We start from the raw sequence: 57671 nt of genomic DNA, 5'->3' as shown, positions 1-57671 counted from the left end.
CGCAGTACGATCAACATCATGTTCGTGATTGGGATCGTTTCGGCAGCATTGATGTATCTCTTTGCACCATTGCTTGCTGGAATCAGCCCGATTGCCAATGTGAATAATGGGATTCTAGCGATTCGCAGCCTGTGCCCTTCATTAGTGGCAATCCCGATTCTTAGTGCAATGCGAGGTTATTTTCAAGGAAAGAACAACTTACGTCCTTATGGTAGCTCTTTGATCATCGAGCAAGCTGTACGTGTACTAGTGATTTTAGCAGGTACGTATTATTTGCGCGTATTAACAGACGGTTCGATCGTTGAGGCCGTATTGATCAGTACTGTGGCATCATTTTTTGGTGGATTCGCAGCGATCATCCATATGTATTTTGTAGGGCGTAAAAATGACTACTTTAGATTAAAAGATTTCTTGATTTCAAGTCGGTATTTCCAGAAAGAAAATCGTTCTGCTTCTGTATCGATCATTCGAGAAACGTTGCCTTTTATTTTCGTTGGTTCAGTTATCACGATCGTTCAAATGATCGATCAAGTAACGATGAAGCCATTGCTCCATTTCTTTCGACCAGCGATTGCAGATCAACAGTTAGAGTTTTTATTTAGCCGAGCATCTGTGAATCCGAATAAATTGACGCTGATATTGATCTCTATGGTGGGTACCGTGGCAATCAGTAGTCTGCCGATCCTTAGTACTTTGAAGAAAAAAGACCGACTACAAATCGAAAAAACAGTCGGTGACAGCTTTTCGATTGCCGTTTTGATCTTATTGCCGTCGTTAGCAGGCATGTCCTTATTGGCAGGTCCTTTATATACGTTGTTTTTCGGGTATGATCCAGACAGCGTAGGCTATTTCCAATTTGCTCTGTTGGCGTCGTTATTCTTTTCTTTATTTACGATTTTATCGACAATGTTGCAGTCCTTGAACCACCATTTAGTAGCGATTCGCTTAACAGTGGAAGCCATCATTTTGAAATTGGTGTTCCAAGTGATCGGGTTAGCTTTATTAGGCGGATACGGTATGAGCTTTTCAAATACAATTGCTTTTGGGATTGTTTTTATTCGCGGGTACCAGTACATGTGTAAAGAATATCGAATTGCGCCATTTGTGCGAATCAGTCAATATTTCTTAAAAACATTCCGCTCAACTTTCTTCATGCTGGTGGTATGTTCATTGGTCTTCCTAATGCTGAATACACAACTTTCAATGACCTCAAAAGCACATGCAGTCGTTTATTGTGGGGTCATCGGGATCGTTGGTGGCATCACGTTCTTATTCGCGCAATTCGGGAGAAACGGGTTGCAACACGTACGCAACTTCAAAAATCGCCACCAAGAAAACTGATTATGTGGTATTTTTAACAAATGATTCGACAACTTTTCTGAAAGAATATGAAGGGAGAGGGTGAGAGGAAAGTAAAAGCTGCTTTTTTCTCACCCTCAAAACTTGAATAAATGATATGAGTAGAAGTTATCATTTTTAGAAATCAGCTGAAACATTCAAAAACATGAAAAATGGTTTTGATAAATTTCGTTTTTTCACTTGGATCTGCTTTGGTATCTCGATCCAAAGTAGATTCTTCACTTTTTCTTACAAAGGTTCAAATATAAGTCTTCTTATGATATAGTTAGGAAGACTGGTAAAATTCTTTGAAACGAGGAACTTAATTAAATGAAACTTGCAGTAGTTACTGATAGTACGGCATATTTGCCGGAACGAATCAAGAATCATCCAGATTTATTCGTGATCCCAATCCCAGTGATTTTAGATGGTAAGATCTACAACGAAGGAATCGATATTGAAGCGGATGAATATTATGGACTCTTAAAAAATAGCAAAGATTTTCCAACGACTTCACAGCCAGCTGTTGGGGAAGTTTTGGTACTTTACGAAGAGTTGAAAAACAAGGGATACGATACGATTTTAAGCATCCATCTATCATCAGGCATTTCTGGCTTTGTGAATACATTACACGGGCTGAAAGAAGATGTGGAAGGTGTCACGATCGTTCCGTATGATTCAAAGATCACAAGTATGCCAATGGGCCATATGGTTGAAGCAGCACTAGATATGAGTAGTAAAGGACATTCTTTAGAAGAAATCATTACACATGTAGATCGTATTAGAGATAATACCTATGCGTATCTGATCGTGGACGATTTAAACAACCTTGTCCGAGGTGGTCGTTTGACTAACGGAGCGGCTTTGATTGCTGGGCTTTTAAAAATCAAACCAATTTTGACTTTCTCTGAAGGAAAGATCGTTTTATTTGAAAAAATCCGTTCAAGTAAAAAAGCTTTTGCTCGCGCAGAAAAAATCATCGGTCAAAGAAATGAAGAAATTGCACCACCTGTGAAACTATACGTCATTCACGCGAATAACTTAGAAGTAGCAAAAGAAGAAAAAGCCAAACTACAAAAACAATATCCGAATGCAGAGATTGAAATCGGTCATTTTGGCCCAGTGATCGGCAGTCATTTAGGCGAAAAAGCAATCGGACTTGCTATCTCAGCGCAATAATTCCTTTTTATTTCTATTCATTTGAAAAAGAGAAGCAAGAAAGACTAGTACTTGAAAGTATCATTCAATAGAGAGAACTGTTCTCTTGAAATCTCGTAAGAGTTTTGTAAAGAGGCATGGCCTACTCAAATACTTAGCTATTGATTAACTAAGAAAAAGAAAACCAATGATTCGTTCATTGGTTTTCTTTTTTGGCTCTAAGTCAAATCGTGTTGTTTTAAATTAAATCATAAAAAAGAAGACGTTTCAGCGTTTGATTCTATCAGAATTTTTCTTTGGAAGAGGGGAAAGTGGTTGAGTGAAGCATTATTGATCTTTTAGTTTTTTAGAATGGTACGCCAATATCTTTTTTATTTCCGATACTTTTTCTTCGCTTCTGGATTACTTTTAGTCAGTTCATCGTCTGAATCCGCTGCATATTCAACGCCCGCTTCAGTTGTTGGATCACATGAAATCGGATAATGAGAATGAAATGCATTGCTTTTTCGCAGGCTTTAATTTATTTGGACGGGTAGTTGGTTGAATAAATTTTACCAACTGTGAGTCTTTTTCGATTGAAACGAAGAAAGAGTCTTATTAGAAAATGAAAATGCCTAATTGTAGAATTATAAAAAAATAATATATCAAGAGTGGTTTTATTTTTTTATAACAATATAAATTAAATTAAAATCGTTTACATACTTGTTTTATGAAGATATAATTGCCTTATTCAGAATTAAAAACAACAACTACAGATACTTATCCAATAGTATCAACCAATGTAATCAATATTCATCAATTACGATTGCTCTGTAAAATAATTGGGTTATGGTTATAGGCGTTTATTCATATGAAGGAGTGATATATAGTAAATTAAGAAAAGTCAAGTTCATCAAATGGAAGTATGATAGTGAATTAGCAGATATATTGTAGTAAGATCCGTTTGAATGAAAGTAAAAATAGATTAACTGTTTGCCAAAGTGTTATCAAAAGTAAAAGAAAAGCCAGTTTTTAAGTAAGCACTATATTTTTTATAAAAAAACTTAACAAAGTATTCTTCAGCAAAATCGCCATTCACAAAGTACATAATATCGAGCAATACATAGTCAATATAATTCCGTAAATGATCAGGAACTATTATCATTCCTTCATATTAGGAGTTGTCTTTTTAGAGTATTTGCAGTTGCTATTGTCATTATCTATCATTTCTTTTCAAGAAATTTGCTTGAGAAGGTAGAAAATTTGGCTGCTTCATCTTCTTATCTAATCAAAAACCAAGTGAACTTTCTTCAACTGTCTTATCCCAGTGTAATAATTATAAATAGAATGAGCACGGGACAAAAGTAAGAAACACTTTGTTCTCATTCTTTAAAAACGAATAAACACTTCTGTCCCAGCCTTACGTACCATTCCATATACAGACTCCAATCAATTAATCAGAATTTCTTATTTTTCAACTGGAATTACATTTATTGTTGGTGGATTATTCCTTATTCCTGTTGAAGTAAGCATGTTTGATAATGGACAAAACAGTATTTCTACTACACAAAAAATTTTATTTAAGTAAGCAATGATTGATAAGAAAATGTAACATTGAAACTTATTATAACTAATATTTGTAAAATTTCGTTGAGGTGATTTCATATGAATGACGAGGCCATGAGTCTATTTAAATTTCTTAACACAACAAATTCAAAAAGATACCGGATGATTCTACATTTTTTTTATATGGAGCATCAACAAACCAGTTACCTATTAAAAAAAAGAGACATATGGGAATATATGCTAAAAAATTATCCTGAACCTTATACAGAAGATGAGCTTCTGACTGATTTGAAACGATTATGGGATTATGGAAATTTAAATGTGATTGAAGAACAAGCAAAAAAACGTACACTCGAGGAGTTCAACACTAACGACTATACTTATTCTATTGAATCTCGTACAGTGGACATCGTTGAATTATCTGAAGAAATTGAACAACGGATGGACGAGCTAGTGGGGGAATTGAATGGAAATAAACTTCGAGATATCTATACTATTTTAGAACGTATGCCTAGATTGACTGACCAAGAAAAAATCTATAAGAATTATGAGGATTTAAAGCGCGTTTTTCAAGAAAATAATGACAATACAGTGAGCTATTTTGGTTATTTGAACAAAGAAATCACAAAAGGTGTCTTACAATCTAAGGAATTTATTGATGTAAAGATAAATTTTTTACTCTATCTAAAAGATTATGTTTTAGAATTGGAAAAACAACGTCCAAAAATATGGAGTACACTTAAAAATATTAGTGAAGAAACTAAGATGAATATAGCAAATACCCATATAAAACATCGTAAAGAAATTGCTTCATTCTCCCCAGAAAAAATAAATGAAACCGACTTGAAAAATCAAGTATTTGACCAGTTTAACAATATTAAAGTTTGGTTTAGCAATAATGAACATAGCATGTATAGCAAAATATACAACCAAGCAGAACAGATGATTCAAATATTTTCAAATGCGGATGTGCAATACTTCAACAGACATAAGATGCAACGAAATAGACAAGCAGATTTTCGAAAAGTTGCAGAATGGATGTATCAAGAAGGTAATGTAGATGAAGTGGCCAAAATGTTTGTTTCTATTTTTGGAATGATGAACATGAAACATGTAAAAACTAGTGAACAGTATATTTACGATGGAGATAAATTTAGTAGTATCTGGGAGATTTCCCCAGAACTTATTGAATTAAAACCGCGAAACAAAGTAGGAACTGTTCCTCAGAACGTCCAAGCAACAAAAGCATATTCTTCTGATCGGAGAAAACTCAGAAAATTATTACTAGACAATGAAATAAAACAAAAAGAGCGTGTATTAGACTACTTTGACAACGGAGTTTTAAACCTCAGTGAAGATATATTTATGGATGAGGAAACTAGAAAAATTATTCGTCAGTGGATCAGTAATGGAATTACTCGTAAAGATCATATCACGAATACAGTATTTGGATTAAAAATACTTGTAGAACTGGACGAAGAAGCTGAAGCTAGAATTTATTCAGAAAATGGTGCTTTAACAATGTCTGGTGTAACATTATCTATTCTAGATTTTGGGAAGGATGAGTGAAAATGAACGAATCTATTTTCAATTTAATTCAACCCTTGTTTGAAAATTATATCATATATAGAAAAAGCAACCCAAAACTATATTTCCATATACGTCAAAACCAAATAGAAATCTCTCGTAATTTAAAATATTATTTTGGATTGAAACTTACCATCCAGAAAGAGTTTATTATGGTAAGACATATACCGTTAGAAGCTAAGCCATATATGGCGATTAATGATTTTAAAGAAATAAATGACTATGTATTTCTAATGCTATTAATGGCGATTATTGATGCTAAGCGCATTGATGAATCTTTTTATTTAGGAGATATCGTAAAAGATATAGTATCCATTCATCCAGATAAAGAAATGTTAGATTGGACGATTTCATTACAAAGAAAATCGTTAGTCAAAGCACTAAAACTAATGACTGAATTAGGAATAATTAAATTGATGGATGGCTTAACAGAAGATTTTGATACTAAATTTTCAAAAGATGATGAACGACCGTACGCTCTCTATGAGTTAGGTGACTTTAGTAAATTCTTCTTTAATAATCAATCAAGAATTTTTGATAATTTTATTGAGTATCAATCATTCGAAGAATATAAAAATTCTTTGAAAACGGAGCAGCAAGAAACTTTAGCCCTCCGCCAACGTGTCTATCGACAACTGATCGAAAATATAGCAATTAATTTTAATAGAAATACAGCAGATAGCGAGTTTGTCTATATGCGCCGTTCAGAGAATGAACGTAGTCTAAAAACTTTTTGGGATCAAACTACATACAACTTCGAACTTTATAAAGATACAGCATTTTTATCAACTGAAAAATTTTCTACTAATCTTGCAATGTTTCCAACAAGAATGCAAATTGATGAAATTATCTTGCAGTTGTCAGAAATCTTGAGAAATGAAGATACTCATGAAATAAATGAAAAAGGGGAAAAGAACTTGACCTATCCGGCATGGGAAAAAGTTATTTCACAAAAATTGATTAAGTTTTATGACCAATACTGGACAACAGAATTTCGTGGAAAGGGTTTTGATTTTCTTAATACCAATTTAAAAAAACGGTTACAAGAAATCTGTTTCATTTATGATGATAGAAATGAAGAATTGATAACAATTTATCCGGTTTTTGTAAGAATTATTGGCGCAATTTAAAGGAGAGCATGTATGAATAATAAATGGGTGATTAATCGAGCAGGATTTCATAATTTTTGGAAATATGCTGGTTCATTTTTTTTTGATTTTGCAGATGGCAAACTGTTTTTAAGAGGTAGCAACGGGCGTGGAAAATCTGTTGCTATGGTCAGTCTTTTACCACCTTTGTTGGATGGCAGGGTAGATGCTCGGCGAATGGATCCTTTTTTTCAATCAACTGATCGGAAAATGGGCGACATCCTTTTAGAGGAGCAAGATATTTTAGGTATTGATAGTAGAATTGGCTATATTACATTAGAGTACAAACGAATGAATGAAAATGGAATTGAGGAATACTTTACATCTGGTATCGGTATGAAAGCGGACAGAAGTAACAGTAATGGTAGTAGTTCTAACCTAACGCGTTGGTATTTTGCTATCAACGGATCACCTCGAGTAACTGAACCCAATACTGATGGGTTTCATGTCGTTGAAGACAACGGAGATGATACATTTTCTTCATTGACCAAGCAAGTATTAAAAAATAAAATAAATGGTATCGGGGCACGATTCTTTGATACGCCATCTTCCTATGGAGAATATATTAACAAAAAAATTTTTCAATTTACTAAAATAGAAGAATTTAATACAATGATTAAACTTTTGATTACATTACGCGCTTCTAAATTAGGAGATAAATCTGGTCCAAGTTCAGTGACAGAAATTTTAGAACACTCTATGGCTGAATTACCTGAAGGAGAACTAGATGTATTAAAAAATGTAATTGAAGATATGGAGCGTATTCAAGAGGATCAAGTGAATTTGACAAACGAATTGAAATCGTTATCCAAAGTAAACAGAAAATATAGGGACTATCTTGATGAAAAGTTAGGACAATTAGCAACAGCATGGCTTAGAAATAAACAAGAATATGAAATTTTTATTCATTCTATCGATTCTACTAAAGAAGGCATTGCAAAATTAGATGCAAAGTTTCACAACCTGGAAGAAAAACAAAATCTATCAGAGAGAAGTTTGTCTTTGTTGCGTGAAGAATATGAAAGAAATACAATAGCCAGTGATAATGAATTAACCAGAAGAGTTTCTGAATTAGAAAAAGAACTTGAGCAGTTAAATTCTGATATAGAAAAAAAGAACTCTCAATTGAAAAAGCACGAAAACTATCTAAAAAAACTTCAAAGTAGACTTGAAGACGCTAAAAAAGATTTGGAAGGTCAAACAGAACAACAGAAACAGAATTTTATTGATCTTTTAGATAATGCCAGTGGTTTTAATTATACTAAGCAGCATCAAAAATTTCTTGAAAGTCTTTCAAGTGAAGACGAAAAAGTTATTGCCGATATCAGACGTCAAAAGAAATTGATTACAGATTTACAAAATAATCTGAGTCTAATTGAAAGTTGCTTTAAATCGATAAATCATTCAAAAAGCATAGTAAAAAAGGCTGAAATCAATCATTCAAAAGCAATTGAAGAACTACAAATAGCTAAAATCCAATTTACTGAAGCAACGGAATCTTTAGAAGAAGAAAAAGATAGACTTTATACTGAAGTTGTTGAATGGTCTAATTTAACTACTTTTAAGATACCTTCTGACTATTTGAATAAATCATTATCCGCAATTCGTAAACTTTATGATAACGATACAGAATTTAGTGATGTAATGGTACCTCTAGAACAAGCAAAAAGAGAATCTATAAATTTACTTGAGCAACAGCTCATTCCTTTACAGAGCCAGGTAGAAATACTGCAAGAATCACTAAACCAAAAAAAGCTGGAACAAGACCTGCTTTTAAAGGGAAAAATAGTAGAACCTAGCAGAACTGAAGAGCATAGACATGCAAGGGAGACATTAAAAAAATCTGATATAGTATTTAGATCGTTTTATGAAACAGTTGATTTTAGAGAAAATATTGAAGAAGATTTAAAAAATACCATTGAATCGGCTGTAGCTGAAAGTGGCTTTTTAGATGCAATTATTTCAACTGATGCAAATGCATTAATCGAAAATGATAAATTAATCATTCCCCAACCTTTCACTTTAGGAGAAAGAAGCAATACGCTATCCCACTATCTAAAAATTGAAAAAAATCTACCCGATGAACTAAGCGAAATCGTTGGGGACATCTTAAATAGTATTCAAATAAATGAGGGTGATGATCCTTCATTACCTATTATCTATCCTGACGGTACATATCAATTATCCATTTTGAAAGGAAAATCAAATTCTCAATATAAAGCAGCATTTATTGGAGAGTCCAGTCGTGAAGCGGAACGCAAACGTAAACTTGAGAGTTTGAAAAATGAACTCTCACAATTAAAAGAACATCAGAAAATATGCAAAGAGGAAATAACTCAGCTAGAACAAAAGAGAAGTCTTTATGAAGAAGATTTCGAAGCGTGTCCAAATGACTTAAAGGTGCGTGAATCATTAAGGCTTCATAAAAGGGCAATGGATCAAGTTGCTGTTAAAAGTGAACTAGAACGTATGCAATTAGATCAAAAAGAAATCGCTGCTGCAGAGTTACAAAAGCATCGTAAAAAACTCTTTGATCTAAGATCGTTAATAAATATAGATGTTTCAGAGGAAACACTAACAGAAATAAAACAGTACTCGAATAATTACTACAACATACTTGAAGATATAGTAGAGACAATTCATCAATTAAGAAAATTGAAAAATCGATCAGCTGAGCAAGAAACAGATTATCATTACCAAAAGGAGTTATGTAAGGATGCTATAGAGGATCTAGGAATAGTCACACATCAATTAGAAGATAAAACAACAACATTAAAAAAGATAAAAGAACAAAGAGAGTTTAAAGAAGTTGAAGAAATGAGTTTGCGACAGGAAAAACTAAAAAAAGAAATCAGAAATAAAGAAGAAGAAAAAGGTGCTACTGATCGATTATTAGGTGAACTAGAGTCAAAGATCAACAACTCCAGAGAAAAATTGGATTTGTTAATAAAACAGAAAGAAGGAAAGTTACAGCTTAAAGAAGATTGGCTAAAGTTATATAGCTCAGCTATTCAAAAGTATTCTCTAGATGCTAAGATTGATCTTCATAGTTTTTCAAAACAATTCGGACGAAAAATTGATCGAAATAAACTGATGCAAATTTCTGCTGCTTTGACGAAAGTAATTCGTGAAAATCGAGACCAATTGCTTGTTTATAATCTTGAATCAGAATTGAGAAAAGTCACTATTCGCTCTAAAAACGAAGATGATTTATTAGAAGTTTTATATGAAAATTGGGATGATTATAATAATTTTGAGTCAGTCGAGGTAGATACCCAAAATATGCGAAATTCGCCTTTTTTACTAGAAGCTATGCTACGTAAAGAAAAGGAAGAAAATGACCAGGCTTATCAAAAAGATCAAGAAGAAATGTACCGTCAAGCTCTATTTGGAAAGTTGGGAAAAACAACACGTGAATTGGTAGTAGAAGGTCGTAATTGGGCAGTTAAAATGGATAAGATGTTACAACGTGTTTATGGTGAAAAAGACGACTTGCAACTCGAATTAAAATTGGTTCCAAAGCCTTCTCAAGCAGAAGGGGTCACGTCTACAAGCCAACTAATTGATATTTGGAGTAATGCAGAAGAAGGAATTTTAAGAGAACAAGATCAGAAAAAAGTAATCAGTTTTTTTAAAAAAGGCTTGGATGATGCCATAGTTATAGTAAAAGAAAATCCTGGGACCACTGATTTAAAAGAAGAATTAAAAAGAGTTTTTGATTATCGCCAATGGTTTTTCTTTCGTTTAAATTATAAAAAGAATGCGAAGCAAAAGGAGTTTAAACGACTAACTCAAGAAGCCTTCATGAAGATGTCAGGTGGTGAGCGAGCCAAATCTCTTTACCTACCTTTATTTATTGCTATGCGCTTAAGATTTGAATCCGCTAGTGAGAATGCACCATACATCATTACTTTGGATGAGGCTTTCTCTGGAGTAGATGAAGAAGGTCGTGAATCTATGATGGGAGTCGCTGAAGAATTAGAATTCAACTATATTATGAATTCTCAAGAGATGTGGCCTGAATATCCGACAGTATCAAGTATTAATACGTATGAATTCAAGCAGGGAAAAAGTGATCCTTTTGTGGAAACGGTTAAGTACGGTTGGAATGGACGTGTCCGTTCTAAAATAGTAGGTGATGAATTTGAATAAAGGTACAATTGAATTTTTTTCAAAAAATAAAAAAACTTGGGAGAGTTGGTTTTCCTTATTAGCCAAACGATATTTTTCGTATGGAACATTTGGAGGGTATGTCAACTATGAAGAGTTGGGAGCTGTTGATTTAACACCAATAAAAGAGTTTTTAGGGCTTTCTCAAGTCGAATTTGAGGCTAAAAATAAATTTTCTATAAAAAAATTTATAATGCGGTATAATCGGAGCGCTCTTGCTGAAAAGGATAGTTTAGAAAATGTAATTGAGTACTTTATTGAACAAAGTTTGATAACAAAGGAAAAATTATGTGAACAAGAGACTATCAAACGAAAAGAATTTGATACACTCGTTGATATATTATTGAGCGACAAATCACCCTTACTAGTAGAAAGTACACGTAAAAACTTATTTGAAAAATGGAAGGATGATCAGACAGTCATTGAATCTTTAGAAAAGGCTCAATTTGCGTTGAATCATCTACCAAATTCATTTTTACAATTACCTTATTTTTCGAATCAACTATTCCACAATGCCCACGAGTTAGACACAAATAGTTTAACTGGAGAAATATTCAACAGTATGTTAAGAAAATCATTTGAACTTTCAAAAACTACACGAAGAAAATACTATTCAAAAGTTGAATTGAGTGAAGATGTGTATACTCACGTCAAATTATTACGAGGGGATCATACAATATATGCTTTTGTTCAAGGCATATATTCAAACGACCTTACTATTTGGAATGCACATGCCAAGGAAAGAGACAGTTGGATTGTCCGTAAAGGGCATGTTTTAAACGCCAAAGATTTATATACTAAAAATAACAAAGTCTTTGTAGTAGAAAATGATGGTGTATTCCAAATGCTTACAGAAATGTTTCCAAATTTACCTTTTTTATCCACAAGTGGTCAACCTAATTACACTGTTTTAAAAATAGTAGAAAAGTTAGTGATTAGCGACACTATGATTTATTATTCTGGTGATTTAGACCCAAATGGGCTCTCAATGGCTCAAAATATTTTGAAATTATATCCTCTGAATGTGAAGTTGGTAGGAATGGATGCAGAAATATACAGTAGTAAATTAAAAACGAAAGAATTAACTAAAAACCAAATAAAATTGCTGGATAGTATTCTGGTACCAGACTTGCAAGACTTGAAGCATAGAATATATCTTGAACAAAAAGCTGTTGAACAGGAAGCATTAACTGAAAGCTATATACCTTTGTTAGAAGAGTGGGATTCAAAAATAAGCACAACCGAAAATGAATAATTTAACTCCATACTAACAAGGTCGAGACAAAAATCATTTAGGTTTGAGAAATTGGAGAGAAAAACGAACAATACGTTTTTTTGTATTGCTCGTTTTTTTTAATTTCCGAAAAAAATGACTTTTGGACGCCATTTATTCGAGAGTCTGTAGCAAAACTGATTTTTAGATTTGTCTCATATTCGGTGAATAAACTAGCGAGACACTCGTTTTTGCTTTTTTATTGCTCCTGTCGTATAATCAAAGACAAATTTTAGTAAACTAGTAAATTACTAATTTAGTAAATTACTAAATAAAGGAGTGCTTAACCAATGGAAATACCAACAAACTTAAAACATAAACCTGTAATCGTTGTAGAAGATTATGATAAAGTAGACGGAAAAAATGCGCTTCATACAGATGCAAAAGGGCTCTCACTGGGATTGGCCCAATGGAATGATCGAGGAAAAGTCGATATATCTGGAAAAGTATGGCGCCATACTGGTGAAAAATGGTCACGCCAATCAGAAGAACTTCCAATCACACGTATTTTAGATCTAGCGATACTGGCAGCACAAGGAAGCTTGTATTTTCAAGATGCATATCGCTATGAAAAATTCTATGATCCGGAAAATCCGATGATCGATATCATTGGCCTTCAAGGAAACCGGATGACTGTAGAAGTCGATACCAAAAATCCTAAGATCGATGAAGATATCATCTTATATTACGATACTTTACAAAAAGATGGCGAACTGATTGGTGAACGTTTCCGTATCTTAAAACGTCTATTAGATGATTTAGGGTATTAGGAGGAAAGTCATATGGATAACTTTTCATTAACAGATCATCGCTCATTTTCAACAATTGAACGACAAATGATCTGGCAAAAGCCTGCAAGTCATCGAACAAGTTCTGTGGAACTAAGGATTGCGGCTGAAATCAAAGAAAACTGGGAAGACCCGGAAATGAAAATCAGTAATATTTTATTAGAAGGTGATGCAGGGTCTGGTAAGACACAATTAGCAAAAGCTCTGTCTGCTGATTTGCAACTTCCTTATACAAAAGTGACTTGTTTTGCAGATATGGACAAATCGGATGTTTTTGGCGCTCTTTTGCCAGTTGTTGATTCCGACGAAGAAGAGGACCAAGCTTTGATCGATGCCATCAACCAAACGGATACGCTAAATGCTGTTTTACAAGTTATCAAGGATCACTATCAAGTGAACGACGATCTAGCAAAACAAAAGTTAGCTGACTTTGTGCAACGTATCGATGAGCAAAAGTCAGAAACAGTCCGCTACAAATATTACCCTTCTGAAATCGTACGTGCGATCGAGAAAGGGTATTTATTAGAGATCCAAGAACCAACAGTGATCAGAGATGCCTCTGTCCTAGTGGCCTTGAATTCTGCTCTAGAGCCTAACGGGCTATTGAATCTACCAACAGGAGTCGTACCTCGCCATACTGATTGCGTGATCATCATTACCACAAATCGCAACTATCAAGGAAATCGTCCGCTGAATGAATCTTTGCGTGACCGGATGCAGCATGCTGAAAAAATGGATCTACCCACTCTTGAAGTAATGGTTGAACGTGCAATAGGAAAAACGAATATCCAAGAACCAGAACTGTTAGCTAAAATGGCTGAGATCATCCGACTTCTAGATGAAACTGCTAAAGCAAATGCCATCAAGGGTGTTGCCGGCATGCGTTCCTATTTCTATTGGGCAAATACCTGGAAACAAGGGCAAGATGTATTGGAATCCTTGTATCCCAAAGTACTGTATAAATTAACTACTGATCCAGAAGAATTAAAGATTTTGACCCAACGTTTAGAAGAGAGTGGTCTTTTAGAAGAGCTGCGCACACTTATTCAGTTACAAAAATGGGGAAAGCCTTCTGACATTCAAACATCTGCACGTGGAAGAGTGCTAACAGATGAAGAAGCGGACCAAAGGAATATCGACCAATTAGCAGAAGAAACTTTTTCCCTTTCTGAAAGTGAAAAGAAAATTGAGACAGAAAATGAAGCTACTGAAAAAGCGCTAGAAAAAGAGCCCACAGAACTGCAAAAGGAAACTTTGCCCGTTTCGCAGGAAGAACGCAGCGAGGACGTAGAAGGGAAAAGTCAAGACGACCAAGATCAGGCAGAAGATATTTCCAACAAGATGTCTGTATCCGATATGGAAGCTCATGACAAAGAAATCAAGCGTGAACTAAACAAAGAAGCTCGTCAAGCAATGAAAGGAACCATTCACGAAAAAGAAGGGCTGATCATTCATCGACCAACATTTACGCCAAATGATCCAGAGGCACGTAAATTAAGGAAACAAGTGTTGCCAGTGGTCGACTCTTTAAGCAGACAGATTCTCGATCTACTTGAAAACGACGAATCAGCGACCTATCAAAAGAGTAAATATGAAGGGCAGCATTTCGATGCCAGTCGTGTGGCATATGGTGATCTTCGGAATTTCGATAAGAAAAATCCTCCATACGAACAGCCTTCATTGGCAGTTGCTATCAGGGTCGATGAATCTGGCTCGATGATCCGTGATGATCGGATCGAAGCCGCCAAAAAAGCAACGATCGCAGTCGCAGAATTTGCACAGCGCGTAAATATCCCGTTGATGATCTATGGGGATACCGCTGACGTATCTGCAAGAGAGAAAACATCCTTATTTTCTTACAAAGAATTCTCAGATGACTTTAGTTGGTTAACAGATAAGTTAGTAACGATGAAAGCACGACAAAATAACCGTGATGGCGCCACTTTGAGGATTGCTGCAACTAAGCTTAGTCAGCAAGCTGCAACGACAAAATTGATGCTAGTGATCAGTGATGGACAACCTAAAGCTTTACCTGATTATACAGGGAAGAAAGCAAAACAGGATATCCAAGAAGTCTTATCAGAGTTTGAGCGCCAAGGCGTGGTCTTTGTTTCTGCAGCAATCGGACAAGACAAAGAAGAAATAAAAGAAATCTATGGTGAAAATCGTTTCCTTGATATCACCGACTTGAATGAGTTTCCGAAACAATTGATCCAATTGATCTCACGTTATTTATGAAATACCGTAAGAATGATCGGTTAGGTTTGAGAAATTAGAGAAAAAAAGAGGTTGGGACAGAAGTGTTTAACTCCGAGAATTTCGGCTTATTTCCGAAGGAGTTGCTTCTGCGCCCACCGTTTATCCGTTTTTAAAGAATGAGACAAAAGTGTTTCTTACTTTTGTCCCACTCTTTTTTTTGAAATTTCCGAAGAACTTGACTTTTGAACGCCGCTTATTCGAGAGTCTCTAGCAAAACTGTAGATTTGTCACACATTCGTTTCCGGAACTTTTTTGCCGACATTTTTTAATTTGATCCTTTATCTGCAACTATTTGAATGGCATCAAAAAAAGACCTGCTACAATAAATGCTTTTTCCGAAATGTACTTGGGGACATCTTGAAAATCTTCTTAAAGTATTTGGACAGATAGTATCCATGTTTAAAACCCGTTAGTTCTGCAATCTCTTCCATAGGTAAATTGGTTGAGATGAGGAGATTTTGTACATTTTTTAAGCGTACCTTCAGCAAATATTCTTTTGGTGAATAGCCTGTTTCTTTTTTGAACAAACGAGAAAGATAAGACGCATTGAAAGAATATTTTTCACTGAGTTGTTGGATCGAAAAATCCTCTTGATAATGATTATCGAGATAATGCAACAAGTCGATAATACGTGAATTATGGGTCCGCAGTGGGGGAATCGACTGATTCGGTTTTTGATAAGAAATACTGCTGAATAGAAGTATGTCCATGATGCAATGGGTTCGTATAAAAAAACTGAATCCAGACAGATCATAGACATATTGTTTTAGAACCATTTGATCCATGGCTAAACGTTCTTTCGTCAATCGGTGCATCCCAGCGGATAAATTCAAATAGGATTGGTTAGGGACAACATCCAGACGGAAAAAATGAAAGGAAAGAGGGGCAAGAACTTTTCTTTCAAAAACAGTATGGGGTGGACAGATCAATACGCAAGGACTCTTAGCAATCCCAGAAACCTCGCCGATCTTATAGTAGCACTCTCCTTCAACCAATAAATACAATACCCAAAAACTATCTTGGTCTTCTGCTAATAAAAATTCTTCTTTTTCCTCCCACCAGATATGATCGATTATTTTTATCACTTCCATGTTTTACCTCCAAAAGTCAAAAAAAGCCAAAAACAAGACTAATTTGTATATTGTTAAATATATCACAAAAACTATAATAAAAATATCATGAATTAGGGAGCGGTTACATGAAACAGATACAAAGTGAAATCATCGTTATTGGTGGTGGCTTAGCAGGCATCTGTGCGGCAATTGCAGCAGCAAGAGAAGGAAAACAGGTAGTATTGATTCAAAATCGCGGTGTTCTAGGGGGGAATTCCAGTAGTGAGATCCGTGTCTGGGTATGTGGCGCAACAAAACACGGTGTAAATCGGTACGCACGCGAGACAGGGATCATGGGTGAATTATTTTTAGAAAATCAGTTTAGAAATCCACAGGGGAATGTTTTTCAGTGGAATCTGTTATTGCTTGAAAAAGTCAAAGAAGAGCAAAATATCCAACTTTATTTAAATACGGAAGTCATTGATGTTACAGTAGAAGGACACACGATCACATCTGTGATTGCTCGAACACAAGGAGCAGAAAATACCTATCAGTTTTTAGGAGAGTACTTCATTGATTGTACAGGTGATGGCATAGTTGGAGAGGGTGCAAAAGCAGAATTCCATATGGGAAGAGAAAGTCGAGAAATGTATGATGAATCTCTTGCACCTGAAGTTGCAGATGATCGAATGTTAGGAAGCACATTGCTTTTTTATACAAAAGATACCGGAGAAAAGACCAAATTTATTGCACCATCATTTGCGAAAAAAATCACAGATACTACCATCATAAAAAATCGAACATTGAATCCAACTGATAATGGTTGTGCCTATTGGTGGATTGAATGGGGTGGGGAGCTGGATACGATCCACGATAATGAAAAGATCAGAGATGAACTGTTATCAGTAGTGTATGGTATTTGGGATCATATCAAAAACTCAGGAGAATATGAAGCTGATACATTAGATTTAGAATGGATAGGGACTCTTCCTGGAAAACGCGAGTCACGTCGGTTTATTGGCGATTACGTGCTTACTCAAAAAGATATCGAGGATCAAACATTTTTTGAAGATCGCATTGCATTTGGTGGTTGGTCAATCGATTTACATCCCTCAACAGGAATGTACACAGATGCAGCCGGCGCTCGTCATGTCGTAGCAGATGGGATCTATCATTTACCTTACCGGATGCTGTACTCAAAAAATATCGAAAATCTCTATTTCGCTGGCCGTAATGTCTCAGCTAGTCATGTAGCTTTTGGAACGATCCGAGTAATGGCTACTTGTGCAATCTTAGGCGAAGCAGCAGGAACAGCAGCAGCAATGGCTAGTGAATTGCATTGCTCACCTAGAGATATCTATACGTCATATCTCAATGAGTATCAGCAAAGAATGTTGAAAAATGATGCTTCAGTTATTGGACTGAAAAATAATGACTCCAAAGATTTAGCACGTACTGCTCAGATTAGTGCCACAAGCTCTTTGCAAACGATCGATACGGAGGCTGAACAGCTGCAAGAATTTCCACTGACAAAAAGTGTCGGTTTCCAATTTTATCTGGAAAACCACCCGAAAACAGTGAATCTCTTATTAAAAGCAGAAGCAGAGACAGAATTAGAAGTTGAATTTTACACGACTGGTAGGAAAGAAAATTACATTCCAAAGAAAAAAGTAGGGACACAAACGGTTCAACTGTCAGCAAAAGGACGTGCGTGGCATCCTGTTGTTTTACCGACACTTGCAGAACCAGAGAACTTATTTGTAATATTAAAGAAAAATCAACATGTAGTAACGCATCTTAGCGAAACAGTTATCCCTGGAGTGTTAAGCTTCATTGAAGACCCGATCCAAGAATTACGTCAACCAGAGTTACATGATTATGTGCGCGAATCACCTATCCTTTATTGGACAAATCAAAAAATCAATCGTAAAAATGTGGTATTCAATGTTCCCACTACGAGTTATTCAAAAGAACAGATCACAAACGGGTATAAACGTCCATTTGGTTCGCCAAATGTATGGGTATCTAAGCTTGGTTCAAAAGAAACGGAAGTCCTTTGTTTCAATTGGGAGACACCGCAGACGATTTCAGAAGTTTTATTGACTTTAAATGATGACGTCAATGAAGACCTCGTGAATCTTCATCATCACCGAACTGCTTTTGACATTATTCCCGAATTGATCAAAGATTATGAAATTTGGGCGCTTGTTGATGGAGAGAGAGTACGACTTGCAAAAGAAGAGGATAATCGGAGCAGACAAAAGAATCATCTGTTCCGAAAAGTGAAAACAAAACAATTAGAACTACATCTACATCAAACAAATGGTAGCAATTTCAAGTCATTATATGAAGTCCGAATCTATGGAGGAGAATAACATGAATACACTACAAAATGTTGAACAACCAAAAAATAAGTTTAAAATGCGTTATGTGATTCTAGCTTTAGTTTTTGTTAACATCGTTATCAATTATATGGATCGTACGAATGTATCAATTGCAATGCCCGAATTGGCAAAAGAAATTGGCTTATCGACAGTCCAACAAGGATTGATTTTTTCAGCATTTGGCTGGATTTATGCAGCCATGCAAGTGCCAGGTGGAATCCTGCTAGATAAGTTTGGGTCGCGAATCATGTATTTCATTAGTTTATTTGGTTGGTCACTAATGACACTATTTCAAGTAAGTATCCATAATTTTGGCCATTTTTTAGGATTACGTTTAGGGGTAGGTTTCTTTGAATCTCCAGTTATGCCTGCAAATAATCGTGCAATTTCCTATTGGTTTCCCGAAAATGAAAGAGGAACAGCAATCGGTATTTATTCTTCTGCACAGTTCTTAGGTTTAGCATTTTCCATGCCAATCTTATATGCGATCCATAACTCCATCGGCTGGCGTGGATTATTCATTGTCACAGGAGTGATCGGGATCATTTGGGCATTTGTTTGGTACGTTTTGTATTCTGATCCAAAAAAGAATAAATGGGTGAGCCAACAAGAATTGGCTTATATCAAAGCTGGTGGAGCAGTTTTTGAAGAAGTCAGCGATACAGCTCCCAAGGCTAGTTTAACAAAAGAAAATTTGAAAAAATTATTTACAAAAAAACTGATCGGTATTTACATTGGTCAATTTGCTATTAGTGGAACATTCTGGTTCTTCTTAACATGGTTTCCATCCTATTTGACAGAAGAAAAAGGTATTTCCTTGAACAAAACTGGCTTTTTATCAAGTATTCCTTATCTAGCTGCCTTTGTCGGAGTTATATTAGCTGGTTATGTATCGGATAAATTAAGTAAGCGTGGTTTTTCTAAAAGTATGTCACGCAAAATACCTGTCATCACAGGGTTACTATTGACTCTATTGATCATGGGAGCAAATTACACATCAAATCCATATCTGATCATCACTTTTATGTCAGTTGCCTTTTTCGGAAATGGACTTGCAACAATCACCTGGGTGTTTGTTACTCTTTTGGCTCCTAGTAATTTGCTTGGTCTTGCTGGCGGTATCTTCAATCTATGTGGCGCTCTTTCTTCCATTGTTATTCCGATCGTCATTGGTTACCTTGTAGCAAATGGGAATTTTTCTTCCGCACTTGTTTTCATAGCTGCTATTGCATTAATTGGTGCATGCTCGTACATCTTCGTAGTGGGTAAATTGGAAACAGAGGAATAATCAAAAGGTAGGTAGCTTAAAAAATACGATGATAAATCGTGAGCCGTTGACTCTATCTGCACTGGCTTCCTTCTATATGTTAACGGTAACAGACACACAATTGGTGCAACTTCCTTTATAATGAAAGAAAGTTACAGGAAGGAAGGTCTGCAAAATGACATACGCAAAAGCATGGTGGAAGGAAGCTGTCGGCTACCAAATTTATCCTGCGAGTTTCAAGGATAGCAATGGGGATGGAATAGGAGATCTAAATGGGATCCGTGAAAAAATCCCTTATTTAAAAGATCTTGGCATCGGTTTTATTTGGATCAATCCTATTTATCCTTCACCATTTATTGATAACGGTTACGATATCAGTGATTACCAAGGGATTCTTGGTAAATTCGGGACCATGGAAGACTTTGATCTATTGTTAGCAGAAGCCCATCAAGCAGGTATCAAGATTATCATGGATCTGGTTATCAATCACAGCTCCGACCAACATGAATGGTTTATTGAAGCAAAAAAATCAAAAGAAAATCCCTATCATGACTATTATATTTGGGTAGATGGCATACCTGAGGAAAAACCGAATGAGTGGCAATCGATTTTTGGTGGCTCCGTTTGGGAATATGAGCCGGAAATCCAACAATACTATATGCATATTTTCGCAAAAGAACAACCAGATTTGAACTGGGAAAGTACACAGTTGAAAAATGAATTGTTCACGATGATCCGCTGGTGGTTAGATAAAGGTATCGATGGCTTTCGTTTAGATGCGATTTCCCATGTCAAAAAAGATAAATATTCCGTGAAAGCCACCGAAAATCCTTTCTCGCCTTTTCAAAATGTCTCAGGAATCGAAGAACATTTGAATGAACTAAAAGATGTCTTTGACGAGTACGACATCCTGACTGTTGGCGAAGCCAGTGGGGTGACGGCAGAGGAAGGACCAGAGTGGGTAGGACCTGATGGCTATTTTGATATGATTTTTGAATTTGATCATATCTCGATATGGAAACATGAAAAAGAAGGCGAACTTGATGTGTTGCAGTTAAAAAAAGCCTTGAGTGATTGGCAGACTTCTTTAGATGGCAAAGGCTGGAATGCCTTGTATATGGAAAACCACGATGTTCCTCGTTCGGTTTCTGTTTTTGGCGATACGAGCGAAGAATTTTGGGCGATTTCTGCCAAAGCAATTGCAATGATGTATTTCTTTTTACAAGGCACGCCTTTTATTTACCAAGGACAAGAAATCGGCATGACCAATGCACCTTTTACATCTATTGAGGAAATCGATGCAGTCGACTCCAAACGTCTATACAGACAATTGATTCAAGAAGGAAAATCAGAGGCAGAAGCACTGGACATCGTTGCAGACACGACCCGAGACAACGGTAGAACACCAATGCAATGGTCAGCAGAAGACTTTGCTGGATTTTCGACTAATCAGCCATGGCTAATGATCAACCCAAATTATCCTGTATTGAATGTGGAAGATCAGGAAGAAGATCCCACATCGATCTTGCAATTTTATAAGAAAATGATTCGAATCCGTCGTGCCCATATGGGTTTGATCTATGGTTCTTTCATCGAACATCTAACGGAGCATTCACAGGTATATAGTTACGAAAGAATCTTAGAACAAGATCGTTACTTAGTGATCGTCAACTTAACGAATGATCCTGCAGAATATACATTCACTGAAGAAGTGAGTCAACACGCTTGGCAATTGTTGCTTACCAACACAAATCAACAAGATCGATTATTCAAGAGTTCGGGTACATTAGAACCTTATGAAGCATGCTTATATAAGAAATTGTAAAAAAATACAAAATCCACTAAATAACCCAACTAAACACCAGAATTAGTAAGAGTTTCCTTACTAGTTCTGGTGTTTGTTTTAGACTAGTTTCTTTTCACAAACAAGATGATGTTTGCCATTGATGATTTTGGCATCTATTTTTACAAAACCTTGTTTCTCCCACATCCTCCGACCTGCCAGGTTATCAACCAGCACTCCTAAACGCAATGTTTTCACTCCTTTTTGTCAGCAGTAATGCTCCAGTTGCTGATAAATGATTTGCCCATTCTCTTGTTGGCGATAAGGCAGATCAATCACCAACAAAGAGGCTGGGACAGAAGTGTTTAACTCCGAGAAATAAGAAGAAATTAACGAAAATTGCTTTTCAAATTTTTGTTAATTTCGGCTTATTTCCGAAGGAGTTGCTTCTGCTCCCGCCGTTTATTCGTTTTTAAAGTATGAGACAAAAGTGTTTCTTACTTTTGTCCCACGCTCATAATCATGCAGTAAGTCTACCACACCCATCAGTTGGTCAGCTTGGTAGATACCAAATACTTCTTTTTGTGTTAGTTGAGCATGTGTTGGTATCGATAAAAAAAACTCTTGTTCGATTTCCTCATCACTAGGGGAATACGTTTGATACTCAGTGAAGTAATCTTTATTTGCAAATAGAAAATCCCGAAATTCCGTTTGATCCTGTGGCCAATCTAATTTTCGCCACTTCATGCAGTCACCACCCAATAAGTTTTCCCATCTTTCGTCCGTTGCATAAAACCGTATTCGATCAAATAGCGGCGAAGAGTGACAAAATCAGCAATAAACCGTTTCAGGATCTCATTGACTGCTTTTTCTGAATAGTTTTTAGCAGGTTCAAATTGCTTTGCGATTTCTCCTAGAACGATGATCTTGCGTTTTTCCTTGCTAGGAAATTGGCGGAGACGGCCATCCTCAGTAAAGTAATTGGCGATGATGGTTGCTTTTTCGCTAACAGTGATTTGATAGCGTTCATCTACCATTTTTGCACCGATATGTGGTGGCAAGTAGTCCTCACTTTCCAATAAATTCATCATACTTAAAAAAACACGAGCTTGTCGTTCTTTTTCTCTCAATTTGAAGCGATGGTTGCGGACAGTTGAACTAGAAATTCCTAGACGTTGTGCAATCACGGTGTCACTCAATCTCTGGGCAAATAAATTCAAGATAGTTTGTTGGATCTCTGTCAGCCCACTAATTTCGCGATTCTGTTGTAACAAAGCAAAAAGAGGGCCTTGATGAACCTGCTGTAAATGTTGTTGCATCGCTTTTTCTGCCGTTTTCCAAGGACCAGTTACTGTCTCACTAGGATAAATCAAACCATCCTCAAATCCTGCTTCACAATACAAACAATGGAAGTGATCCTGGTCCTGATAATACCCCCGAGCATAATCAGTAATTTCATAAACAATATCATTTTTCATCTAACTCACTCCAAACAAAATTTATTATGTTTGAAATTATTTTAATATTTACGTCTTTATTTGTCAAATAGCAAACATTATTTTGTTTTGTCTGTATAATAGCAAACTATATCTTTTTTTCATAAAAAAGAGAATGAGACAATAGTAAGAAACACTTTTATCTCATTCTCTAAAAACGAATAAATGATGGGAGCAGAAGCAACTATTTTGGAAATAAGCCGAAATTCACAAAAAATCGAAAAGCAGTTTACGTTAATTTCTTCTTATTTCTCGAAGTTAAACACTTCTGTCCCAACCTCATCTTTAAAATTTTTTATTTTTTCTCTGCTTTAAATTCGGCAGAGAGAGCATTACTTAAACTCTTAGAAATCCTAGAATGTAACGTTCGAAAGGACTGACTCAAGGCTTTTAGGTGGGCGTCCAGACAGCTTTTCAATATCTCCAGTAACGATATCAAAATCTCCATTTGAAAAGTTTTTTTGAGTCCCAACAATGGCAGAAATGACTGGCTCTGGTAGATTAGCGTTTTGAAGTTGCTCTTGAAGTTCGCTTACAGATACAGTCACATAAGATAACGGAGAACCGATTGCTTTAGATAATATTTCTACTCTTTCAGCACCAGTTAAAGCTTTTGGACCGGTACCAGCATAAATTGCACCATTATGTCCTTCACCAGAAAGGATTCCGGCCGCAGCTGCAGCTAAATCGTCGCGAGAAACAAAGCTGACTTTATTTTCAGTAAAACCAGTCAATACACCAGAAGATAGAGCCATTTGAGCATCCTCGATAAGCGTTTCTGTGTAATAACTCATACGCAAGATCGTCCATTTCTTTGCATTTTTCATTAAATATTGTTCGCTAGCAAAGTGTTCAGCCACCATGTTGCTTTTTTCGGCATTTCTTGCCCCAACAGATGACATAAGAACAATGTGAGAAACGCCGGCGGCTACTGCTGCATCAATAGCTCTAGCATTTTGTTCAAGGCGATGACCAACATCTAGTGATGGGATCAACAACAATCTATCTAATCCACGGTATGCTTCTGAAAGTGAGGATGGTTGATTATAATCTCCAAATCGTGCTTGGACACCTTCTATTTTGATTTTCTCTGGAGCGCGTGAAATAGCAACAATACTATTTTCATTAGACATTTCCAATAAGTAGTTAACTACAGCTCCGCCTAATTTTCCACTTGCACCACTGACGCCAATCTTCATCATAAAAATACCTCCAAATTATTATTAATGCCTCATAATTTAAAAAATTATGGATCAAAATATCCAGAATTTGAACACTTGATGTCTATTGATAGTAGCACATCAACACCTGATTCCGACACTTTAATCCAACAACTTTCGTTTATGCGACATTTATTGTATATTAACTATAGCAAGCAGGAACCCTTTAAGCAATCGACAATGTAGCGTAATCATTGTTTAAGCGACAGATGCCGTAAATAGTCTATTAAATAGGAGTGAATCACATGACCAAAAAAATAGATCCACGAGTTATCCGCACTAAAAATCTAATTATGGAGGCCTTTATTGAATTAACAGCAAAAAAAGATTTTAAAGACATAACCATTAAAGATATAACTGATACCGCAACAATAAACCATGCAACTTTTTACAATCACTTTTACGATAAATACGACTTACTTGAAAAAGTAATAAGAGAAAGCTTCATGAGAGATGTCATTCAAGAGGTAAGTAACCACAAGGTAATCAATGTAGATACTATAAAATCAATATTTTCATCCATCACAAAATTTCAACTGTCAATTAAAAGCAAATGCTATCGTAGTTATGAAGTATTTTCACCAGAAATAGAGATCCATTTTAAAAATGAACTTCATTTTTTTCTGTCGAAATGGGCACATAAACAGTGGCCTAATAAAACTAATCCAGAAATTGAGGCATTTTCTGTAACGTTAAGCTGGGCACTTTACGGTTCAGCTACTCATTGGATGAACAATCAACAAATCAAACCGGAAAATTATGTAGCACAAATGATTCCTTTGATTGATACTATGGATAAAGACTATGCCAATCAACTATAGACGTCGTTTTTAGTGAAAGATTGCATTACTTATTTTAAAAGTGTTTGTACTCTAGCTCTATTTAGTGCTAAAAAATTCTGATACTAAGCAGAGAACAACACTTAAATTTATGATTTTTGACCTATTGGAAACAAAAAAAATTCCACTTTGGTAGGATTTTTTTTAATAATTTTAGCACCAAAAATTGTATATTAGAGAATTAGTAGTATTTCAGGAGTACTTTCCTACCAATTCAGGATATTTAGGAACAAAGAAAGCGTTTTTTTGATAAGCTATATACGAATAATAAAGAAAGTAGGAGGGGAGTATAGTGAATCTTTTTGATTTTTGGGGTTTAATGTTTGGCGGTACGACGAAGGATTCATATGATAAGAAAAACGGGGAACAAAAGTTATGGCCTAGTGTACTCCTGATTGTATTAGCTGTGAGTGGTATATTTATCCTTCATCTGCTACTATCCGTTTTATGGAAATAGCTGCAATAAGCTGAATAAGAAAGTTGAGAACTAGCAGTTTTCTATTTTGATTCTGAAATTTAGTGGATACAGAGAAGGTGATTGTTTGTTTCGTAAGAAGTATTTAAAAAACTATGCTACTAAACAACCTACAATGAATCATATCTTATAGTTCTGTATTCTATATATCCAAAACCCCAGTAGAAGATCAACTTCTACTGGGGTTCAGCTTTTTATTCATAGACGGCACGAGGACCGCCAATAAATTTTGGACGTGAGCGCAATGCTGTTACATGAGCAGCACCAAGCGTGTTGTTTCTAGGGCGAACAGGTACTTGAACATGTTTGACATGCATCCCGATGGCCGTATCGCCAATATCAATACCAGCTTGAGCAACAACATGTTCAACTTCCACAGGATCTGAAAACTGTTCAAATGCTGCGACAGAGCAGGCGCCACCTGCATGGAGAGCTGGTTTGACAGACACGATCTCAAATTGTTTGTTTTCGGCCACTGCTCGTTCAACAACTAATGCTCGATTCAAATGTTCGCACCCTTGGACAGCTAGTGAAATATTCAAAGGATCAAGTATTTCTTTGAGTGTCTGGATGATCCATTGTCCAACTTCAGCGCTCGAATTTTTACCGATATGACCACCAACAACCTCACTCGTGCTGCAACCTAATACGAAAAGATCACCGGCTTTTAAATGTGCTTCGGTCAGAACATCGTTGACCATTTCTGTTAATTGTTTTTTTAACTGAATTTCTGTCAGTTCCATAATTACCATTCCTTTTTTATATACAACCATTTTTATTTGCTGATTTTTTTATTTAATTGCAGACGTTGGATCGCTGAAGTCAATGGGATCGCTAAGCCAATTCCTACAATATTTTGAATCATGTTTCCTGGGATAGAAGCTATGCCAGAAGGCCATCCATACAAAAACCACCCAGCGAACAAATAGCCAATGACCATGACGAATGTACCCAAGACTAAGCCAATGAGCCAGCTTGTTGTTGATTTTTTAGCAAAATAGCCGCTTATCAAGCCTTGAAGACCATGGATCAAAAAAGAAAAAATAGCCCACTGAGGATAACCTGAGATCAAGTCGATCAAGAGTCCACTGGCTGCACCCACAGTCAGACCGCCGAGCGGACCGAATAGGGAAGCAGTCGTATAGATTCCCGCTTCACAGAGAGTAACAAATCCGTTTGTTGCTGGTACTGGAATCAATACTGTCAGTGAAAGTGCCACAGTTAAAGCAATCATCAAAGCATAAATCGTTATGTGTTTAGTAGTCAATCCAATCATCCTCCTTCATTTCGCCACCTGACCAGACACTTCCTGTGCCATCTTTCATCATGACGCCGTTTATAATGCATTGGTACACGTATTTTTTACTATTAGCGACTGACTTAGAAAGGGAAGTACCATTCGCAAGATTAGCTGTTATAGCAGAAGAGAAAGTACAGCCAGCACCGTTAACAGTTATTGAAGGTCTTTTTTTCAAGTGGAAACTTTCGAATTCCACTTCACTATATAATACATCAACTGCATCTTCACCAAATACACCAGCGCCTCCTTTGACTATCACCGATCGACTGCCAAATGAATATATTTCTTTGGCCATTTTTCGTATTTCCTCTAATTGGAACGAATCGTTTTTACCGGTAAGCAAGGCAGCCTCTTTTAGATTTGGTGTAACAACATCCGCCAATGGGAATAAGTGATCGACTAAATGTTTACTATACGTATCTTGAGCTAGATCGTCTGTTTCCTTGAAAGCCAAAACCGGATCAAGAACGATGGGGATATCTGTCTTTTTCTTTACAAATTCTGTCACAACATCGATTGCTGCCATAGAATTTAGGAGGCCGATCTTTATTCCATCTAGGTTGACCATCTGATCAATTGAAACAAGTTGTTGCTCCAACCATTCAGGCGAAACATTTTGCAAAATAAAATCACCTTCGTTATTTAACATCCCTACGCAAGTAAGTGCGCTCATTCCAAACTGATGATAGTTCTCAAACGTTTTTAGATCAGATTGGATTCCGCCACCCGCAAAGGGATCCGATCCGCCAATCGTCAATATCTTTTTCATTCGTTTCCCTCCACTTCACAAGTGTCAGTATACCTAAATTGAAAGCAGAAGAAAACAGCCAATTGGAGGATATTCAAGTCAGCCAATTTTAGATACATGGTTTCCGTACGAAGTAAAGATTTTGCTTCATACCTCAACCTCATACTAACTATTGAAAGAAGAAAATAATTATTCCAAAAATAAAAGAAAAAAGTTTCAGTTCTATTTCAAATGTCTACTATACTGTGTGTAACAAAATATGCTGATTTCAAAAATGAGAAAAAGAATTTTATGAATAAATAGACTCACTTTTTGGCTGATACAGTATAAAGAATTGTGCTACTTAACAAAATAAATAAAAAGCGAGGGATTTATTTATGGTACTTTATAAAAATCATGAGAAGAATGTAGTATATTACAATGCGATGATCGCTAGTACAAAAAACTATGAATTTTCCAAAAAAAAAATGGAAGAGTTAAAATCACAGGTTACACGAGAAGTCTATCGAAACCTTAAAACTTGGTCGGGGAAAGAAAGATTGAAAACTCAACTGGAAGCTATACGAGAAGAGATATATGTCGGACCTGAAAGCAACTTGGAAACTATGCAAGAAGAAATATATGGTGAAAGCGACTTAGTAAGTCAATTGGAAGCTATGCAAGAAGATAGTGAAACCGAAAGTATCTGGGAGATGCAACAGAGAAATAAAAAGCACCTCCAAAATTACTTGAAGACCCTAAAAAAGAAAAATGCAGAGGATAACCAAAGCAAACTAGAGAATATAGACAAACAGCTGGCAGAAATAAAAAAAGTGTATATAGAAAAGAAAAAAATTGAGAAGCAACTTTCAGAGTATCCTTTTAAAGAAAAATATGGAAAAAAATCCACCGAAGTCAAGCAGCTCATCTGGGAGAAGCAAGCAAAAGAAGACAAACTCAGAGAACTTTGTGGAACCAGTCACCCTTTTACTAAAAAAGGAAAGGAACAATTGAACGTTCCATCAGATTTATATCAAGCGAATGGACTAGATAAAAGTGAGGCAGAGCAAAAGGATTTTGTGTTAGTCCCTAAAAAAAGCTTATGGGCGAAAAAGCAGAATAATCGCTATAAGAAGGAAACGTACACTTACACTAACTATGTGAATGAACGCAAATTTACAAAAATAACAGATGAAGCACTTCAAGAGAATCCATTAGTCATGTGTATCAATAATGAGAATCCTAAACTTATTCCATTTGAAGATGAATATTCGGTAATCGCTCGTTCCTATCAAAATCTTTATGATAACTGTTTGAATAGCGATAAGAAGCTCATGTCAGTTCCAGAGGTGCAATCTAAGATCCAGAAACATATCATCGACTATTTTACTGAAACTCTTGATCGATATTCGCCCTATAACGATGAATATGGAATTATATGGGCGTGGGTTAAAGTGCCCGTTGGTTATTCTCGCAAAATTCAGCGTGATGAAGATTTAGGTAGGTGGGAGTGTGCTACAGTTTATACTTATGATTATCGACTTCAATTTAACGATAGAAGCTATATTAATGAATTACATAAATTTCTACTAACCGAAAGAACTGGGTATACTGAATTACGAGACTCTACACTTAATTTTCTTAAAAAATATGAACAGCAACTAAAAACAGAAACGAATGAACTTAAACAGCAGTTGACTCCAGCAGCCTATTCAAAATTCAAGGAGAATTTCCAAGGATTTAGCAACTTGATTGATCAAGTAAAAAAACATCCTTATTTAGATCTCAAACCATTCTTGAACGATATACTAGAAAAAAATAAAGACGCATTAGTGCCAAAAATAGCACAGATCAATAACTATAGGGACGAGGTAATTAGGCTCTATCGTGAAAAAAAGGAACTTGAAAAAACACTAAACACTTTTCCTTATAACAAAAGCTCTGATGAATACAATCTGGTGAAAACTGAAAAGACACAAGTAGAAATGAGACTGAAAACTCTCTGTGGAACAACCAGTCCGTTTACAGACAAAGGAAAAGAAATAGTGCGCTCAAAAGAAGAACAGAGCAAATCATCTCATGTCTTTTCAGAGCCGAATTTATCCGCTACTAATACGAAGCTCCTCAAAGATAGGATGGACCAAGCGAAAGAGAAGCGAAAAAACGTTTCTGAGAGTACGGATGTATGTAGAAGAAGGACAGAACCAGAAATGATGATTACCCATATATGATATGTCTAATAGTTAAAACATGCTATTGCAGTGTAGAAACCTCGGACTAGTCTCGATTAACTGGATGAAAAAGAGAAGAATCATTTCGAAAAACAGAAAAAAGCGCTGAGATTATAATCCTCAACAAATCAAGTCGAAAAGGAGGGATTTCCTTATGGCATCTATCCCATATTCTAATGATAGCTTATTGCGGTATACTACACTAAAAGCCATGGAAAGAGAGTATCAAAATCTCAAAGAAAAAACGCAAGAAATAAAACCACAGCTCACACGAAAAGCCTATCGAAAGCTGAAAGCCCGATCATCAACAGAAGAACTGACAGCACTAGTAGAAAAACTTCAAGCAAAGTCAGACATTCAACTTGATTCATATATAGCGGGTATAGATAGACAGGATATCCCAAACGAAATAAAACGTATGGATGATGAGTTGAAAAAAATCAGAAAGGTCTATTTGGAACTGACAGCAATCGAAGCTAAATTATCAGGTTATCCTTTTAAAGAAAAATACGTAAAAAAATCTGTCGAAGTGAAGGAAATTATCGGAGAAAAGCAGAAAAAAGAAGAGGAGCTAAGAGCACTCTGCGGAACCAGTCGCCCATTTACTAAAACCGGACGAACAAAATTGAACTCAACCGCCAAAAAATCTAAAGAAGATCATTCGGTTAGAAATAGTGGTATTGAACCAAAACCGGTGACATTGATCCCTAGAAATGACATTTGGGTGCATTACCAAGACAAACATTATAAAAAAGAAATAGAGACTTACTCTAGATATATAAAAAATCACAAATTCACAAAAATAACCGATGAAACACTTCAAGAGAATCTATTGGTTGCATGTATCAACAATGAAAATCCTAAACTTGTTCCACTCGAAAAAGACTTTGCTCTGATGGCTCGTACCTATCAAAATCTTTATGATGACTGTTTGAACATCGATAAGGAACTACTGTCAGTTCCAGAAGTGCGATCAAAAATCCAGAAGCACATCATCAACTATTTTAATGACAATATGAAGCACCATCCAACTTACGATAAAGATTCCACCAGATGGAAGTGGTTCAGGAGACCTAATACTCATCACCAGCTTTATTTTAATGATATGCGCTATATGGATGATCTACTTCGGTTGCTATTAAACGAAAGAAGGGGATACACAGAGCTACGAGACTCTACACTCAAGCTGCTTCAAAAGAACGAGAAACAAATAAAATCACAAATAGCTGAACTTAAACAAGAATTAAAGCCAGTAGCCTATTCAAAATTCAAGAAGAATTTTCAAGGTTTTGACGACTTGATTCAGCAAGTAAAAAAACATCCCTATTTGGGTCTCAAGCCATTCCTGAATGATATCCTAGAAAAAAATAAAGATTTGCTAGAACAAAAAATGTGGCAAATCAAGCAATATAAGGGTAAGGCAGTCATGCTTTATCGTGAAAAAAAGGAACTTGAAACAGCGTTAGAAATTTTTTCTTATGGTAACGGGGATATAGAATACAATTATAAAAAGATGCAAGCGGAAAAGAAACTAAAAGCCCTCTGTGGAACAACCAGCCCATTAACAGAAAAAGGAAAACAAATGATAGCCATTCGCTTAGATGAAGAAGATCTACATACCTATAACAATTTAAATTATATCCTTTCAGAATGGAAATTCCCAGCTACTGATAGAAGACCCTTAAGAGCCATACTAATGGAGGCAGAACATAGGGATAGATGGCCAATCGAAAGGAAAGACTCAGGGAAAAAAAGAGTAGAGCCAGAAGAGGATATTACCCATATGTGAGTTTTTCAATAGTTACAAACTATATGTACCAACAAGAAAAGAAGTTATACCTAGAAGCGGATCACTTCTGGCATAACTCCTTTTTTGATCTTTGTTTCTTTTATTGTGCTTTCAAGTCTTTTTCGATTTGCAACCGTTGGACTTTCATCGTCGCTGTCCGAGGAATTTCGTCATAGTCCATGATGATTGGTTTATTTAAACGTGGCAACTCATGTACTTGATTCCACCAACGATCCCAATCCATTGCTTGTTTTGGTGCTAAAGCAATGATAGGTTGTGGTGCATTTTCTTTATCCCGTACGATCACAACTTCTGCTAGAAAGTCTAGGGAATCTAGTAAAAAATCTTCAATGGCTAGATTGCTATTGATCGTATCGATCAAATCGACTTGCCGATCTTTTAAGTATAAATGGCCATTTTCATCCATACTGCCATAATCTCCGCTATCCCACCAAGCGCCATAAACATTTTCTTGGAAACGTTGGTCTTCTTTATAGTAGGTCAACGCCCGGCCTTTAGATAAAAGCTGGATATGTCCATCCGTATTTACAGGGACAACTTCGCCACTTTCATCTGTGATACGCGCTTTTGTCAACTCACCTAATCCCACACCCATATCTCTGGCGTTACTTGTCTGCAAGCTTTCAAGTGTATGCGCTTTAAGGATCATCGGTCCACATTCGCTTTGGCCATAGACTTGTAAGAATAGAGCATCCTTCGTATCAGAAGTATCCAGGAATGTTTCCATCGTTTGATTATTGATTGCATCAAAAGTAGAGTGGTAGTATCTTATACCAGCAAATGCTTCAGGATGTTCTTTTGCGGTAAAACTCCATTGAACAAAATTGTTTGGATGCGTTTCTAAAGCAATCGGCGGATATTTTTGTAACATCGATACCACATGTTCACCTTGAGGATTCGCCAAAGGCATCATTGGGAAGCCCATAGCCATCAAAGAAGAAATCCCGATATTGAAACGAGAATGAACAGGGGAGATGTGAAAAGCCACTAATTTCTTTTCTGCAATTTTAGTGAAGACTGTTTTTTGCCATGTTGTTCGCCAGCCCATTGAATTAGCTGAATGGCAGATCAATTTAGGAATACCCGTAGTTCCTGAAGTATGGGTCATGTAAGAAATCTCGTCATCGGATAATTGTTTTTGTTCTACTGATTCAGCAGTTTGTTCCAGTAATTGAGTAACAGAGATTTGTTTTGCTTTTGTTCCATTCGTGATACCCGCGACACGTCCGGCTGTTTCTTCATCGAACAAGATAAAAGGATCTTCTAAACGATCAACAAAGACTTCCATCGTCGCCGTTGGTAAATGGTACGAAGTCATTACAGGTATCGCACCTAAATAAGCAGAAGCGACAGCAAGTAAATAAGTGTCGAAAGCAGAACTTTTATAGATCATGATCTTATCCCCAAGACCAACTCCAAGAGAAGCCAGTTGATATGCACGAGTCAATACACGAGCACAGGTGTCGCTGTAAGTGCTTTTAAAACCAAGTTCGGGAAAAGCGGAAAGAGGCTGATCAAAGATGATTGCAGCATCTGGTGTTTGATTTGCTGCGTCTTGGAAATTTGAAAAAAGATTTAGTGGTGAATAAGCAACAGTTTCCATAGGTCATACTCCATTTTTCTTTAGTATACAAGATGGAAAGCAAATTCATTATGTGAAAATAATCACTTACTTTCCAAATACAGCTACAATCTTAGCATAAATACCAAATAAAAAATAGATAACTTTGTGAATTTTTTGTCAGATGTTTGATACTTTACATGTACTCTGATAAATTTTCAGAGTGTGCAAACTTAAAATGTCCAAGATGTTTATTGCAATTGGCGAGATTGCGAGAGTATCTTAGGGGAGTTATTAAAGGAAGGAGAATCAAAATATATGTAGCAACATACAAACCTAAGAAGTATCAAAAATGGAACTAAAAATAACGTCGTTCTTGGAATAACAGTATACATTTTTAGAATAAGATATATAGTGAAATTGAAAGGGCGCTTTCTTTAAAAAAGCAATGGGAAAAAGCGATGAAAAATTTTTTAGTCTATTTTTATTTTGGTAGTTTCTCTTATTGGCATTGGGATTTCTGGAAACATGATTAAAGATAGCACAATTGTCGAACAAACAGGTGAGGAATCAAAGACAACACTTCAACTGGAAAGAGGCAGTATTACAGTGTGAAATTAGCTATGCAAGTCTATGACATGTTTGATGTAGGATCAGTTTCTTATACGGCAGGAGGATCGACAAAATGATTATTTCTTACTATGCTTTAAATAGAAACAATGATGAAAATCTTTTTGTTTTTCAATCATTACACGAGGATACGATGTTAAAGGAATTTTATAATCGGACAAAAAGTAAACAGATAGAAACGAATCTATATTTTTTAAATGACTCTATCTTGCCTTTTATTAGTAATCCTAAAATTCTTTCTTTGTTGGAAACAAAAGATCTGGAAAGTTTACCGATTGTGGTCATTGATGATGAAATTATAAAAACTGGGGCTTATTTTACCGTCGAAGAATTAGAAAAAATCACTGATATCGGGATAAGTGTTCAGAAAGGATAACGATCAAAAATTCGCCAACTACTCATGCGGTGACGAATTTTTGATCGAACATGAATTTATATCGTTAGGGAGTCATTGTTCCTCCGTGTTTCTTTCGCAAATTCTCTATACGAAAACTCACGCATTTTTTTACTGATTTCCTCAAAGGAATGAGGACTAAGGTAACGATTTCCATATAAATAATTGACAGTATCTAAATCATCCAAATAAAGACCAACGTAATAGCCAAAGGTTTTTCTGCATAACTCAGGCGATAGGTTGTTCGCTATTGTAACTTTACTTAAGATTTGTCGTATCGTTCGCGGAGAGATCTGCTGATCATGAGAGGAACGAAAAACAAATGATTCGGCTGTTGTATCTTTTTCAGTAAGTTCAAGATAATGGGTGAGGTAAGGTAGGGCTTCATTTGGAATAACTGCTTTGTCTAGCCGATTTACCTTTCGATCGATGTAGATCATTTGTTTGTCTAATTCGATGTTTTTTCTTTTTAATTCGACAATTTCGTGGATTTTTAGTCCGCAATAAAAGAGAACAGCTAAAATCGCTAGATTCCTTGGACGATTTTTTTCTTCAAAACTCGCTTCTCTTGTTGTTTTAAACCCCTCTTTAGGAATAAATAGGGTATCGAAGTTCTCAAGTAATGAAGCATCCACATATCGCGGCGCGGCTGATGTCGTTTCTGGCAAGGTTTCACCCAAAAGTGAGATCTCTTTTTTTAATCGACCTGTTTGGTAAAGATAACGAAGAAAATGATTCAAAGAATATTGTTTTCTAGATAATCCATAATAACCGTTTTTGAATTGCTGATTCGTTTCTTGTTCAGCGGTTGTTTGAAAAGAACGAGTATGACGATAGACTTTCTGTAAGAAATTCAAATAGTCCCTTTTTTCTAAATGGATGATCAGCTGATCGGTCACATCTTCTGCATAGGTATCTCTTAAGTAATCTGAAAATAAATGGAAGTCTTTTGCGTATTCATAACGGCTGCTCAATGACAACGTCTTTTGATTTTCCTTTAAAAATTCCTGGAAGATAGGAGGCAGCTGCATCGTACGTTTTTTTAGCTTTTCTTGAATATTTTTCCTTGTTTTCTGATCCATGAAAACACCTCCGTTTCTTTAATAATATTGTACCTTATTTTTACTTTTTTCCCCAGTTATAAAAGACTTAAACCATTTGTAAGCTTACTAGTTTAAATCTCAATTCTGCCAAAAAATAAATAAAAAGTCAGGTTTTTCGGAAATTTCAAAAAAAAACGAGCGTGGGACAAAAGTAAGAAACACTTTTGTCTCGACCTCGTTGGCTCTGTACGAATAGAAATCGGGTTATTTAATGGGAAGCTGAACTTTAAAATCGACTCCGCGTGGCTGATAATCTGCAACTGTCAGTTCACCTTGGTGTTGTTCAACGATCTGTTTAGCAATAGCAAGGCCCAGTCCGTATCCACCAGTTCCTTTAGACCGTGAGTGATCTTCACGGTAGAAACGTTCAAAGATCCGTTGTTTCTCTTGATTGCTGATAGAAGGACCAGTGTTGATCACATGGATCGTCCAGTCTTTGTGTGTCGTACTGGAAGTAAGGATGATCTGATCGCCAGCTTGCGTATATTTTAGCGCATTGTCCAAAAGGATCACTAGTACCTGATGGATCTTTTTAGCATCCACTTGCACGTTCGTATCTTTACCTAACTCACAGGTGAAACTTTTTTCATCGATTTTTGCCATTTCTGCAAATGGTTTGACTAGTTCGGTTAAAAATGTTGTAGACTGGATCATCGTTTTGTCAATCGTTCGTTCATCTGAGTCATTTCGGGCAATCGTCAATAGATCAGAGGTCAGTCCTGTAAGTCGCCGTGTTTCAGCAAGTGCTTGCGCAATACTTTCCGATTCATCTAGGATCGTGTGATCTGGCTTCGTAAAAAGATGTTCTAAACTATTTTGAATGATCGTCAAAGGTGTTCTTAATTCGTGGGAAGCATTTTCTACGAATTCTTTTTGACGGCGCCATGATGCCAAGATAGGGCGCATACTTAAATTTGATAAGTAATAACTGATAGCGATCGAGATCAGCCAAAAAAACACCATGCAAGCAATCATGATCGTTCGAAAATTAGCGAGTGAATTCTTGATCTGATTCGTATTGGAGAGCACTTGGATATAGGCTACTTCTCCTTGATCTGAACTCGCTTTTTGGGTCACTGAACGAAAAGATAACGGTGCTTCCGAACCTTCTGATTTTAGGTCGATAGACTGGATCGTACCGAGATTTTTCGTGTCGAGCTTCAATTCTTCCAGCTGGTTGAATCGGCCCCCTATAGCATCTTTATTTAGGATGTCACCAGAAGAAGACCAGAGAACGATCTGTGTGTTGAAACGATCCCCTATAGGTCCTAATTGCTGCGACGAATTTTCCTGTCCAGGAGGGGAGACATTCAAAAAAGGATTGCCTTGTTGATAACGGGCAATTTCAAGTTGGACCATTCGAGAGTCGGGCTCTATTTTTTCCAGTGAAAGATCCGTTTCTCGATAGGCGGATTGGTTCAAGACTTGGAGCATGATCAAACCTAATAAAAAGAAAATCAGGGCAAAAGCTGTGACGTTGGCTAAAAAAAAGCGCCTACGCTGTTTTCGAGAGATACTCCCGTTCATCAAATCACTCTCCTTGCATGATATAACCGACATTCCGTAATGTTCTGATTTCTTTATCGAGTCCTGTCTGACGCAGATGTTTACGTAAATTACTCATGTAGACCTCAACGACAGTGATCGTCGTATCCGAATCAAATCCCCAGATTCGGTCAAAGATCTGTTCTTTGGTAAGAATGATCCGCTGGTTTTGTAAAAAGTAAACAAGTAGTTCAAATTCTTTTCCTTGGATTGGCAAAACCGTTTCAGCAAAAGTGACAGTATTCTTGTGTAGATCACAAATCATTCCTTTGTATTCAAACGTATTTTCGTCGAAGAGGCCTAACGACCGTTTTAGTAGAGCTTTGGTCCGCATGAGCAACTCTTCACGGTAAAAAGGTTTAGTCAAATAATCGTCTGCGCCGCGTTCAAAGCCTTGGATCTTATCTTCTAAGCCATCTTTAGCAGTCAAAATCAAAACTGGGGTCTTTATTTTTGCCTTTCTGGCAAGTGCTAATACTTCGTAACCATCCATTTCAGGCACCATCAAATCAAGGATAGCTAGATCATAGACGCCACTTTCTAATTCATAAAGTCCCTCACTGCCATCATATACTTGTGTGATATCGCCAATGCCTGAAAGAATTTCTTTGATGTTGTCAGATAATACACGATCATCTTCGACTATTAGTAATTTTATCATTCGTTCACCTCATTATAGTTGGTCTTCTCAAGTTTATCATGGATACCATAAAAAAAACTTAAAGCCCGTTATTTCTATAAATATTCGATAAAATACCTTCTATTCGTTCTGATCTTACTCTATTTGACTAAGAGGAGGAAGTCAGAAAATGTGGAAGAAAGGCTTCAAAAAAGAGAAAAACTAAAAAATTTATTTTTTTCAGAATATATCAAGTGACAAAATGTCACTCGAGGGATATACTTTCATCTGTAGTGACAATTCGTCACTTGGAAGAAATTGGTTAGAGGAGGAAGAAAGATGTTTTTAGCAATGAAAGAAATGCGGTATGCGAAATTACGCTATGGTCTGATCATCGGCATTATGTTTTTGATCGCGTACGTCGTTTTCATGCTGTCAGGACTGGCGAGTGGACTTGCCGAAGAATTCAAAAAAGCCATCGATGATTGGGGAGCCCAAGAAATCGTCTTATCAGAAGATGCCAATCAAGTATTTGCCGCTTCACAATTGACCAGAGAAGATCTTGAACACGTCGATGCAAAAGAAAAAGCACCGATTGGCTTATATAGTGGGGCAGTGAAAGGGAAAAACAAAGAAAATGTCGCTGTTTTCGGAACGACAAATGATGCATTTTTACTTCCCAAAATAACAAAAGGTCAGATGTTTACCAAAGAAAATGAAATTATTATTTCTCAAAATCTGGCGGAAGATACGTATAAGGTTGGAGATAAATTGAAGATTGGCAGTTATGATCAGGAATTAACGATCGTTGGGATTTTCCCAGAAACGTACTATACTGTTTCTCCAGTGATTTATACAAATTTAGCTACTTGGACCCACCTGAAATTTGGTGATCAGCCATTTGCTTCTGAAAGTCAGGCACCAATCAATGCCATCGTGACAAAAGAAAAGGCTACGATAAATCAGGATGCTGCGTCTAAAACGCTCCAAAAATTAGCGATCCCAGAATTTATTGACAGTTTACCTGGGTACTCTGCACAGAATATGACACTTAACGCAATGGTTTATTTCCTATTCTTAGTCGTTGCGGCAGTTGTAGGGATCTTTATGTACGTGATCACTTTACAAAAGACAGCAATTTTTGGCGTGATGAAGGCACAAGGCATCCGCAATGCTTTTATTGCAAAATCATTGATTGCTCAATCATTTATTGTAGGGGTCATCGGTGTGGTCTTAGCAGTAGCATTTGCTTATCTTACTAGTTTGATCTTGCCAAGTGCGATGCCATTTGCGATCTTCTGGAATCAATGGCTACTATATAGTGGCGTTTTGATCGTAGTTGCTATGCTCGGCGGCGTATTTTCCGTTCGGACCATTGCAAAAGTTGATCCAATCACGGCAATAGGAGGATAAGAAGATGAAAGATATTTTAACGATGAAAAATATTGTCAAAAAATTTGGCAAAGGGCACACAGAAGTAACCGCCTTGAAAGACATCAACTTTACAGTGAAGCAAGGAGAATTTGTCAGCATCATCGGACCTTCTGGATCAGGGAAAAGTACCTTCTTGACGATTTCGGGTGGATTGCAGAATCCAACATCAGGAGAGATCACGATTAACGGGCAATCGTTTTTGAATCTATCAGAGAAGAAACGGGCGGATCTCCGTTTTAAAGAAATTGGGTTCATCCTTCAAAGTTCCAATCTGATTCCCTTTTTAAAAGTCAAAGAACAGTTTTATCTAGTAGATAAGGTCAGCCATCAAAAGAAAGCAGAAACAACGACCGATGAGTTGCTAAAATCGCTGGATATCTATGAATTGAAAGACAGCTATCCAAAAGACTTATCTGGTGGAGAAAGACAACGTGTAGCAATTGCTAGGGCACTGTTCAATGATCCTAGCCTGATCTTAGCAGATGAACCAACTGCAAGCCTTGATACTGACCATGCATATGAAGTGGTGAAATTATTGGTGAAAGAAGCGCATGAAAAACAAAAGGCCACTGTTATGGTCACACATGATGCGCGAATGATCAAATGGAGCGACCGTGTGTATCGCATGAAAGATGGCTACTTGGTGGAAGAAGACATGGCGGACATAAAATAACGAAAGGAGTTAGCTGATGCCTAAAGAAACCTTTCTAAACTTGGCTGAAGAAAAGCGACAAGCGATCATCAACGTCTTACTAAAGAACTTTTCAGAACAGCATATCAGTCAAGTCAAAGTCTCTGCTATCGTTTCAGGAATAGGAATGTCTAGAGGGGCATTTTATAAGTATTTCGAAGACCTAGAAGATGCCTATCGTTTTACTATCTCCTATTTTTCCGCACAGATCCACCGAGATATCCTACAGTATATCGAGAAAGATAGCCAAGATTTTTTTCTTGGGATCGAAAATTATCTTGGGTGGTGTGCTACATTGAAGCCTGGGAGCAATTACTGGCAAACAATCAAATTATTGACCGAAAGCACCGATTTAAATAACCACCTAAGAAGGGATATCCCGGATGATTCATCCATGTTGAAGGAATGGTACAGCTTATTGGCTGCCAATCACTTTGCAATTGACTCCAAAGATGAGGCCTTGAGTTTTCTTTACTTCACGATGGACCTAACAATGGATACGCTAACTGATTTTATCGCAAATCGGTGGAGCAAAGACCAATTGATCCAAGAATTCCGTTTCAAAAGAAAGTGGCTAGAATCAGGAATTAAATAACTTAATACAATAAAAGTAAGACGGAAGATTCTGAAAACAGTTTGCGTTGTTCTCAAAATCTTCCGCCTTTTTTGTGAAAAATAATTTGTTTATTGCTACTAGTGTTCTACGTTAGGAAATAATCTGAAGATTGAAAAATATGAAAGAATGTCATAATCCAAATAGATTGATCAAATCATCTTCATCACTGAATGAAATACTATCATCAATCAATAAACTTGGTACTTGCGTATTGGTAATGGGCTGGTTCGACACGACTAGATCATAGTTTGTCAGATCAAATGACTTTAATTGTTCATCTGTGATCGCATCTGTGATCGAGCGCACGCGATGTACAGCCAAGACATCGCTGACGTAAGACTCAACATAACGACTATGTTGGATGCCTAGGTCACTAACGACCAATATCCGCTTCGTGACTAATGACTGATTCGCATCTGGATTAATGACTAACATCCAAAAAACATAACTCGATAAATAATTCAAGAAATCGGTATCCAACAAGGTAGAAAAAAACTGTAATTCTGCTCGTAAGCGTGCATAAAGTGGCGTGTGTCTAACTCGTATTTGTTCCGCAAAAAAAGTGGCACGATACGTCAGATGTGTCGTGTCAAAAGGAAACAGTCGAGAAAAAAATAAATGTTAGTCAATAAGTGAACGATGAAATCCAGATTGTCTGAATCCCACTCAGCCGTTTTTGAAAATACACAAATTTGTAAATTTCTCTGTATTTTATCTCTGATATCTTTTTGCTCTGAAAAAGAGAACTGTTGAAAAATAGAACGAGTAAAATAATCTATAACTTTTTCATAACTATCATAATTCAGATTAGTTAATTCTTTTTTTAAAAGTAGATAGTCCTTATTCTTCAATTCATGCATGTTTCCCAAATCCTTAGATGGCATATGATCCAAGTAAAATCCTTGTGTTTCCCGCATTAGATGCACCATGAAATACATAATATAAAAAGACTGTTCATACGTACTCCCTTGACCACATAAGCTTATTTGGCAGTGATTTCTTTCCATGATGTCTTTGACCACCGCTTTATCGATCGTATAGGGAAGTTCATGACGTCCATAAAAATTCAAAAAGAAAAAGGTAACAAATATTCTCAATTGGATCTCGCTTTTTTGACTGGTTAATTGAAAACCTTGATCAACAATGATTTTCAATAAATAAGACTCTAAGATCTCATTACAGCGTTTTAGCTTGCGCGTAAACGAAGAGCGACTGATTGAGAGGGTCTCGCAATAGTATTCGATCGTTTGGCCAGGATTCATGATGATCTCATGTAGCAACTGGCTGTTCGTTGAGCTTTGTGCCATATCCATCAAAACATCTAGGTAAATTGCTGCATTTAAATGTTCGATCCGATAGCCTAATTTCCTTGATGTTTCGATCGTCACTTTCGTTCCCCAACGAATTTTGATCTCTTCGATATAACGAATAAATGTTGACTCAGAGCTTCCAATTTCTTTTGCAAGTTCTTTTTTTGTCATCCACTGGTCAGAAATGGACAACACTCGGATGATTTGCTCCATTTTTCTATAGTTTTCTTCCAACAACCTGATCATAAGTTTTCTCCCTCAACCCTTTTATATAATCAAACTCCCATCGAATAGAGGAATCAATTCCACAAATGAAACTACCCAGTCTGAAAATTGGTGTGATTATCTTTTGAACCATTCGTATAATAACTATCAGATTATAATAAATAAAAAAATAAGAGCAATTATTTATTTTAATCTCATCGTTTTTACATTGGAGTAGATGAAAAATTAAATTAGGAGGGGAAGAATGATTACTTTAAAAAAGAGGTTAGGGATAATTTGTGTGCTATTTTCATTAGTTTTCTCTTATTTTATTCCTGTTGCTGCGATGGCTGAAGTATCAACTGTCTTTGATATAGCATCAGCTAAAATCACAACTGAGAATGAAAACAGCCATTATTTGGATTTGGAAGTAAATGTAAATAATCAGACGGCGGAAAAACAAGAAAAAATAATTGGTCTAGGAACGAATTATTTATCTCTCACAGATCCTACGAAAGAAGAGGGCTATTCGTACCATGTAGACAGTCAAGGAATCACGCTACAAATCGAGCCACATATTCGTCAGTCTATTCGTTTATCCTTAAAAATCGACTAAAATCATATACAAACAAAGCAAATGAACTCTTGGTAGATGACAAAAAAATACCAATTACACCGTTAACACAAGGAGAAGAGGCAACGAAGATAACAACTAGTGATGCTAATTCTGCACCTAGTTCTTCTACAGAATCTGCCACAACGGAAACGACCGCAACAGATTCACAGAAAACGAATCACTCTCCAGCTGTCAAACCTTTCAGTTTGCCAACTCTAGCCGCAAATGGCGCACCCTTAAGAGTAAATCAAACTATCCACGCAGATTATACAACAGACGCTCAAGGAACTTATCCAACAACTAGTTGGCAGCCAGCGGGCAACACTGATGTTTTGAATCATCAAGGAAATAGAAATGCCAGTGACCAATGGGATGGTGTAAAAACATGGGATGGCGACCCAACAAATAAAACCAATTCATACATTGAATATGGCGGAACAGGTAACGAAGCTGATTATGCTGTTCGTAAATTTGCGGAAGAAACAACTACTCCAGGGCTCTTTGATGTTTACTTGAACGTCCGAGGGAATGTCCAAAAAGAAACAACACCTTTAGATATCGCCTTAGTTGTTGACTGGTCAGGCAGTATGAATAACAACAATCGGATCGGTGAAGTCCGTGATGGCGTCAATCGTTTCGTAGACACATTAAGCAATAGCGGCATCACAGATAAAATCAGCATGGGCTATATCGGCTATTCAAGCGACGGGTACAATAACGGTTCTGTTCCAATGGGGCCATTTGATTCAGTCAAAGATCAAGTGAAATCTGTGACACCTTCCAGTACTAGTGGAGGGACATTCACACAAAAAGCATTGCGAGATGCGGGAACCATGCTATCTACTCCGAACGGTCATAAAAAGGTCATTGTTTTGCTGACTGATGGTGTGCCAACTTATTCATATAAAAACCAAAAAGTATTTACAGAATCAGATGGCAGCTATTATGGCACAGAATTTTCAAAAAATGAGGAAGGTTCTGGAAGCACCTCTAGAATTTCTAAAACCTATAATGTCGATGACCAAAACGGCAATCGAAAAACGATCAATAGTACATTCATCGCCACGATCGGTGAAGCAATGGCACTGAAACAACGCGGAATTGAGATCCACGGCTTAGGTATTCAGTTGCAAAGTGACACTCAAGCGAACCTTTCCAAAGCACAAGTAGAAGCCAAAATGAGACAAATGGTCTCAAGTGACCAAAATGGCACACTTTATTATGAATCTGCAGATCATGCATCAGATATTTCTGATTATTTAGCTAAAAAAGCGGTCCAAATATCCGGTACAGTCGTTAATGGGGCAGTGACAGATCCAATTGCTCAACCATTTGTGTATCAACCCAATACGTTAAGCGTAAAAAGTGTAGGAAGTAAACAACTGACAGTGACACCATCGATCCAAATGGATGGCACGACTATCAAAAGCAATCAAATCTATTTAGGTAAAGACCAAGAGATCCAAATCCATTATCAAGTACGTATCCAAACAGAAAGTAAAAACTTCAAGCCGGATTATTGGTATCAGATCAATGGCACCACAACGTTCCAACCATTATCTGATTCAAGCGAGATAGCAGAATTTGGTATTCCTTCAGCGAAAGCACCTGGCGTCAAACTAAACTTTACGAAACAATGGGAAGAATTCGACCATGATAAAAGTAGTCGACCAGATCATGTAACGTATGAAGTGAAACGAACCCAAACGATTGATCCCAACAGTTGGCAAACAGGCTTTGTCCAATTGAATAAACCAGCTAGTGACACAGGGGATACATGGACACGAAATGATGTCACCCAACTTTCTGAAACAAGCGGAGCTGGCTATCAAGAAAACCTGTTCTTACCAAAGTACAACAATCAAGGGAAAGATTTTACTTACCAAGCTATCGCGGAACTTGATGTGCCTGGTTATACCTCAGATATGCTGAACAACACGACTTGGAAAAACATCAAACAGTTTACACCATTGAACTTGAAAGTAATCAAACAATCATCTTCAGGTGAACAACCTCTAGAAGGGGCTGTTTTTCAATTGAAGGGTGGGACACTTGATGTAACACTGAAAGATAACCATGACGGCACTTATTCTTTACCAGACAACGCACGGTTAGACAAAGGGGAAACCTATACTTTGACCGAACTAAAAGCCCCACAAGGTCATGAGTTGTCTCAGAAACAGACTTGGACGATCAATGTATCCGATGAAGGAAAGGTGACCATTGATAATAAAGACACGTCGATCAAAGACAATACGATTACACTTACGGTCACGAACCAGTTCAAAAAGATCCCGATAGGCATTCGCAAGTATACGATCCAAGAAGGAAAACAAGTCAATCTAGCAAAGGCAACTTTTGATTTACAGAAAAAAACAAGCACAGGAAACTACCAGACAATAGCCACAAAAGAGACAGATGCTGCCGGGTTGGCCTTATTCAGCGCTAGTGATCCTGGAGAATATCGAATCGTAGAAACCAAAGGACCAGAAGGCTATGATACGATTCCTGGTAACTATATGTTTACGATCGATAAATATGGGGAGATCCACTATGACGGAAACAATGTTGAAACAGCAGATCAGTGGACATTAACACATGAAAATCACTTAAAACCCTTTGACTTGACCGTTCACAAAAAAGAAGACAATGGAAAAGCATTACCTGGAGCAAAATTTCGTTTACAAGGAAAAGGTGTGGATATCGAATTGCCAAAAGATGGACAACCAACAGACACCTTCCTATTCGAAAATCTACAGCCAGGTACGTATATCTTGACAGAAACATACACGCCAGAAGGCTATCAAGGACTGAAACAGAGTGTGAAAGTCGTGATCCAAGAAGATGGTACAGTCATGATCGATGGCACTGCAGTGAAGAATGTCTTAGTTGATGGAGAGCAACATAATCAAATCAGCTTAGATGTCACGAACCAAGCAAAAGTACCGCTACCTGAAACTGGTGGCTCCGGCCGCCTTGGCATCTATCTAATAGGACTTATTGCTTTAGGTCTTTCGGGTGTTTATCTCTTCATGAGAAATCACGGAAAGGGCGTGATGAAATGAAAAAACTAAAATGGCTCGTTCTTTGTTTGATTCCATTCTGTCTCTTTAGTTTCCCAAAGGAGAACCAGGCACAGAGTGAAACACGCACTGTTCAATTCACTCTGCATAAATTACTTTTTGAAAATGGAAAATTACCAGAGACTCAACTAAACACCGGACAGGAGCAAACTTTTTTACAGAACTATCGAGGATTGAATGATGTGACCTTCGCCGCTTATGACGTGACTGATGCGTTCTATCAACTGAGAAGAGACGGAATGAGCGTGGAAGACGCGCAACAAAAAATTGCTGCTCAAGGTGCTAGCACAGGTAACCAAATAGCAGAACAAGTGACCCAGACAGTGGGAAATGAAGATGGTATTGCTAATTTCCAACTGCCAATCAAAGACAACCAAGGGCGTGATAGTGTCTATCTCTTTGAAGAAGTGAAAGCACCAGAAATAGTCAAAGAAAAAGCAGCCAACCTTGTTGTTGCTCTACCGATCAATGATGCAGACAACCAAGAATTGGCAACCATTCATTTATATCCTAAAAATGAAGAAAATACCTATCCAGCACCACCTTTTGAAAAAAAGATTGAAGAAGGCAAACGTGATTTTGCGATAGGTGACAAGATCAATTATTCATTGAATACGACTATACCTGTGAATCTTCTCGATTACAGCAGATTCAAAATCAGCGATCAAGGAGATGCCGCGTTGACACTTCTACCTGAAACAATCCGTCTTTCTATCAACGGCCAGAAAATGACAGAAGGCTATCGCTTACACACAGAATCAAATGGATTTACGGTCGATTTTGATCTTACATTCTTACAGAAATACGTTGGAAAAGCACTCAAACTCACGTACCAGATGTGTTTGAACGATAAAGCAATTCCAGATGAAGCAATCAATAATGAAGGAAAATTAGACGTTGGTTCTTCTTCATACATTGACAAAGCTGTTGTCTACACAGGCGGTAAACATTTCATCAAAGTAGCCAACGAAAATCAAATAGGTTTAGCTGGTGCCACTTTTATCGTAAAAAATAGTGAGGGAAACTATCTATCTCGCAAAAGTGGACATACTACATGGACAACGAAACGTGAGGAAGCTACTACAGTCGCTTCTGATAAAGACGGGAAATTTTCGATCATTGGATTTGCTTATGGAAACTATCAGTTAGAAGAGGTCCAATCACCAGTTGGGTATATCTTAAATAAATCACCGATTCCTTTCGAGGTAACCAAATACAGCTATCAGCAATCTGGAAAAGAAACAGCCCCTTTAAAAGTTATAAATAAAAAAGAAAAGGGAAAAGGATTCTTGCCTAAAACAAATGAACAACGAAGAACACTATGGTTTGTCGTAGGGCTTGGTATGATTTTATTCGTTGTAAGTATGCTTATCAAAAGAAAAATAGGAGTGAAAAAATGAAAAAGAGAATTGTAATAAGTGCATTATTGTTGATCGTTCCGATCCTAGCAAGTTGGTTTAGCGGAGCAGATGTTTATGCAGCTGACACGTCAGCACAAGTCATCATCCATAAGAAAAAAATGACCGATCTACCAGACCCGCTGATCCAAAACACAGGGAAAGAAATGAGCGAGTTTGATCATTATCAAGGATTGGGTGATGTGACATTTTCAGTTTATGATGTCACAACAGAGTTTTACAATCACCGCAACAATGGAGAATCAGTAGATGACGCGAAACAAGCGGTGCAGTCATTGACGCCTGGTAATCCAATTGCGACAGGTGTAACTGATGCAGCAGGAAATCTTACTTTATCTTTACCAAAAACACAAAACGGAAAAGATGCAGTATACGTCATCAAAGAACAGCCAAAAGCTGGGGTCATCCGAGCAACAAACATGGTGATTGCTTTCCCAGTTTATGAAATGATCAAACAATCAGACGGTTCTTATAAATACGGGACAGAAGAATTGAACACAGTGCATGTCTATCCTAAAAATACAGTAACTAGTGACGGTACGTTAGTTGTCAAAAAAATCGGGACAGCTGAAAATGAAGCATTGAACGGCGCAGAATTCATTATTTCTAAAACAGAAGGGGCCGTAGTGAAATATATCGAAGGCGTAAAAGATGGCCTTTATACTTGGACTACAGATAAGAATGCCGCAAAACATTTTGTGACTGGAAACGCCTATGACATCGGTAGTACAGACTTCACTGAAGTAGCAACAGATAAAGGGAAGTTGACAGTAGATAGCCTAGAAGTAGGTTCTTACATTTTGGAAGAAGTCAAAGCACCTGATAACGCAGCGTTGATCGACAATCAAACAAAAACGCCATTTGAGATTATCGAAGAAAGTCAAACACCTGTTGAAAAAACCATAAAAAATGATACGTCACACGTCGAAAAAACAACGCCTCAACTAGATGGAAAGGATGTTGCTATCGGAGAAGATATCCAATATGAGATCTCTGTCAATATTCCACAAGGGATTGCCGATAAAGAAGGAACAGCAAATAAATATACTAAATTCAATTTAGTCGATACCCATGATGCTGCTTTGACCTTCAGTAACACACCAACTGGTAAAACTGGATACGTCTTATATGATGGCAACACGATCATCGATCAATCACACTATACTGTAACAGAACAAGGAAACGGCTTTACAGTCGCAGTGGACCCAGCTTATATTCCTTCTTTGACACCAGGAGCTACATTGAAATTCACTTATTTCATGCATTTGAATGAACAAGCTGATCCAACAAAAGGATTTACCAATGAAGCAAATGTAGACAATGGACACACTGAAGACAAAACACCACCAACAGTGGATGTCGTAACTGGTGGAAAACGGTTTGTTAAGATCGATGGAGATGTTTCTGCTGATGAACCTTTAGCTGATGCAGAATTCGTTGTCAGAGATCAAGATTCAGATAGTGCAAACTATTTAGTGATCGACCCTCAAACAAAAGCAGTCAGCTGGACAACGGCAAAAGATCAAGCAACAGTTTTCACTACGAAAAAAGATGGTTTGATCGATGTTACTGGTTTGAAATACGGAACGTATTATCTTGAAGAAATAAAAGCACCTGAAAATTATGTACCGTTGACGAACCGCATCTCATTTGATGTAAACGACTCATCTTACCAAACAACTGGAGAACTGGTTTCACCAGAAAAAGTGCCTAACAAACACAAAGAAACACTTCCTTCAACTGGTGGCAAAGGGATCTACCTTTATATCGGTATCGGTGCGGTACTTCTTGTAATTGCAGGTATCTACTTCACAAGAAGAAAAAGTTATTAATCGAATTCTTGAAAGGAAGTCAAGACAAAAGTCAGGTTTTTCGGAAATTTCGAAAAACCTGACTTTTGGACACCGTTTATTCGGAATTAGTGTCTGTAGCAAAACTGATTTTTAGATTTGTCCCAGACTCCACTAAATAAGCCAGAAATCAAGAAATTTGTTTTTTCAAATTTTTGAGATTTCTGGCTTATTTACGAAATGAATACTTCTATTACCGTTATTTATTCAGATTTTTTAGATAAAAGAAAAGAGATTTTTCATGCTACAGATTTTTATAAACGAAAGGAGAGAAGTATGAATAAGAAAAAGAGAAGATTCTGGGATTGTCTCATGCTTCTAGTGTTACTCGGAGGTATTCTTGCATTAGCCTATCCTTTTGTCAGTGATGCGTTGAATAATTATTTGGATCAACAAGTAATCAGTCATTATCAGAAACAAGCAGCCTCAGAAAACAAAGAAAAGATGACACAAATCCAAAAGAAAATGGAAGAAAAAAACCGACAATTAGCAAAAGAAGGCAATAACCCGGGAGCAGATCCTTTTGAAAAGACAAAAGAGCAACCAGAAAAAGCAGATGATACCTACTTGCAAAAACATACGTTGGGAATCTTGACGATCCCTAAAATCAATGTCCGGTTACCTATTTTCGATCAGACTAGTGCAGTGCTTCTGGAAAAAGGTGCATCATTGCTTGAAGGTACCTCCTATCCAACAGGCGGGAAAAGCACCCACGCAGTTCTTTCAAGTCATAGAGGATTACCCCAAGCAAAATTATTCACTGACTTACCGAAATTAGTACTTGGGGATACCTTCTTGATTGAAATCAACAAAAGTATCCACGCATATCAAGTCGATCAGATCAAGACCGTCGAACCAACAGATACAGACGATTTGAGAATCGAACCGGACAAGGATCTTGTTACACTCTTGACTTGTACGCCTTACATGATCAATAGCCATCGACTATTGGTTCGCGGACACCGGATCCCTTATTCTCCAGAACAAGCAGAAAAAGCAACCAAAAAAGTACAAAACCAGCAACAGCACTTTTTATTACTATTGATCGGAACACTTTTACTTATTGTTGGACTAATCACTTATCTCGGCTATCGTATCTGGGGGAACCAAGTGATTCGTCACACTAAATATCCTTTGTCTTTCCAACTACAAAACGAAACAATCCAGTCAATTACGATACAAAGCTTGAACAAAAAGAAGCCTTCGAAAATCAACGTGACACCAAATGAAGAAGGACAAGTGAATGAAATGCTATCAGGCGGAAAATATGCTATCCTTTTTGATAACGGTGGAGAAATTCGCGCATCCATCAGACATCCTAAAGATAAACAGTTCCGATTGAAACGACAAAATAATAAAATAGTCATTCAAAGAACCAAAAAAGCACCTTATATCTATTACATCAAATGATTCTATGAATAAAACCATGGAATAGATGGGAGACTAACATGGAAGTGCTCGAATTATGGGAAAAATTTGTAACGATGCATCCTGAAGCTAAAGACAGCACATATGAGGTATGGGCTTTCGGGAGCAACCCGTCGATGGCAGATAGTTTACTTGCCTTAGTGTTGGAGGGGAAAAAGACTGGAACCTGTTCTGCCAAAAAGTTATTTGACTACGACGATGAACCACTTCCCAAGGAAAAAGAATACAGTATCATCCTCGATGGCAAGAGCCAACCCAAGGCAGTCATCCAAACAATAACTGTAGACGAGATCGCTTTTTGTGATGTTCCAGCCGATTTTGCCTACCTTGAAGGTGAAGACGATCGTAGTCTTGCGCAATGGCGCTATGTCCATCTGAACTATTTTCAAGAGGTGTTCCATACCTATGGTCTGACCTTTACGGAAAAAGAAATCCTCTATTGTGAAACATTCCGAGTCTGCTATCGTGCTTAACAGCTATCGATCAGATAATTTGATCGAAGGATAAAATCTTTTTATACTTTACCCTTTAGAGTTTTCCTTTTTTATGTAGGGTGCTAAGATTGAAGTGTATAAAAGAAAAGGGATGACACAAATGAAAAAAATCATTATATTTGGCGATAGCATCGCTGCAGGACTTTTTGAAGGAGAAGTCATACACGCCTTAGATCAGCAGCTTTTGAACACGCTGCGTGCGTTAGGGTTACCAGATTTTACTATAACCAATCTAGGAAAAAGAGGTGATTCTACGACTAGTGCTTTGGAACGATTGACACAGATTGACCAAGAATTAACCGCTGATTATGTCGTTTTGAACATCGGCATCAATGATGCAATCAACGATCGTAAAAACAAAAAAGCATTTCAAGAAAATCTGTTGGACATCATAGATCATTTTAAAGACAGTCGGATCATCTTAGTAGGACCAAGTTATGTAGATGAAAAGATTAAAACTCAGACAGATCCAGTCATCCTAGTGGAATACACCCAACTAGCTAAAAAAGTAGCGGAGCAAACCGCTAGCGAGTTTATCGACTTCTATCAGTATGAACGTTCTTTCACTGATCCAACGATCTATTTACAATCAGACGGATTACATCCATCACAACTTGGCTATCATTTTTTAGGTTCGCTGATTGCGCAGTTGATCCAAAGAAACGAGCAACAAAAATAAAACGAAAACTAGCTCCTGCTGATTGGCAAGTGGTTTTTATCACTTCTAAGACAAGCGGGAGCTAGTTTTTTATTGACGGTACTCCTTCAATAACCCATTTTGGATCAATTGTTGCTTTTCTTTCAAGTTTAAAACATTCGCCGTATAATTTTGGGCATACATGATCGAATATAGCGTATTTAAAACATAATCAAAAGCAATCTGGGAAGAAAAAGTAGCGACTTTCACAAAATCTAACTCGCCTTGAGAGATCACGAGACACATGCTCGCCTTTTTTGCCATTTCAGAATGCTCGTTTCCTGTCAAAAGAAGGGTGGGTGTCCCTACATGTTTCAAGTAGGACATGATTTTCTCATAGTGGTGGATTCTTCCACTATAACTAATAAAAACAGCACAATCTTCTTTAGTTAGATTCGCAGCATTCCAAGACGAATCACTATATTCTTCAGCCAAGATCAAAAACTTATTTAGTTTGACCAATTTATTTTGGAATTTCCTTGCAGTGATCTGGGAATCTCCTTTGGCAAAGACAAAAATCCGCTTCGCCTGTGTCAATTTTTCCGCAATTGTATCTAATGGCTGATTTTCAATTTGTAGCTGTGCTTTCTTCACAGCCTGAATCGATAATTCAGCCATTTTTTTCGCTATCGTTGCTCCGTCATCTTGCTCAGAGAAAGGGAAATTCGCATCGATCGTTTGATCAAATTGCGCTAGTAATTGATGGACCTCACGCCCTAATTCCAAGCGAAATTCTTTAAAACCGGTAAATCCTAATTTCTTACATAGCCGAATGATAGCTGAATGAGAAGTATAGGTCGCTTTAGCTAGTTCCTCGATAGTCATATAGACGGCAGCTTCAAAATTTGCTTGTAAATAATCAGCAATCCGTTTCTCCGTTGTTGTAAATGTATCTTGGCGAATCAATTTATCTTCAATTAACATTTCAATCACCTTCCAACTCTATCATACTGAAAATCCACGTGTTTGACTATCTAAATCAAAAATGTATGACTAAACATATTTGTCACTGTACAAAGAGATTTTCATGAGTTGCTGAACATTTTTACCTGTTTGTCCTGAAAACAACCAACGCTTGCGATTTCCTTGTATACTGACAGTATCTACTAAGGAGGGATAATTATGCTAACAATCGCATATTTAGGTAATGGAAAAAGTACCAATCGTTACCATCTGCCATTTTCACGAAAACTAACCGATAAGATCAAGATCAAAAAAATCTTTTCCCCATCAAAACCAGTTTGGGAAACATTTGACGATATTGAATATACAAATCAGCTATCTGATCTTTGGGATGATCCCGAGATTCAATTGGTCGTTATTACTACGCCTAGTCAATTCCACTATGAGTACGGAAAAATGGCTCTTGAAAAAGGCAAAAACGTATTAGTCGAAAAACCATTTGCAGAGACGTCAAAAGAAGCAAAAGAATTGTTTGCGTTAGCGAAGGAGAAAGGGCTATTCATCCAGTGCTATCAAAATCGCCGCTTCGATTCCGATTTTCTCACGGTTCAAAAAGTGATCGAAAGCGGAAAACTTGGTGACATCTTAGAAATCGAAATGCATTATGATTATTTCAGACCAGAAATCCCAGAAAATACTACTGAATTTTCAACAGCGAATAGTTATCTTTATGGTCATGCGTGTCATACAGTAGATCAAGTCATTTCTTATTTCGGTGAACCAGATACGATCCACTATGATGTTCGTCAATTATTGGGTAAAGGACGTATGAATGATTATTTCGACCTTGATTTTTATTATGGTACGATGAAAATTTCAGTCAAATCCAGTTATTTCCGAATCAAGGAGCGCCCTAGTTTTGTCGTCTATGGAAAAAAAGGCATGTTCGTCAAACAAACGAAGGATCGTCAGGAAGAACATTTAAAAATGTTCTATATGCCTGACAATCAAGACTTTGGGATCGATTTACCTCAACACTACGGCACTTTGACTTATATAGATGGCGAAGGAACCTATCATGAAGAAAAAGTCATTTCAGAGATTGGTGACTACAGCCGTGTATACGAAGGCATCTATGAAACATTGATCAATGGTGCAGAAAAAATCATAAAAGACGAAGAAACCTTGCTTCAAATGAACATCTTGGAAGAAGGAATCAAAGAAATCCAGGAAAATGAAAAAAGCACTCACTGATGCCACATTTTGTTTCGTAATCAGCGAATAAAAAGGAACATTTCTAATACTCACAATCAAACACAGAAAATGAGGTCGAGACAAAAGTTTTTCTTACTTTTGTCCCACGCTCGTTTTTTTTGAAATTTCCGAAAAACCTGACTTTTGGATGCCGTTTATTTGAGAGAGGCTGGGACAGAAGTGTTTAACTCCGAGAAATAAGAAGAAATGAACGAAAATTGCTTTTCAAATTTTTGTGAATTTCGGCTTATTTAAGAAGGAGTTGCTTCTGCTCCCGCCGTTTATTCGAGAGCCTGTAGCAAAACTAATTTTTAGATTTGTCCCGCACTCATTTGTATATTTTGAAAATCATTTGTCATGCAGGTGGTTCCGGAAAGCTTTGAATAGATAAGATACTCCTTCTTAACTTTTTGCTGAAGTTGGTTACCTGACCGCCATATCAATAGTTAAGGAAAAACAGAATGAGAAGTTGAATGAGAATTGCTTATACATCCTATGAAAATGTTTGTAGGCAGAAATAGAGATATGTACACAGCTTTTCTCTGCCTGTCACAAAAATAATAAAATCAGTTAAGATGTTACAAATGCTACGCAGATTTTTTGGATTGTTTTTTATAGAAAAAAAGAAACATCCTGATTGCTGATTTTAAAAAAAGCAAGAAAAGAACCCCTTTTCTATTCACATATTTTGACAGTTATTTTATTCTTATGTACTATAAAGAAAAGAAAGACTAGGAGGTAGAACTATGACAAATTACAATGGGGAAAAGGGAAAACGTCTGAGAGGTTCAATGGCGCCTAAATCAGATGATGAAGTAGCATTGGCTGGAACAAATTCTGGCGAAACAGAAGAAAAACAAGAAGCATTATCTGGTACAAACTCCGGCGAAGAAAAAGAAGTAGCATTATCTGGATCAAATGCTGTAGAAGAAGATGAACCAACAAAGCCTAATCGTTTCGAAAAAGAAGTAGAGAAACTGACAGATGAAGTCAAAGAAAAATTTGAAGAATTGACTTCAAAAAAAGAACATAAAGACTAATTTTGTGATACTTTCTTTAAAGAGCGTTTAAATCAAAGCAATAGAAGTCGCAGACCCCGAAGCAAAAAAATGGGTCTGTGGCTTTTTTACTGTCAGGGATACAATTCGGTGCCATATTGCTTAGAACTAACAAATCCTATTGTTTTTTGACCTCAAAAATGATGACCAAAATTAAAAAAACACTTTTTCCTGACTTAGAAAAAAGTGTTAGTCGCTTGGTTTCTTTTTATATTATGCTTTATGATGTGAAACCAAATTACTATTCTCAACTCAAACTAGGAGGCATTATATGGAAACCTTTTGGCAACAAACAATCAAATCAGGTGTCGTAGCACAGACTGATCTATTCAAACGATTCTCTGACTATTTATCCGATCATTTAGTGTTTATTTTAGGCGGACTCGCAGTAATCATTATTGTCACACTGTTACTTAGTAAAAAAATGACAGCAAGTGGACCAGCAAATAAAAAATCATCAGGAAAAATGACGACAAAACAAGGCCAATACAAAAAATACAGATAAACGTAACTAAACTAGGGGAGGTAGTATAGCGATACAGCCTCTTTTTTATTACTTATAGGAGAAAATAAATGGATCTACTTCTGGCATTCTTATTTTATCAAGATGGATTACCACACATGAATCATTTAGCAGAATCCTATACTTACTTTTTCCTCTATATTCTGCGGTATGGTTTTTCAGCCTTTTTTGCTATGTACTTATTTATTGTGATCCTTCGTGCCTTTATGAAGTATTTGAAAGGGCAACGTCACCGAAAACATCAACGAAAGTTTAAAAAACAACTAGCAGAAGCTTATAGACAACAAGAACAAACACTACTCGAAAATGCAAAAAATAAGCAAAAGCCCTAATAAAATAACCGATTCAACAGGAGGAGAGAACAATGAAAAAAGTTCGTATACCCGATCCACAAATTCTTTCGTACGAAGACTTATCAAAAACTAAAAGAACAAAAAGAAATGAGCAGTTTCAATAGCTCGATAAGTAACTCCAGTAAAGAAACTCTTAGATCTATGTCCACCGATACAAGCTATCTTACTATAACCCCAAACTCTTCTCTACATGCTAGAATTACCCATGCAAAGAAGAATAGGCAGGGAATGCTTCAAAGAATAGCATCGATGGAAGACCTACATGCTACTATTGGTAAAGAACAGGCGATACATAGTGGGAAAAGAAGAAGTTGGGAACGCACCCAGACAATCTAGTTGAGTTTTTCTATAAATAAAAATTATAGTAAATATAACTTTCATTATATTGATAAATGACATAGTCGGCATTATAATTTTCATGAAAATAACATAAGAGATGAAAGGGAGCGTGTTATATATCATGAAAAAAACAAGTAGAAAAGTAGTCATTGTTGGTACTGGTTTTGTTGGGACAAGTATTGCTTATGCAATGATCAACCAAGGAATTTCTAATGAACTCGTTCTAATCGACGTGAACCAAGAAAAAGCAGAAGGGGAAGCATTGGACCTTTTAGATGGTATGGCTTGGGGAGAAGAAAATGTCGCTGTTTGGTCAGGAGATTACAGCGAATGTTCAGATGCAGATCTAGTCGTTATCACTGCAGGAGTAAACCAAAAACCAGGACAAACTCGTTTAGATCTTGTTAAAACAAATTTAGTCATCATGCGTGACATTGTCAAACAAATCATGGGATCAGGATTTGACGGGGTATTAGTTGTGGCATCAAACCCAGTGGATATTTTGACCTATATCGCTTGGAAAGAATCAGGATTACCAACTTCACGTGTTATTGGTACTGGAACTACGCTAGATACTACTCGTTTCAGAAAAGAAATCGCATTGAAATTAAAAATCGATCCACGAAGTGTCCATGGGTATATCTTAGGTGAACATGGAGATTCAGAGGTAGCTGCATGGTCACACACAACAGTCGGCGGAAAACCAATCATGGAATTTGTTGAAAAAGATCACCGCCTCGAAGAAGCTGATTTAACGATCATTGCAGATAAAGTAAAGAATGCTGCATATGAAATCATTGATCGTAAGAAAGCTACTTACTATGGGATCGGAATGAGTACAGCACGTATCGTCAAAGCTGTTTTGAACAATGAACAAGCTGTATTGCCAGTTTCAGCTTATTTGACTGGTCAATATGGGGAAGAAGATATCTTTACAGGTGTTCCTTCAATCGTCGATGAGAATGGAGTACGTGAAGTAATCGAGTTATCTATCACAAAAGATGAAAGAGCACAGTTCCATAAATCCGTTAGTGAATTACGAAATGTTTTGAATACTGTATTATAAAAAATGATTGCAAAGAATATGCTTTTAAAAGTCGGGATATATTACTTATCCCGACTTTTTTATAGAACAAATTATTCTAGCATTTGAAATTATCGTTTCATTAATCCGTTTTCCAGACTATAAAATAAATATATGTCTACATATTCACCGTTGCAACCTAAAAAATGGAGAGAGGAACGAACAACGTGGATTTTGGTTGGATAAAAACGATGTTCAGCGATTTGAACGATCATTCTATCAGTACAAAAATCATATTTATCCTTATAACGATTGCTACATTAGGTTATGTTTTGCGAATGATCATTCCTTTAATCTATGCAATAATTGATATTTTCAATGAATTATTTGCTTTTAAGAAACGTCATAGATACAGAAGTTTAGTAAAAAAAGGAATGCAAAAACAGAAAAAAACGATTGAGGATAATTTCGAAAAAGGAAAAACTGATTCAAAAGAATTTAAGAAAAGTTATTCTAAAACAAATTAATCGGATCAATCAATAAAACCAAGTAGTTAAGAGGGGGATCTATGGGAATTAGTATAATTAACGAAACAGTCATAAAAATAGGAGGTATCGCCTTTTTATTATGGTTCGCCACTTTCATTATGATTGTACTAGCCATTTTTTGGAAGT

43 protein-coding genes and 4 pseudogenes (1 of these 47 running past the window's edge) are annotated in these 57671 nt (G+C 36.7%); 32 read left to right on the top strand and 15 right to left on the bottom strand.

The window, feature by feature from the left end:
• The 9 genes and pseudogenes from ED2_RS04155 to ED2_RS15965 form a co-directional block, all read left to right on the top strand.
• Window positions 1–1341: the 3' portion of a polysaccharide biosynthesis protein gene (locus ED2_RS04155; protein WP_005877658.1), read on the top strand. Its footprint begins 267 nt before the window's first position; the window shows 1341 of its 1608 coding nt (coding positions 268–1608); its start codon lies beyond the left edge, outside the window; the stop codon is at window positions 1339–1341.
• A gap of 327 nt (window positions 1342–1668) precedes the next feature.
• Window positions 1669–2517, top strand: a complete 849-nt coding sequence (locus ED2_RS04150; protein WP_005877659.1) for a DegV family protein — start codon at window positions 1669–1671, stop codon at window positions 2515–2517.
• Window positions 2518–4140: 1623 nt separating this feature from the next.
• The gene (locus ED2_RS04145; RefSeq protein ID WP_016176640.1) at window positions 4141–5610 is read left to right on the top strand and encodes a DUF2397 family protein; all 1470 of its coding nucleotides are present in this window, start codon (window positions 4141–4143) and stop codon (window positions 5608–5610) included.
• Between the two features lie 2 nt (window positions 5611–5612).
• A complete protein-coding gene (locus ED2_RS04140) occupies window positions 5613–6758 on the top strand; it encodes a DUF2398 family protein (protein ID WP_005877663.1) in 1146 nt (381 codons plus the stop codon).
• Window positions 6759–6770: 12 nt separating this feature from the next.
• Complete coding sequence (locus ED2_RS04135; RefSeq protein ID WP_005877665.1) at window positions 6771–10928, top strand: TIGR02680 family protein; 4158 nt, start codon at window positions 6771–6773, stop codon at window positions 10926–10928.
• Window positions 10915–12201: a DUF2399 domain-containing protein gene (locus ED2_RS04130; RefSeq protein ID WP_005877668.1), complete on the top strand. Its 1287-nt coding sequence runs from the start codon at window positions 10915–10917 to the stop codon at window positions 12199–12201. Before ED2_RS04135 ends, ED2_RS04130 begins: the two co-directional genes overlap by 14 nt.
• A 308-nt stretch (window positions 12202–12509) precedes the next feature.
• The gene (locus tag ED2_RS04125) at window positions 12510–12989 is read left to right on the top strand and encodes a DUF6530 family protein (RefSeq protein WP_005877670.1); all 480 of its coding nucleotides are present in this window, start codon (window positions 12510–12512) and stop codon (window positions 12987–12989) included.
• A gap of 12 nt (window positions 12990–13001) precedes the next feature.
• The gene (locus ED2_RS04120; protein ID WP_005877672.1) at window positions 13002–15245 is read left to right on the top strand and encodes an AAA family ATPase; all 2244 of its coding nucleotides are present in this window, start codon (window positions 13002–13004) and stop codon (window positions 15243–15245) included.
• A gap of 51 nt (window positions 15246–15296) precedes the next feature.
• Window positions 15297–15383 (top strand): annotated as a pseudogene (locus ED2_RS15965) (DUF3788 family protein); the annotation flags it as partial.
• Window positions 15384–15583: 200 nt separating this feature from the next.
• On the opposite strand, the gene ED2_RS04115 reads toward ED2_RS15965, so the two are convergent.
• Window positions 15584–16357 carry a helix-turn-helix domain-containing protein gene (locus ED2_RS04115; protein ID WP_016176642.1) on the bottom strand — a complete coding sequence of 258 codons (774 nt, stop codon included), beginning with the start codon at window positions 16355–16357 and terminating at the stop codon, window positions 15584–15586.
• A gap of 107 nt (window positions 16358–16464) precedes the next feature.
• Here ED2_RS04115 and ED2_RS04110 point away from each other — a divergent pair, with 107 nt between their 5' ends.
• The 3 genes from ED2_RS04110 to ED2_RS04100 all read left to right on the top strand — a co-directional run bounded on the left by ED2_RS04110 (window position 16465) and on the right by ED2_RS04100 (window position 21794).
• Window positions 16465–18693 (top strand): FAD-dependent oxidoreductase, encoded by a 2229-nt coding sequence (locus tag ED2_RS04110; RefSeq protein ID WP_016176643.1) that lies wholly within the window; start codon window positions 16465–16467, stop codon window positions 18691–18693.
• 1 nt (window position 18694) lies between these two features.
• The gene (locus ED2_RS04105; RefSeq protein ID WP_005877678.1) at window positions 18695–19990 is read left to right on the top strand and encodes an MFS transporter; all 1296 of its coding nucleotides are present in this window, start codon (window positions 18695–18697) and stop codon (window positions 19988–19990) included.
• Window positions 19991–20144: 154 nt separating this feature from the next.
• The gene (locus ED2_RS04100) at window positions 20145–21794 is read left to right on the top strand and encodes a glycoside hydrolase family 13 protein (protein WP_005877679.1); all 1650 of its coding nucleotides are present in this window, start codon (window positions 20145–20147) and stop codon (window positions 21792–21794) included.
• A 78-nt stretch (window positions 21795–21872) separates the two neighbouring features.
• Here ED2_RS04100 and ED2_RS15960 read toward each other — a convergent pair whose 3' ends face one another.
• The 4 genes from ED2_RS15960 to ED2_RS04085 form a co-directional block, all read right to left on the bottom strand.
• Complete coding sequence (locus ED2_RS15960) at window positions 21873–22001, bottom strand: N-acetyltransferase (RefSeq protein WP_255209465.1); 129 nt, start codon at window positions 21999–22001, stop codon at window positions 21873–21875.
• Window positions 22002–22214: 213 nt separating this feature from the next.
• Window positions 22215–22499, bottom strand: a complete 285-nt coding sequence (locus ED2_RS04095) for a hypothetical protein (protein WP_016176644.1) — start codon at window positions 22497–22499, stop codon at window positions 22215–22217.
• Window positions 22496–23230 carry a DUF2087 domain-containing protein gene (locus tag ED2_RS04090; RefSeq protein ID WP_005877684.1) on the bottom strand — a complete coding sequence of 245 codons (735 nt, stop codon included), beginning with the start codon at window positions 23228–23230 and terminating at the stop codon, window positions 22496–22498. Before ED2_RS04090 ends, ED2_RS04095 begins: the two co-directional genes overlap by 4 nt.
• Before the next feature lie 371 nt (window positions 23231–23601).
• Window positions 23602–24450, bottom strand: coding sequence for an SDR family oxidoreductase (locus ED2_RS04085; protein ID WP_005877686.1), 849 nt, complete (start codon window positions 24448–24450; stop codon window positions 23602–23604).
• Between the two features lie 263 nt (window positions 24451–24713).
• Between ED2_RS04085 and ED2_RS04080 the strand changes: the two genes are divergently transcribed.
• Entirely contained in the window at window positions 24714–25289 is a 576-nt protein-coding gene (locus ED2_RS04080; protein ID WP_016176645.1) for a TetR family transcriptional regulator, read from the top strand.
• 687 nt (window positions 25290–25976) lie between these two features.
• On the opposite strand, the gene ED2_RS04075 is transcribed toward ED2_RS04080, so the two are convergent.
• The 3 genes from ED2_RS04075 to ED2_RS04065 are packed head-to-tail and all read right to left on the bottom strand — an operon-like array spanning window position 25977 to window position 27851.
• Complete coding sequence (locus ED2_RS04075; RefSeq protein ID WP_005877688.1) at window positions 25977–26525, bottom strand: TIGR01440 family protein; 549 nt, start codon at window positions 26523–26525, stop codon at window positions 25977–25979.
• Between the two features lie 32 nt (window positions 26526–26557).
• Entirely contained in the window at window positions 26558–27049 is a 492-nt protein-coding gene (locus tag ED2_RS04070) for an ECF transporter S component (protein ID WP_005877690.1), read from the bottom strand.
• On the bottom strand, window positions 27039–27851 hold the full coding sequence (locus ED2_RS04065; RefSeq protein WP_005877692.1) for a hydroxymethylpyrimidine/phosphomethylpyrimidine kinase: 813 nt from the start codon (window positions 27849–27851) through the stop codon (window positions 27039–27041). The genes ED2_RS04070 and ED2_RS04065 overlap by 11 nt, the downstream gene beginning before the upstream one ends.
• A gap of 446 nt (window positions 27852–28297) precedes the next feature.
• Between ED2_RS04065 and ED2_RS04060 the strand changes: the two genes are divergently transcribed.
• Entirely contained in the window at window positions 28298–30040 is a 1743-nt protein-coding gene (locus tag ED2_RS04060) for a hypothetical protein (RefSeq protein ID WP_229090074.1), read from the top strand.
• Window positions 30041–30194: 154 nt separating this feature from the next.
• The gene (locus ED2_RS04055) at window positions 30195–31829 is read left to right on the top strand and encodes a hypothetical protein (protein ID WP_016176648.1); all 1635 of its coding nucleotides are present in this window, start codon (window positions 30195–30197) and stop codon (window positions 31827–31829) included.
• Window positions 31830–31929: 100 nt separating this feature from the next.
• Here ED2_RS04055 and ED2_RS04050 read toward each other — a convergent pair whose 3' ends face one another.
• Window positions 31930–33453 carry an AMP-binding protein gene (locus ED2_RS04050; RefSeq protein ID WP_005877699.1) on the bottom strand — a complete coding sequence of 508 codons (1524 nt, stop codon included), beginning with the start codon at window positions 33451–33453 and terminating at the stop codon, window positions 31930–31932.
• 643 nt (window positions 33454–34096) lie between these two features.
• On the opposite strand from ED2_RS04050, the gene ED2_RS04045 reads away from it, so the two are divergent.
• Entirely contained in the window at window positions 34097–34417 is a 321-nt protein-coding gene (locus ED2_RS04045) for an arsenic metallochaperone ArsD family protein (RefSeq protein ID WP_016176649.1), read from the top strand.
• Between the two features lie 56 nt (window positions 34418–34473).
• On the opposite strand, the gene ED2_RS04040 is transcribed toward ED2_RS04045, so the two are convergent.
• The 3 genes from ED2_RS04040 to ED2_RS04030 form a co-directional block, all read right to left on the bottom strand.
• Entirely contained in the window at window positions 34474–35517 is a 1044-nt protein-coding gene (locus ED2_RS04040) for a tyrosine-type recombinase/integrase (protein ID WP_005877704.1), read from the bottom strand.
• Window positions 35518–35742: 225 nt separating this feature from the next.
• Window positions 35743–37065 (bottom strand): sensor histidine kinase, encoded by a 1323-nt coding sequence (locus ED2_RS04035; RefSeq protein WP_016176650.1) that lies wholly within the window; start codon window positions 37063–37065, stop codon window positions 35743–35745.
• Window positions 37066–37069: 4 nt separating this feature from the next.
• Window positions 37070–37744 carry a response regulator transcription factor gene (locus ED2_RS04030; RefSeq protein WP_016176651.1) on the bottom strand — a complete coding sequence of 225 codons (675 nt, stop codon included), beginning with the start codon at window positions 37742–37744 and terminating at the stop codon, window positions 37070–37072.
• 297 nt (window positions 37745–38041) lie between these two features.
• Here ED2_RS04030 and ED2_RS04025 point away from each other — a divergent pair, with 297 nt between their 5' ends.
• The 3 genes from ED2_RS04025 to ED2_RS04015 are packed head-to-tail and all read left to right on the top strand — an operon-like array spanning window position 38042 to window position 40422.
• Window positions 38042–39115 carry an ABC transporter permease gene (locus ED2_RS04025; protein ID WP_005877710.1) on the top strand — a complete coding sequence of 358 codons (1074 nt, stop codon included), beginning with the start codon at window positions 38042–38044 and terminating at the stop codon, window positions 39113–39115.
• A 4-nt stretch (window positions 39116–39119) separates the two neighbouring features.
• Complete coding sequence (locus ED2_RS04020; protein WP_005877712.1) at window positions 39120–39809, top strand: ABC transporter ATP-binding protein; 690 nt, start codon at window positions 39120–39122, stop codon at window positions 39807–39809.
• Window positions 39810–39825: 16 nt separating this feature from the next.
• Window positions 39826–40422 (top strand): TetR/AcrR family transcriptional regulator, encoded by a 597-nt coding sequence (locus ED2_RS04015; protein ID WP_060789698.1) that lies wholly within the window; start codon window positions 39826–39828, stop codon window positions 40420–40422.
• 150 nt (window positions 40423–40572) lie between these two features.
• Here ED2_RS04015 and ED2_RS16555 read toward each other — a convergent pair whose 3' ends face one another.
• Together ED2_RS16555 and ED2_RS04010 are read right to left on the bottom strand one after the other, a co-directional pair.
• Entirely contained in the window at window positions 40573–40908 is a 336-nt protein-coding gene (locus ED2_RS16555) for a PTS sugar transporter subunit IIB (RefSeq protein ID WP_227326326.1), read from the bottom strand.
• Window positions 40909–41018: 110 nt separating this feature from the next.
• On the bottom strand, window positions 41019–41999 hold the full coding sequence (locus tag ED2_RS04010; RefSeq protein ID WP_232103812.1) for a helix-turn-helix domain-containing protein: 981 nt from the start codon (window positions 41997–41999) through the stop codon (window positions 41019–41021).
• 223 nt (window positions 42000–42222) lie between these two features.
• Here ED2_RS04010 and ED2_RS04000 point away from each other — a divergent pair.
• The 6 genes and pseudogenes from ED2_RS04000 (at window position 42223) to ED2_RS03975 (ending at window position 51525) form a co-directional block, all read left to right on the top strand.
• Window positions 42223–45638, top strand: a pseudogene (locus tag ED2_RS04000) (SpaA isopeptide-forming pilin-related protein).
• Window positions 45635–47056, top strand: coding sequence for a SpaH/EbpB family LPXTG-anchored major pilin (locus ED2_RS03995; protein ID WP_005877721.1), 1422 nt, complete (start codon window positions 45635–45637; stop codon window positions 47054–47056). The pseudogene ED2_RS04000 and the gene ED2_RS03995 overlap by 4 nt, the downstream one beginning before the upstream one ends.
• Window positions 47053–48906 carry a SpaH/EbpB family LPXTG-anchored major pilin gene (locus ED2_RS03990; protein ID WP_016176657.1) on the top strand — a complete coding sequence of 618 codons (1854 nt, stop codon included), beginning with the start codon at window positions 47053–47055 and terminating at the stop codon, window positions 48904–48906. Before ED2_RS03995 ends, ED2_RS03990 begins: the two co-directional genes overlap by 4 nt.
• A 294-nt stretch (window positions 48907–49200) precedes the next feature.
• Window positions 49201–49900: pseudogene (locus tag ED2_RS03985) on the top strand (class C sortase); the annotation flags it as partial.
• 472 nt (window positions 49901–50372) lie between these two features.
• Window positions 50373–50825, top strand: coding sequence for an ASCH domain-containing protein (locus tag ED2_RS03980; RefSeq protein ID WP_005877726.1), 453 nt, complete (start codon window positions 50373–50375; stop codon window positions 50823–50825).
• 121 nt (window positions 50826–50946) lie between these two features.
• Window positions 50947–51525, top strand: coding sequence for an SGNH/GDSL hydrolase family protein (locus ED2_RS03975; protein WP_005877728.1), 579 nt, complete (start codon window positions 50947–50949; stop codon window positions 51523–51525).
• Between the two features lie 69 nt (window positions 51526–51594).
• On the opposite strand, the gene ED2_RS03970 is transcribed toward ED2_RS03975, so the two are convergent.
• The gene (locus ED2_RS03970; protein ID WP_005877730.1) at window positions 51595–52467 is read right to left on the bottom strand and encodes a MurR/RpiR family transcriptional regulator; all 873 of its coding nucleotides are present in this window, start codon (window positions 52465–52467) and stop codon (window positions 51595–51597) included.
• 198 nt (window positions 52468–52665) lie between these two features.
• Between ED2_RS03970 and ED2_RS03965 the strand changes: the two genes are divergently transcribed.
• The 7 genes and pseudogenes from ED2_RS03965 to ED2_RS03940 all read left to right on the top strand — a co-directional run bounded on the left by ED2_RS03965 (window position 52666) and on the right by ED2_RS03940 (window position 57524).
• On the top strand, window positions 52666–53700 hold the full coding sequence (locus ED2_RS03965; RefSeq protein ID WP_005877732.1) for a Gfo/Idh/MocA family oxidoreductase: 1035 nt from the start codon (window positions 52666–52668) through the stop codon (window positions 53698–53700).
• Between the two features lie 169 nt (window positions 53701–53869).
• Window positions 53870–53989 (top strand): annotated as a pseudogene (locus tag ED2_RS16290) (DUF3788 family protein); the annotation flags it as partial.
• Window positions 53990–54446: 457 nt separating this feature from the next.
• Entirely contained in the window at window positions 54447–54740 is a 294-nt protein-coding gene (locus ED2_RS03960; RefSeq protein ID WP_005877734.1) for a hypothetical protein, read from the top strand.
• Between the two features lie 289 nt (window positions 54741–55029).
• Window positions 55030–55263, top strand: a complete 234-nt coding sequence (locus ED2_RS03955; protein ID WP_005877736.1) for a hypothetical protein — start codon at window positions 55030–55032, stop codon at window positions 55261–55263.
• A gap of 68 nt (window positions 55264–55331) precedes the next feature.
• Window positions 55332–55613: a hypothetical protein gene (locus ED2_RS03950; RefSeq protein WP_005877738.1), complete on the top strand. Its 282-nt coding sequence runs from the start codon at window positions 55332–55334 to the stop codon at window positions 55611–55613.
• Between the two features lie 481 nt (window positions 55614–56094).
• Window positions 56095–57039, top strand: a complete 945-nt coding sequence (locus ED2_RS03945) for an L-lactate dehydrogenase (RefSeq protein ID WP_016176660.1) — start codon at window positions 56095–56097, stop codon at window positions 57037–57039.
• A 185-nt stretch (window positions 57040–57224) separates the two neighbouring features.
• Window positions 57225–57524, top strand: coding sequence for a hypothetical protein (locus ED2_RS03940; protein WP_016176661.1), 300 nt, complete (start codon window positions 57225–57227; stop codon window positions 57522–57524).
• Window positions 57525–57671 lie beyond the last annotated feature (147 nt).

This window comes from Enterococcus durans NBRC 100479 = LMG 10746 (assembly GCF_001544215.1).
Classification (GTDB): Bacteria; Bacillota; Bacilli; order Lactobacillales; family Enterococcaceae; genus Enterococcus_B; species Enterococcus_B durans.
The sequence above is the reverse complement of the archived record's forward strand: the minus strand, read 5'-3'. Positions and strand labels throughout refer to the sequence as shown.

Bases quoted from the DNA above. Each gene is read 5' to 3' on its own strand.
- ED2_RS04150 (WP_005877659.1), top strand. From the start codon at position 1,669: ATGAAACTTGCAGTAGTTACTGATAGTACGGCATATTTGCCGGAACGA.
- ED2_RS04085 (WP_005877686.1), bottom strand. From the start codon at position 24,450: ATGATGAAGATTGGCGTCAGTGGTGCAAGTGGAAAATTAGGCGGAGCT.
- ED2_RS04080 (WP_016176645.1), top strand. From the start codon at position 24,714: ATGACCAAAAAAATAGATCCACGAGTTATCCGCACTAAAAATCTAATT.
- ED2_RS04105 (WP_005877678.1), top strand. From the start codon at position 18,695: ATGAATACACTACAAAATGTTGAACAACCAAAAAATAAGTTTAAAATG.
- ED2_RS04015 (WP_060789698.1), top strand. From the start codon at position 39,826: ATGCCTAAAGAAACCTTTCTAAACTTGGCTGAAGAAAAGCGACAAGCG.
- ED2_RS03965 (WP_005877732.1), top strand. From the start codon at position 52,666: ATGCTAACAATCGCATATTTAGGTAATGGAAAAAGTACCAATCGTTAC.
- ED2_RS03970 (WP_005877730.1), bottom strand. From the start codon at position 52,467: ATGTTAATTGAAGATAAATTGATTCGCCAAGATACATTTACAACAACG.
- ED2_RS03955 (WP_005877736.1), top strand. From the start codon at position 55,030: ATGGAAACCTTTTGGCAACAAACAATCAAATCAGGTGTCGTAGCACAG.
- ED2_RS04145 (WP_016176640.1), top strand. From the start codon at position 4,141: ATGAATGACGAGGCCATGAGTCTATTTAAATTTCTTAACACAACAAAT.
- ED2_RS04065 (WP_005877692.1), bottom strand. From the start codon at position 27,851: ATGAAAAAGATATTGACGATTGGCGGATCGGATCCCTTTGCGGGTGGC.
- ED2_RS04115 (WP_016176642.1), bottom strand. From the start codon at position 16,357: ATGGAAGTGATAAAAATAATCGATCATATCTGGTGGGAGGAAAAAGAA.
- ED2_RS04135 (WP_005877665.1), top strand. From the start codon at position 6,771: ATGAATAATAAATGGGTGATTAATCGAGCAGGATTTCATAATTTTTGG.
- ED2_RS04010 (WP_232103812.1), bottom strand. From the start codon at position 41,999: ATGATCAGGTTGTTGGAAGAAAACTATAGAAAAATGGAGCAAATCATC.
- ED2_RS04075 (WP_005877688.1), bottom strand. From the start codon at position 26,525: ATGGAACTGACAGAAATTCAGTTAAAAAAACAATTAACAGAAATGGTC.
- ED2_RS04055 (WP_016176648.1), top strand. From the start codon at position 30,195: ATGGCATCTATCCCATATTCTAATGATAGCTTATTGCGGTATACTACA.
- ED2_RS04110 (WP_016176643.1), top strand. From the start codon at position 16,465: ATGAAACAGATACAAAGTGAAATCATCGTTATTGGTGGTGGCTTAGCA.
- ED2_RS04025 (WP_005877710.1), top strand. From the start codon at position 38,042: ATGTTTTTAGCAATGAAAGAAATGCGGTATGCGAAATTACGCTATGGT.
- ED2_RS04140 (WP_005877663.1), top strand. From the start codon at position 5,613: ATGAACGAATCTATTTTCAATTTAATTCAACCCTTGTTTGAAAATTAT.
- ED2_RS04090 (WP_005877684.1), bottom strand. From the start codon at position 23,230: ATGAAAAATGATATTGTTTATGAAATTACTGATTATGCTCGGGGGTAT.
- ED2_RS04050 (WP_005877699.1), bottom strand. From the start codon at position 33,453: ATGGAAACTGTTGCTTATTCACCACTAAATCTTTTTTCAAATTTCCAA.
- ED2_RS04095 (WP_016176644.1), bottom strand. From the start codon at position 22,499: ATGAAGTGGCGAAAATTAGATTGGCCACAGGATCAAACGGAATTTCGG.
- ED2_RS04125 (WP_005877670.1), top strand. From the start codon at position 12,510: ATGGAAATACCAACAAACTTAAAACATAAACCTGTAATCGTTGTAGAA.
- ED2_RS04060 (WP_229090074.1), top strand. From the start codon at position 28,298: ATGGAAGAGTTAAAATCACAGGTTACACGAGAAGTCTATCGAAACCTT.
- ED2_RS04035 (WP_016176650.1), bottom strand. From the start codon at position 37,065: ATGAACGGGAGTATCTCTCGAAAACAGCGTAGGCGCTTTTTTTTAGCC.
- ED2_RS04030 (WP_016176651.1), bottom strand. From the start codon at position 37,744: ATGATAAAATTACTAATAGTCGAAGATGATCGTGTATTATCTGACAAC.
- ED2_RS04130 (WP_005877668.1), top strand. From the start codon at position 10,915: ATGAATTTGAATAAAGGTACAATTGAATTTTTTTCAAAAAATAAAAAA.
- ED2_RS04045 (WP_016176649.1), top strand. From the start codon at position 34,097: ATGATTATTTCTTACTATGCTTTAAATAGAAACAATGATGAAAATCTT.
- ED2_RS04120 (WP_005877672.1), top strand. From the start codon at position 13,002: ATGGATAACTTTTCATTAACAGATCATCGCTCATTTTCAACAATTGAA.
- ED2_RS03960 (WP_005877734.1), top strand. From the start codon at position 54,447: ATGACAAATTACAATGGGGAAAAGGGAAAACGTCTGAGAGGTTCAATG.
- ED2_RS04100 (WP_005877679.1), top strand. From the start codon at position 20,145: ATGACATACGCAAAAGCATGGTGGAAGGAAGCTGTCGGCTACCAAATT.
- ED2_RS03945 (WP_016176660.1), top strand. From the start codon at position 56,095: ATGAAAAAAACAAGTAGAAAAGTAGTCATTGTTGGTACTGGTTTTGTT.
- ED2_RS04020 (WP_005877712.1), top strand. From the start codon at position 39,120: ATGAAAGATATTTTAACGATGAAAAATATTGTCAAAAAATTTGGCAAA.
- ED2_RS03975 (WP_005877728.1), top strand. From the start codon at position 50,947: ATGAAAAAAATCATTATATTTGGCGATAGCATCGCTGCAGGACTTTTT.
- ED2_RS03990 (WP_016176657.1), top strand. From the start codon at position 47,053: ATGAAAAAGAGAATTGTAATAAGTGCATTATTGTTGATCGTTCCGATC.
- ED2_RS03995 (WP_005877721.1), top strand. From the start codon at position 45,635: ATGAAAAAACTAAAATGGCTCGTTCTTTGTTTGATTCCATTCTGTCTC.
- ED2_RS03950 (WP_005877738.1), top strand. From the start codon at position 55,332: ATGGATCTACTTCTGGCATTCTTATTTTATCAAGATGGATTACCACAC.
- ED2_RS04040 (WP_005877704.1), bottom strand. From the start codon at position 35,517: ATGGATCAGAAAACAAGGAAAAATATTCAAGAAAAGCTAAAAAAACGT.
- ED2_RS03980 (WP_005877726.1), top strand. From the start codon at position 50,373: ATGGAAGTGCTCGAATTATGGGAAAAATTTGTAACGATGCATCCTGAA.